The 55,880-nt window shown below is 60.6% G+C and carries 50 protein-coding genes, 6 tRNA genes and 1 pseudogene (2 of these 57 only partly in view); 36 read left to right on the top strand and 21 right to left on the bottom strand.

Translation table 11 applies throughout. The annotated features are described in order from the left end of the window. A protein-coding gene (gene rpsT / locus ACIP1G_RS06880) for a 30S ribosomal protein S20 (RefSeq protein WP_003247625.1) crosses the window boundary here: on the bottom strand, positions 1 to 14 show its 5' end (the start). Its footprint begins 265 nt before the window's first position; only the first 14 of its 279 coding nucleotides appear in the window; it begins with the start codon at positions 12 to 14; its stop codon lies beyond the left edge, outside the window. A 250-nt stretch (positions 15 to 264) separates the two neighbouring features. Here rpsT and murJ point away from each other — a divergent pair, with 250 nt between their 5' ends. From murJ to ispH, 6 genes are all read left to right on the top strand, one after another. Further along, complete coding sequence (murJ, locus tag ACIP1G_RS06875) at positions 265 to 1,803, top strand: murein biosynthesis integral membrane protein MurJ (RefSeq protein ID WP_400734920.1); 1,539 nt, start codon at positions 265 to 267, stop codon at positions 1,801 to 1,803. Positions 1,804 to 1,921: 118 nt separating this feature from the next. Beyond that, positions 1,922 to 2,872, top strand: a complete 951-nt coding sequence (gene ribF / locus ACIP1G_RS06870; RefSeq protein WP_400734918.1) for a bifunctional riboflavin kinase/FAD synthetase — start codon at positions 1,922 to 1,924, stop codon at positions 2,870 to 2,872. Next, positions 2,869 to 5,700, top strand: coding sequence for an isoleucine--tRNA ligase (gene ileS / locus ACIP1G_RS06865; RefSeq protein ID WP_400734916.1), 2,832 nt, complete (start codon positions 2,869 to 2,871; stop codon positions 5,698 to 5,700). The genes ribF and ileS overlap by 4 nt, the downstream gene beginning before the upstream one ends. After that, positions 5,693 to 6,208: a signal peptidase II gene (gene lspA, locus ACIP1G_RS06860; protein WP_400734914.1), complete on the top strand. Its 516-nt coding sequence runs from the start codon at positions 5,693 to 5,695 to the stop codon at positions 6,206 to 6,208. The genes ileS and lspA overlap by 8 nt, the downstream gene beginning before the upstream one ends. Beyond that, positions 6,201 to 6,638, top strand: coding sequence for an FKBP-type peptidyl-prolyl cis-trans isomerase (fkpB, locus tag ACIP1G_RS06855; RefSeq protein ID WP_400734913.1), 438 nt, complete (start codon positions 6,201 to 6,203; stop codon positions 6,636 to 6,638). The genes lspA and fkpB overlap by 8 nt, the downstream gene beginning before the upstream one ends. 14 nt (positions 6,639 to 6,652) lie before the next feature. Further along, complete coding sequence (gene ispH / locus ACIP1G_RS06850) at positions 6,653 to 7,600, top strand: 4-hydroxy-3-methylbut-2-enyl diphosphate reductase (RefSeq protein ID WP_400734911.1); 948 nt, start codon at positions 6,653 to 6,655, stop codon at positions 7,598 to 7,600. Here ispH and ACIP1G_RS06845 read toward each other — a convergent pair whose 3' ends face one another. Beyond that, entirely contained in the window at positions 7,601 to 8,095 is a 495-nt protein-coding gene (locus tag ACIP1G_RS06845) for a GspH/FimT family pseudopilin (protein WP_400734909.1), read from the bottom strand. Between the two features lie 109 nt (positions 8,096 to 8,204). Between ACIP1G_RS06845 and ACIP1G_RS06840 the strand changes: the two genes are divergently transcribed. The 5 genes from ACIP1G_RS06840 to thiO are packed head-to-tail and all read left to right on the top strand — an operon-like array spanning position 8,205 to position 11,026. After that, positions 8,205 to 8,384 carry a prepilin-type N-terminal cleavage/methylation domain-containing protein gene (locus tag ACIP1G_RS06840; protein WP_400734907.1) on the top strand — a complete coding sequence of 60 codons (180 nt, stop codon included), beginning with the start codon at positions 8,205 to 8,207 and terminating at the stop codon, positions 8,382 to 8,384. Further along, the gene (locus tag ACIP1G_RS06835) at positions 8,381 to 9,022 is read left to right on the top strand and encodes a PilW family protein (RefSeq protein WP_400734905.1); all 642 of its coding nucleotides are present in this window, start codon (positions 8,381 to 8,383) and stop codon (positions 9,020 to 9,022) included. Before ACIP1G_RS06840 ends, ACIP1G_RS06835 begins: the two co-directional genes overlap by 4 nt. Continuing rightward, positions 9,019 to 9,483, top strand: coding sequence for a hypothetical protein (locus ACIP1G_RS06830; RefSeq protein ID WP_400734903.1), 465 nt, complete (start codon positions 9,019 to 9,021; stop codon positions 9,481 to 9,483). Before ACIP1G_RS06835 ends, ACIP1G_RS06830 begins: the two co-directional genes overlap by 4 nt. 1 nt (position 9,484) lies before the next feature. Next, complete coding sequence (locus ACIP1G_RS06825) at positions 9,485 to 9,874, top strand: type IV pilin protein (protein ID WP_400734901.1); 390 nt, start codon at positions 9,485 to 9,487, stop codon at positions 9,872 to 9,874. A gap of 54 nt (positions 9,875 to 9,928) precedes the next feature. Next, complete coding sequence (gene thiO, locus ACIP1G_RS06820) at positions 9,929 to 11,026, top strand: glycine oxidase ThiO (protein WP_400734899.1); 1,098 nt, start codon at positions 9,929 to 9,931, stop codon at positions 11,024 to 11,026. A gap of 110 nt (positions 11,027 to 11,136) precedes the next feature. On the opposite strand, the gene ACIP1G_RS06815 is transcribed toward thiO, so the two are convergent. Together ACIP1G_RS06815 and ACIP1G_RS06810 are read right to left on the bottom strand one after the other, a co-directional pair. Next, a complete protein-coding gene (locus ACIP1G_RS06815) occupies positions 11,137 to 11,367 on the bottom strand; it encodes a PP0621 family protein (RefSeq protein ID WP_400734897.1) in 231 nt (76 codons plus the stop codon). A gap of 482 nt (positions 11,368 to 11,849) precedes the next feature. Beyond that, a complete protein-coding gene (locus ACIP1G_RS06810; RefSeq protein ID WP_400734896.1) occupies positions 11,850 to 12,869 on the bottom strand; it encodes an outer membrane protein assembly factor BamD in 1,020 nt (339 codons plus the stop codon). Between the two features lie 148 nt (positions 12,870 to 13,017). Between ACIP1G_RS06810 and rluD the strand changes: the two genes are divergently transcribed. From rluD to ACIP1G_RS06770, 8 genes are all read left to right on the top strand, one after another. Beyond that, on the top strand, positions 13,018 to 13,980 hold the full coding sequence (gene rluD, locus ACIP1G_RS06805; RefSeq protein WP_400734894.1) for a 23S rRNA pseudouridine(1911/1915/1917) synthase RluD: 963 nt from the start codon (positions 13,018 to 13,020) through the stop codon (positions 13,978 to 13,980). Next, complete coding sequence (gene pgeF, locus ACIP1G_RS06800; RefSeq protein ID WP_400734892.1) at positions 13,977 to 14,717, top strand: peptidoglycan editing factor PgeF; 741 nt, start codon at positions 13,977 to 13,979, stop codon at positions 14,715 to 14,717. The genes rluD and pgeF overlap by 4 nt, the downstream gene beginning before the upstream one ends. A gap of 251 nt (positions 14,718 to 14,968) precedes the next feature. Continuing rightward, positions 14,969 to 17,533 carry an ATP-dependent chaperone ClpB gene (gene clpB, locus ACIP1G_RS06795; RefSeq protein WP_400734890.1) on the top strand — a complete coding sequence of 855 codons (2,565 nt, stop codon included), beginning with the start codon at positions 14,969 to 14,971 and terminating at the stop codon, positions 17,531 to 17,533. Between the two features lie 471 nt (positions 17,534 to 18,004). Next, a tRNA-Asn gene (locus ACIP1G_RS06790) sits at positions 18,005 to 18,080 on the top strand. Positions 18,081 to 18,083: 3 nt separating this feature from the next. Beyond that, positions 18,084 to 18,160, top strand: a tRNA-Pro gene (locus ACIP1G_RS06785). 6 nt (positions 18,161 to 18,166) lie between these two features. Continuing rightward, positions 18,167 to 18,242: transfer RNA gene (locus tag ACIP1G_RS06780), tRNA-Lys, on the top strand. 47 nt (positions 18,243 to 18,289) lie between these two features. Continuing rightward, positions 18,290 to 18,366, top strand: a tRNA-Pro gene (locus tag ACIP1G_RS06775). A 5-nt stretch (positions 18,367 to 18,371) separates the two neighbouring features. Then, a tRNA-Lys gene (locus ACIP1G_RS06770) sits at positions 18,372 to 18,447 on the top strand. A 191-nt stretch (positions 18,448 to 18,638) separates the two neighbouring features. On the opposite strand, the gene ACIP1G_RS06765 is transcribed toward ACIP1G_RS06770, so the two are convergent. From ACIP1G_RS06765 to ACIP1G_RS06750, 4 genes are all read right to left on the bottom strand, one after another. Next, positions 18,639 to 19,934, bottom strand: coding sequence for an NAD(P)/FAD-dependent oxidoreductase (locus ACIP1G_RS06765; RefSeq protein ID WP_027918231.1), 1,296 nt, complete (start codon positions 19,932 to 19,934; stop codon positions 18,639 to 18,641). Between the two features lie 84 nt (positions 19,935 to 20,018). After that, a complete protein-coding gene (locus ACIP1G_RS06760) occupies positions 20,019 to 20,192 on the bottom strand; it encodes a DUF3094 domain-containing protein (RefSeq protein WP_008091951.1) in 174 nt (57 codons plus the stop codon). Positions 20,193 to 20,324: 132 nt separating this feature from the next. Then, on the bottom strand, positions 20,325 to 20,954 hold the full coding sequence (locus ACIP1G_RS06755; RefSeq protein ID WP_013970766.1) for a DUF1780 domain-containing protein: 630 nt from the start codon (positions 20,952 to 20,954) through the stop codon (positions 20,325 to 20,327). Positions 20,955 to 21,009: 55 nt separating this feature from the next. Further along, entirely contained in the window at positions 21,010 to 21,441 is a 432-nt protein-coding gene (locus ACIP1G_RS06750) for a hypothetical protein (protein WP_400734887.1), read from the bottom strand. A gap of 84 nt (positions 21,442 to 21,525) precedes the next feature. Here ACIP1G_RS06750 and ACIP1G_RS06745 point away from each other — a divergent pair, with 84 nt between their 5' ends. Continuing rightward, positions 21,526 to 22,233, top strand: coding sequence for an energy-coupling factor ABC transporter permease (locus tag ACIP1G_RS06745; protein ID WP_400734886.1), 708 nt, complete (start codon positions 21,526 to 21,528; stop codon positions 22,231 to 22,233). Positions 22,234 to 22,371: 138 nt separating this feature from the next. Here the strand turns inward: ACIP1G_RS06745 and yacG are convergent, their stop codons facing one another. Genes yacG through ACIP1G_RS06725 form a run of 4 tightly spaced genes read right to left on the bottom strand, consistent with a single transcriptional unit; the run spans position 22,372 to position 25,269 of the window. Continuing rightward, positions 22,372 to 22,572, bottom strand: a complete 201-nt coding sequence (gene yacG / locus ACIP1G_RS06740; RefSeq protein WP_400734884.1) for a DNA gyrase inhibitor YacG — start codon at positions 22,570 to 22,572, stop codon at positions 22,372 to 22,374. Then, on the bottom strand, positions 22,569 to 23,192 hold the full coding sequence (coaE, locus tag ACIP1G_RS06735) for a dephospho-CoA kinase (protein WP_400734882.1): 624 nt from the start codon (positions 23,190 to 23,192) through the stop codon (positions 22,569 to 22,571). Before coaE ends, yacG begins: the two co-directional genes overlap by 4 nt. Further along, complete coding sequence (locus ACIP1G_RS06730) at positions 23,192 to 24,058, bottom strand: prepilin peptidase (RefSeq protein ID WP_400734880.1); 867 nt, start codon at positions 24,056 to 24,058, stop codon at positions 23,192 to 23,194. The genes coaE and ACIP1G_RS06730 overlap by 1 nt, the downstream gene beginning before the upstream one ends. 2 nt (positions 24,059 to 24,060) lie before the next feature. Then, complete coding sequence (locus tag ACIP1G_RS06725; RefSeq protein ID WP_400734878.1) at positions 24,061 to 25,269, bottom strand: type II secretion system F family protein; 1,209 nt, start codon at positions 25,267 to 25,269, stop codon at positions 24,061 to 24,063. Between the two features lie 216 nt (positions 25,270 to 25,485). Here ACIP1G_RS06725 and ACIP1G_RS06720 point away from each other — a divergent pair, with 216 nt between their 5' ends. From ACIP1G_RS06720 to ACIP1G_RS06700, 5 genes and pseudogenes are all read left to right on the top strand, one after another. Continuing rightward, positions 25,486 to 25,896 (top strand): pilin, encoded by a 411-nt coding sequence (locus ACIP1G_RS06720; protein ID WP_400734876.1) that lies wholly within the window; start codon positions 25,486 to 25,488, stop codon positions 25,894 to 25,896. Between the two features lie 71 nt (positions 25,897 to 25,967). Then, positions 25,968 to 26,043: transfer RNA gene (locus tag ACIP1G_RS06715), tRNA-Thr, on the top strand. Positions 26,044 to 26,207: 164 nt separating this feature from the next. Then, positions 26,208 to 27,536 (top strand): annotated as a pseudogene (locus ACIP1G_RS06710) (tyrosine-type recombinase/integrase). Between the two features lie 892 nt (positions 27,537 to 28,428). After that, positions 28,429 to 29,409 (top strand): integrase, encoded by a 981-nt coding sequence (locus ACIP1G_RS06705; RefSeq protein ID WP_400734933.1) that lies wholly within the window; start codon positions 28,429 to 28,431, stop codon positions 29,407 to 29,409. Beyond that, a complete protein-coding gene (locus tag ACIP1G_RS06700) occupies positions 29,406 to 29,681 on the top strand; it encodes a hypothetical protein (protein WP_400734874.1) in 276 nt (91 codons plus the stop codon). The genes ACIP1G_RS06705 and ACIP1G_RS06700 overlap by 4 nt, the downstream gene beginning before the upstream one ends. Positions 29,682 to 29,774: 93 nt before the next feature. On the opposite strand, the gene ACIP1G_RS06695 is transcribed toward ACIP1G_RS06700, so the two are convergent. The 3 genes from ACIP1G_RS06695 to ACIP1G_RS06685 all read right to left on the bottom strand — a co-directional run bounded on the left by ACIP1G_RS06695 (position 29,775) and on the right by ACIP1G_RS06685 (position 35,890). Continuing rightward, complete coding sequence (locus ACIP1G_RS06695; protein WP_400734872.1) at positions 29,775 to 30,737, bottom strand: hypothetical protein; 963 nt, start codon at positions 30,735 to 30,737, stop codon at positions 29,775 to 29,777. Positions 30,738 to 30,921: 184 nt separating this feature from the next. After that, positions 30,922 to 34,737: an anti-phage protein Upx gene (gene upx, locus ACIP1G_RS06690; protein WP_400734870.1), complete on the bottom strand. Its 3,816-nt coding sequence runs from the start codon at positions 34,735 to 34,737 to the stop codon at positions 30,922 to 30,924. A gap of 289 nt (positions 34,738 to 35,026) precedes the next feature. Continuing rightward, positions 35,027 to 35,890 carry a LysR family transcriptional regulator gene (locus ACIP1G_RS06685; protein ID WP_400734868.1) on the bottom strand — a complete coding sequence of 288 codons (864 nt, stop codon included), beginning with the start codon at positions 35,888 to 35,890 and terminating at the stop codon, positions 35,027 to 35,029. A gap of 111 nt (positions 35,891 to 36,001) precedes the next feature. Here ACIP1G_RS06685 and ACIP1G_RS06680 point away from each other — a divergent pair, with 111 nt between their 5' ends. Continuing rightward, positions 36,002 to 36,610, top strand: coding sequence for a LysE family translocator (locus ACIP1G_RS06680; RefSeq protein ID WP_400734867.1), 609 nt, complete (start codon positions 36,002 to 36,004; stop codon positions 36,608 to 36,610). 69 nt (positions 36,611 to 36,679) lie between these two features. On the opposite strand, the gene tnpA is transcribed toward ACIP1G_RS06680, so the two are convergent. Further along, positions 36,680 to 37,006, bottom strand: a complete 327-nt coding sequence (gene tnpA, locus ACIP1G_RS06675) for an IS66-like element accessory protein TnpA (RefSeq protein ID WP_400734865.1) — start codon at positions 37,004 to 37,006, stop codon at positions 36,680 to 36,682. Positions 37,007 to 37,405: 399 nt separating this feature from the next. Next, on the bottom strand, positions 37,406 to 37,963 hold the full coding sequence (locus ACIP1G_RS06670) for a hypothetical protein (RefSeq protein WP_400734863.1): 558 nt from the start codon (positions 37,961 to 37,963) through the stop codon (positions 37,406 to 37,408). A 1,571-nt stretch (positions 37,964 to 39,534) separates the two neighbouring features. On the opposite strand from ACIP1G_RS06670, the gene ACIP1G_RS06665 reads away from it, so the two are divergent. Then, the gene (locus tag ACIP1G_RS06665; RefSeq protein ID WP_400734861.1) at positions 39,535 to 39,762 is read left to right on the top strand and encodes a hypothetical protein; all 228 of its coding nucleotides are present in this window, start codon (positions 39,535 to 39,537) and stop codon (positions 39,760 to 39,762) included. Positions 39,763 to 40,381: 619 nt separating this feature from the next. Beyond that, on the top strand, positions 40,382 to 40,609 hold the full coding sequence (locus ACIP1G_RS06660; RefSeq protein ID WP_400734859.1) for a hypothetical protein: 228 nt from the start codon (positions 40,382 to 40,384) through the stop codon (positions 40,607 to 40,609). A gap of 182 nt (positions 40,610 to 40,791) precedes the next feature. On the opposite strand, the gene ACIP1G_RS06655 is transcribed toward ACIP1G_RS06660, so the two are convergent. Both ACIP1G_RS06655 and ACIP1G_RS06650 read right to left on the bottom strand, forming a co-directional pair. Next, positions 40,792 to 41,262: a GNAT family N-acetyltransferase gene (locus tag ACIP1G_RS06655; protein ID WP_400734858.1), complete on the bottom strand. Its 471-nt coding sequence runs from the start codon at positions 41,260 to 41,262 to the stop codon at positions 40,792 to 40,794. A 254-nt stretch (positions 41,263 to 41,516) separates the two neighbouring features. Continuing rightward, complete coding sequence (locus ACIP1G_RS06650; protein ID WP_400734856.1) at positions 41,517 to 42,902, bottom strand: GntP family permease; 1,386 nt, start codon at positions 42,900 to 42,902, stop codon at positions 41,517 to 41,519. Between the two features lie 482 nt (positions 42,903 to 43,384). On the opposite strand from ACIP1G_RS06650, the gene ACIP1G_RS06645 reads away from it, so the two are divergent. The 8 genes from ACIP1G_RS06645 (at position 43,385) to ACIP1G_RS06610 (ending at position 53,635) form a co-directional block, all read left to right on the top strand. Continuing rightward, a complete protein-coding gene (locus tag ACIP1G_RS06645) occupies positions 43,385 to 43,636 on the top strand; it encodes a hypothetical protein (RefSeq protein ID WP_400734854.1) in 252 nt (83 codons plus the stop codon). A 174-nt stretch (positions 43,637 to 43,810) separates the two neighbouring features. After that, the gene (locus ACIP1G_RS06640) at positions 43,811 to 44,740 is read left to right on the top strand and encodes a malate dehydrogenase (protein ID WP_400734852.1); all 930 of its coding nucleotides are present in this window, start codon (positions 43,811 to 43,813) and stop codon (positions 44,738 to 44,740) included. A 157-nt stretch (positions 44,741 to 44,897) separates the two neighbouring features. Further along, positions 44,898 to 45,434 (top strand): sigma-70 family RNA polymerase sigma factor, encoded by a 537-nt coding sequence (locus tag ACIP1G_RS06635; RefSeq protein WP_400734850.1) that lies wholly within the window; start codon positions 44,898 to 44,900, stop codon positions 45,432 to 45,434. After that, positions 45,431 to 46,396, top strand: a complete 966-nt coding sequence (locus ACIP1G_RS06630; RefSeq protein WP_400734848.1) for a FecR domain-containing protein — start codon at positions 45,431 to 45,433, stop codon at positions 46,394 to 46,396. Before ACIP1G_RS06635 ends, ACIP1G_RS06630 begins: the two co-directional genes overlap by 4 nt. Positions 46,397 to 46,910: 514 nt before the next feature. Further along, complete coding sequence (locus tag ACIP1G_RS06625) at positions 46,911 to 49,346, top strand: TonB-dependent siderophore receptor (protein ID WP_400734846.1); 2,436 nt, start codon at positions 46,911 to 46,913, stop codon at positions 49,344 to 49,346. A 245-nt stretch (positions 49,347 to 49,591) separates the two neighbouring features. After that, positions 49,592 to 50,089: an RNA polymerase sigma factor gene (locus ACIP1G_RS06620; protein ID WP_400734844.1), complete on the top strand. Its 498-nt coding sequence runs from the start codon at positions 49,592 to 49,594 to the stop codon at positions 50,087 to 50,089. Positions 50,090 to 50,094: 5 nt separating this feature from the next. Next, entirely contained in the window at positions 50,095 to 51,024 is a 930-nt protein-coding gene (locus ACIP1G_RS06615) for a FecR family protein (protein ID WP_400734843.1), read from the top strand. 244 nt (positions 51,025 to 51,268) lie between these two features. Further along, a complete protein-coding gene (locus ACIP1G_RS06610) occupies positions 51,269 to 53,635 on the top strand; it encodes a TonB-dependent siderophore receptor (protein ID WP_400734841.1) in 2,367 nt (788 codons plus the stop codon). A 58-nt stretch (positions 53,636 to 53,693) separates the two neighbouring features. Here the strand turns inward: ACIP1G_RS06610 and ACIP1G_RS06605 are convergent, their stop codons facing one another. Both ACIP1G_RS06605 and glyA read right to left on the bottom strand, forming a co-directional pair. Then, a complete protein-coding gene (locus ACIP1G_RS06605; RefSeq protein WP_400734839.1) occupies positions 53,694 to 54,647 on the bottom strand; it encodes an arsenic resistance protein in 954 nt (317 codons plus the stop codon). 291 nt (positions 54,648 to 54,938) lie between these two features. Beyond that, a protein-coding gene (gene glyA / locus ACIP1G_RS06600; RefSeq protein WP_400734838.1) for a serine hydroxymethyltransferase crosses the window boundary here: on the bottom strand, positions 54,939 to 55,880 show its 3' portion. The gene runs 312 nt beyond the window's last position; the window shows 942 of its 1,254 coding nt (coding positions 313-1,254); the start codon falls outside the window, past its right edge; the stop codon is at positions 54,939 to 54,941.

Raw genomic sequence — 55,880 nt, 5'->3', positions numbered from 1 at the left:
GGTGTGTTGGCCACCGTCGAGCTCCTCGAAAGACTTTAGGTAAATAGCAAACAAAATAGGCCGCGAATCATGCCGATCAGTCGAGCGGATGTCAAGGCCACCTGCAAGGTTCCGCCGAGCGGTGCGCCAACAAGAGGGAAATATTCCTTTCTGCTGCGCGACCTGTACACTCGGGAATTTTTGGCTCCCTGCGAAGGCGCGGGAGTATCGCACATTCGGATGCTGTCTGGCAGCGTCCTCTAGCCCTTGGCGTGAATCTTTTCGATGAACCTGCTCAAATCCCTGGCTGCAGTAAGCTCGATCACCATGATTTCGCGGGTGCTGGGCTTTATTCGCGACACCATCCTGGCCCGCATCTTTGGTGCTGGCGTCGCCACAGACGCCTTCTTCATCGCGTTCAAGCTGCCCAACCTGCTGCGACGCATTTTTGCTGAAGGGGCGTTTTCCCAGGCTTTCGTGCCGATCCTGGCCGAATACAAGACCCAGCAAGGCGAGGAGGCCACCCGTACCTTCATCGCCTATGTCAGTGGTTTGCTGACCCTGGTCCTGGCCTTGGTAACCGCCATCGGCATTCTCGCGGCGCCCTGGGTGGTGTGGGCAACGGCCCCGGGTTTTGTCGACAGCGCCGAAAAATATGAGCTGACCACCGCCCTGTTGCGGGTGACATTTCCTTATATATTGCTGATCTCGCTGTCGTCCCTGGCCGGGGCGATCCTCAATACCTGGAACCGTTTCTCGGTGCCGGCCTTCACCCCGACCCTGCTGAACGTGGCGATGATTGCCTTCGCCGTGCTGCTCACGCCATACTTCAACCCGCCGATCATGGCCCTGGCCTGGGGCGTGCTGGCCGGTGGCCTGGCGCAGTTGCTGTACCAGCTGCCGGCGTTGAAGAAAATCGGCATGCTCGTGCTGCCACGCCTGAATCTGCGTGATGCGGGGGTATGGCGGGTGCTCAAGCAGATGCTGCCAGCGATTCTGGGGGTGTCGGTGAGCCAGATCTCGCTGATCATCAACACCATCTTCGCTTCCTTCCTGGTGGCCGGCTCGGTGTCGTGGATGTACTACGCCGACCGCCTCATGGAGCTGCCTTCCGGCGTGCTAGGCGTGGCCCTGGGTACCATTTTGCTGCCGACCCTGGCCAAGACCTACGCCAACAAGGACCGCGAGGAGTACTCGCGGATTCTCGACTGGGGCCTGCGCCTGTGCTTCCTGCTGGTATTGCCCTGCACCATGGCCCTGGCCATTCTTGCCGAACCGCTGACCGTGGCCCTGTTCCAATATGGCAAGTTCAGTGCATTTGATGCGGCCATGACCCAGCGGGCGTTGATGGCCTATTCCGTAGGCTTGCTGGCGATCATTCTGGTCAAGGTACTGGCACCCGGCTTCTATGCGCAGCAGAATATCCGCACGCCGGTGAAGATTGCGGTATTTACCCTGGTCTGCACCCAGCTGTTCAACCTTGCCCTGGTCGGCCCACTCGCGCATGCCGGCCTGGCATTGGCGATCAGCCTCGGTGCCTGCCTGAACGCCGGCCTGCTGTTCTGGAAGCTCCGCACTCAGCAGTTGTTCGAGCCTCAGCCAGGTTGGGCAATGTTCCTGCTCAAGCTGGTATTGGCCGTTACGCTGATGTCGGCAGTACTGTTGGCAGGCATGCACTATATGCCGGCCTGGGAGCAGGGCATCATGCTTGAGCGCTTCGTGCGCCTGGGCGCGCTGATCCTGGCTGGCGTCGTGACCTATTTCGGCTGCCTGTACCTGTGCGGCTTCCGGCCCCGGCATTTCGCCCGCAAGGCCTTGCACTAAGGCATCGGGCGGGTCAGGCGTCGGTTTTTCGCTTTCCACGCCGCCCTTGGGCGCTGCTGCCTGTCACCAGCGCCCGGGTGTGGTTATAATCGGCCACTTTATGAGCAAGAAGCGCGTTATGCAGCTGGTTCGAGGTCTTCACAACCTGCGCCCCGAGCACCGGGGCTGTGTCGCCACCATTGGCAACTTCGACGGGGTTCACCGCGGCCACCAGGCTATCCTGGCGCGCCTGCGCGAGCGCGGCCAGGCCTTGGGCCTGCCGACCTGCGTGGTGATCTTCGAACCGCAACCACGCGAGTACTTCGCCCCCGATACCGCGCCTGCGCGCCTGGCCCGCCTGCGCGACAAGGTCGAGCTGCTGGCGGCCGAAGGCATCGATCGGGTGCTGTGCCTGGCGTTCAACCAGCGCCTGAGCAAGCTCAGCGCCGATGCCTTCGTCAAGGCCATCCTGGTCGACGGCCTGGGCGTGCGCCACCTCGAAGTGGGCGATGACTTCCGCTTTGGCTGCGACCGCGCCGGCGACTTTGCCTTCCTGGTCGACGCTGGCAACCAGTACGGTTTCACCGTCGAGGCCGCCAACACGGTCATCCAGGACGGCCTGCGGGTCAGCAGCACCGAGGTGCGCAAGGCCCTGGGCGAAGGCAACTTCGAACTGGCCGAGCACCTGCTGGGCCGCCCGTACCGCATCACTGGCCGCGTGCTGCATGGCCAGAAGCTGGCCCGCCAGCTCGGCACACCTACCGCCAACATCCAGCTCAAGCGCCGCCGCGTGCCGCTGTCCGGGGTCTACCTGGCCAGCATCGAAATCGACGGCAAGGCCTGGCCGGGTGTCGGCAATATCGGCGTGCGCCCCACCGTTGCCGGTGATGGGCGCCCGCACCTGGAAATTCATCTTCTGGACTATGCCGGCGACCTTTACGGCCGGCGCCTGACGGTGGAGTTCCACCACAAGCTGCGTGAAGAGCAGCGATTCGCCTCCCTGGAGGCGCTGAAGTCGGCGATCGATGCGGATATCGCCGCCGCACGTGCACATTGGCACGCTCAACCGCTAACGAAGAGCCTGAAATGACCGACTACAAAGCCACGCTTAACCTTCCGGACACCGCCTTCCCCATGAAGGCCGGCCTGCCTCAGCGCGAACCGCAGATCCTGCAGCGCTGGGACAGCATTGGCCTGTACCAGAAGCTGCGCGAAATTGGCAAGGATCGTCCCAAGTTCGTCCTGCACGACGGCCCGCCCTATGCCAACGGCAAGATTCACATCGGTCATGCGCTGAACAAGATTCTCAAGGACATGATCGTCCGTTCCAAGACTCTGGCCGGCTTCGATGCGCCGTACGTGCCGGGCTGGGACTGCCATGGCCTGCCGATCGAGCACAAGGTCGAGGTTACCCACGGCAAGCACCTGTCTGCCGACCGCACCCGCGAGCTGTGCCGCGAGTACGCTGCCGAGCAGATCGAAGGGCAGAAGACTGAATTCATCCGCCTGGGCGTGCTGGGTGACTGGGACAACCCGTACAAGACCATGAACTTCGCCAACGAGGCCGGTGAAATCCGCGCCCTGGCCGAGATGGTCAAGCAAGGCTTCGTGTTCAAGGGCCTGAAGCCGGTGAACTGGTGCTTCGATTGCGGTTCGGCCCTGGCTGAAGCGGAAGTCGAGTACGCCGACAAGAAATCGCAGACCATCGACGTAGCCTTCCCGGTTGCCGATGACGCCAAGCTGGCCGCCGCCTTCGGCCTGGCCTCGCTGGTCAAGCCTGCCGCCATCGTGATCTGGACCACCACCCCGTGGACCATCCCGGCCAACCAGGCCCTGAACATCCACCCGGAGTTCAAGTACGCCCTGGTCGATACCGGCGAGCGCCTGCTGGTGCTGGCTGAAGAGCTGGTCGAGTCGTGCCTGAAGCGCTACAACCTGGAAGGCTCGGTGATCGCCACCGCCCAGGGTTCTGCGCTGGAGCTGGTCAACTTCCGTCACCCGTTCTACGACCGCCTGTCGCCAGTCTACCTGGCCGACTACGTCGAACTGGGCGCCGGTACCGGCGTGGTGCACTCCGCGCCAGCCTACGGTGAAGACGACTTCGTCACCTGCAAGCGCTACGGCATGGTCAACGATGACATCCTCACCCCGGTGCAGAGCAACGGTGTGTACGTCGAGTCGCTGCCATTCTTCGGCGGCCAGTTCATCTGGAAGGCCAACCCGGCCATCGTCGAGAAGCTGAGCGAAGTCGGTGCGTTGATGCACACCGAAACCATCAGCCACAGCTACATGCACTGCTGGCGCCACAAGACCCCGCTGATCTACCGCGCCACCGCGCAGTGGTTCGTGGGCATGGACAAGCAGCCAAGCACTGGCGAGCCGCTGCGTGAGCGCGCCCTCAAGGCCATCGAAGAAACCAAGTTCGTTCCGGCCTGGGGCCAGGCGCGCCTGCACTCGATGATCGCCAACCGTCCGGACTGGTGCATCTCGCGTCAGCGCAACTGGGGCGTGCCGATCCCGTTCTTCCTGCACAAGCAGACCGGTGAGCTGCACCCACGCACCGTCGAGCTGATGGAAGCGGTGGCCAAGCGCGTCGAGCAGGAAGGCATCGAAGCCTGGTTCAAGCTGGACGCCGCCGAACTGCTGGGCGCGGAAGCCGACCAGTACGACAAGATCGCCGACACCCTCGACGTATGGTTCGACTCGGGCACTACCCACTGGCACGTGCTGCGTGGCTCGCACGACATCGGTCACGCCACCGGCCCGCGCGCCGACCTGTACCTGGAAGGGTCCGACCAGCACCGCGGCTGGTTCCACTCTTCCTTGCTGACCGGTTGCGCCATCGACAACCACGCGCCATACCGCGAGCTGCTGACCCACGGTTTCACCGTGGACGAAAACGGCCGCAAGATGTCCAAGTCGCTGGGTAACACCATCGAGCCGGAGAAGGTCAACAATACCCTGGGTGCCGACATCCTGCGCCTGTGGGTCTCGGCCACCGACTACTCCGGTGAAATGGCCGTTTCCGAGCAGATCCTGCAGCGCAGCGCCGACGCCTACCGCCGTATCCGCAACACCGCACGCTTCCTGCTGTCCAACCTGTCCGGCTTCGACCCGGCCCGCGACTTGCTCGCTCCGGAAGACATGCTGGCGCTGGACCGCTGGGCGGTGGACCGCACCCTGTTGCTGCAACGCGAGTTGGAAGAGCACTACAGCGAGTACCGTTTCTGGAACGTCTACTCCAAGGTGCACAACTTCTGCGTGCAAGAGCTGGGCGGCTTCTACCTCGACATCATCAAGGACCGCCAGTACACCACCGGCGCCAACAGTGTCGCCCGCCGTTCCTGCCAGACCGCGCTGTACCACATCAGCGAAGCACTGGTGCGCTGGATCGCGCCGATCCTGGCGTTCACCGCTGACGAAATCTGGCAGTACCTGCCGGGCGAGCGCAACGAGTCGGTCATGCTCAACGGCTGGTACGAAGGCCTGAGCGAGCTGCCGGAAGGCACCGAGCTGGACCGCGCCTACTGGGACCGCGTAATGGCGGTGAAGGCATCGGTCAACAAGGAGCTGGAAAACCAGCGTACCGCCAAGGTCATCGGCGGCAACCTGCAGGCCGAAGTCACCCTGTATGCCGACGAAGGCCTGAGCGCCGACCTGGGCAAGCTGGGCGACGAGCTGCGCTTCGTGCTGATCACTTCGGCCGCCAGCGTTGTGCCATTCGCCCAGGCTCCAGCCGAAGCCGTGGCCACCGAAGTCGAAGGCCTGAAGCTGCAAGTGGTCAAGTCCGGCCATGCCAAGTGCGGCCGTTGCTGGCACTTCCGCGCCGACGTTGGCAGCCACCCGGAGCACCCGGAAATCTGCAACCGTTGCGTCGACAACCTGACCGGTTCCGGTGAGGTGCGCCACTATGCCTAACCCTGCAGCAGGGCGCTTCGGGCGCCTTGCATGGCTTTGGCTGAGCTTGCTGGTCCTGGTCGTCGACCAGGCCACCAAGCTGTATTTCAACAATGCCCTGACCATGTACCAGCAGATTGTCGTCATCCCTGACTACTTCAGCTGGACCCTGGCCTACAACACCGGTGCCGCGTTCAGCTTCCTGGCGGATGGCGCCGGCTGGCAGCGCTGGCTGTTTGCCCTGATTGCCATGGTGGTCAGTGCCGTGCTGGTGGTGTGGCTCAAGCGCCTGGGGCGCAACGAGACCTGGCTGGCCGTGGCGCTGGCGCTGGTGCTGGGTGGGGCCATTGGTAACCTGTACGACCGCATCGTGCTGGGCCATGTGGTCGACTTCATCCTGGTGCACTGGCAGAACCGCCATTATTTCCCGGCCTTCAACGTGGCCGACAGCGCCATCACCGTTGGTGCGGTGATGCTGGCGCTGGATATGTTCAAGAGCAAGAAGTCCGAGGATCCGGTCCATGACTGACACCCGCATTGGCCAGAACACCGAAGTCACCCTGCACTTCGCGCTGCACCTGGAAAACGGCGACACCGTCGACAGCACCTTTGACAAGTCCCCGGCCGTGTTCAAGGTCGGCGACGGCAACCTGCTGCCGGGCTTTGAGGCTGCGCTTTTTGGCTTCAAGGCCGGGGACAAGCGCACGGTCACCGTGGCCCCGGAGAGTGCCTTCGGCCAGCCTAACCCGCAGAACGTGCAGGTCATGCCGCGCTCGCAGTTTACCGACATGGAGCTGTCTGAAGGTTTGCTAGTGATTTTCAACGATGCTGCCAACGCCGAGCTGCCGGGCGTGGTCAAGGCCTTCGATGACGCGCAGGTGACCATCGACTTCAACCACCCACTGGCTGGCAAGACCCTGAGCTTCGAGGTGGAGATCCTCGATGTGAAGGCCTTGTAAGCCTGGAGCCGAGCATGCAAATCAAACTCGCCAACCCTCGCGGCTTCTGCGCGGGGGTCGACCGGGCGATCGAGATCGTCAACCGCGCGCTGGAAGTCTTCGGCCCGCCGATCTATGTGCGCCACGAAGTGGTGCACAACAAGTTCGTGGTGGAAGACCTGCGCAACCGCGGCGCCATCTTCGTCGAAGAACTGGACCAGGTGCCGGACGATGTCATCGTCATCTTCAGTGCGCACGGTGTTTCCCAGGCCGTGCGCCAGGAAGCCGCTGGCCGTGGCCTGAAAGTGTTCGATGCCACCTGCCCGCTGGTGACCAAGGTGCACATCGAGGTGGCCAAGTACAGTCGTGACGGCCGTGAGTGCATTCTCATCGGCCACGAAGGGCACCCGGAAGTTGAAGGCACCATGGGCCAGTACGACGCCAGCAACGGCGGCGCCATCTACCTCGTCGAAGACGAGGAGGATGTTGCCAACCTGCAGGTGCGCGACCCGGACCACCTGGCCTTTGTCACCCAGACCACGTTGTCGATGGACGACACCAGCCGTGTCATCGACGCCCTGCGTGCACGCTTCCCGAACATCGGTGGCCCGCGCAAGGACGACATCTGCTACGCCACCCAGAACCGCCAGGACGCGGTCAAGCAACTGGCGGGCGAGTGCGACGTGGTACTGGTGGTCGGCAGCCCGAACAGCTCCAACTCCAACCGCCTGCGCGAGTTGGCCGAGCGCATGGGCACCCCGGCTTACCTGATCGACGGTGCCGAAGACCTGCAACGCGGCTGGTTCGACCAGGCCGCGCAGATCGGCATCACCGCTGGCGCTTCGGCCCCCGAAGTGCTGGTGCGTGGCGTGATCGAGCAGCTCAAGGCCTGGGGCGCCACTGGTGCTGAAGAGCTGGATGGGCGGGAAGAGAACATCACGTTCTCGATGCCCAAAGAGCTGCGGGTTCGGTCGCTGATCTGATCAATTACCTGCGCACAGCGAGTCCTTTTCGGGTTTGCCTGTGCGCAGGTCGATTCTTCCGGTGCTGGCCATCACTACTCTCTGAAGACTGGTTGCGGCGGTTTTCTCACAAATCTCCAAGCGACCAAACAACATTCCATTGTTCTTGTTCATTGGGACGCCCAATCCGCTGAACCTGATCTGATTGCCTATATTGGCCATGATTCTTAATGGCCTTGAAAGATGTTGCTCACGCAATACCTGCTGATTGAGCTCCAGCACTACGCGCCATCCTTTCCCCCAGTCGCTGTCAACTCCATGGACGAGCACGTTCTGGCCATGCAACAGCGCATGGCTGCGCGCGCTGCGCAGTGTCTGTGCCAAATCTCGGGCAGCCGCTGCTCTGTGTAGGTCTTCAGTCATCCTTGCGTAGGCCGGCACACCAAGTTGTGTCAGCAAGACAGCCACGGCCAAAGCCGACAACATTTGAATCAGTGTTACACCTCGTTGCTTCACCGTGCATTCCTCCCTGGAAGTGCTTGGCTATAGCTTCACGCTCGCTGGCCAAACGGTCTAGTCGCCCAGGTTTAAGGCTATCGCGGGAAAATTCGCAGGAGGTGCAAGGATGCACGCAAGGCAACGGGGCATGACGCTTCTGGAAGTGTTGTTGGCAGTAGTGGTCGTGGCTGTGGGTATGTTCGCAACGGCAGCGATGCAGTTGCAGGCATTGCAGGCCGCAGACGGGGCGCGTCGCGATGGTCTGGAAGCCTTGGCGGCGCACAGTGAGCATGAGCGGCGGCGATGAAGTGCCGTCAGAGTGGGTTCGGTTTGCTTGAGGTGGTGATGGCGCTGGCCATCGGATTGATGCTACTGGCAGCGGCCAGCCAGCTTTTTGCCTCCGCACACCAGACTTGGCGCCTGCAAAGTACGGCAGTGCGCATGCAGGATGAGGCGCGGCTTGCATTGCTGCGCATGGCGCAGGATATCCGCATGGCGGGGATGTTTGGTTGCCTGCAGATTAAACCTGACGACTTCGAGGCCCCGGCCGCGCGGCAGGCTTTCGCCCGCCCCCTGGAGGTTGAGGCCACTACCCTCAGCCTGGTGGTGGCGGAGTTGCCCGGACAGCCTGGCAAGGGTGACTGGGTTTTGCAGACGGACTGCATCGAAAAAGTGCGCGTGGATGAAAAGCCAGTAGAGGGCTACCCACTGACGTTCCCCATCAGCAAGTACGTCTATCAGTTCCATGACAATAGGCTGAGGTTCAAGCGAGGCAGAAGCTTCCAGCCGCTGGTCGAGAATGTACGAGAGGCGCGCTTCGAACGTGTGCAAACGCTGCTGGGGGAGAGGGTCGACATCACGCTGACGTTGTACGAGCCCACGCTCAAACTCGAACACCGCCATGAACTGAGCGTGGCGTTGCGCAACCCGGTACCGGGGCCATGAAGCGTCAACGCGGTGTCGTGTTGCTGTTGGCGTTGGTACTGAGCTTGCTACTCGGCTTGTTGGCGGCCTCGGCCCTGCGTGAGGCCTTGGTGGAAACGCGAATGGCCGGCTACATGCGCGATGGTCTGTTGGCGTTCGAAGAAGCTGAGGCCGCGCTGCAAACAGGGGAGAGCGAGCTCAAGCGGGCACCTCCTGATCGGTGTACCGCGTGCATGCCGCCCGCTCGACCGCACGATCTGGCCGGGCAGTGGCAAGGCACACCAAATGGTTATTTCCAGCTGCAGAATCTTGGGCCGAGCAAGCGCGCCGCACATATGCCGGAAGGGCAGCAGTTCACCCTGTTCCGGATAACTGCCGTCAGCAAGCAAACCCAGTCAAGGCATGTACTGGAAGCCGTCTACGCCGTGGCCGGCGATACAAGCCGGCGCATTACTTGGCGGCAAAGACTGAGAGGAGACTGACATGCAGCAAGGCTTGAGCCTGATCGAGTTGTTGATTGTGCTGGCCGTGACCGGCATTCTGGCAGCCATTGCCTACCCCAGTTACAGCGACCAGCTTCGGCGAGCCGCACGCAGCGAAGTGGTTGGCCTGCTGCATGATGCCGCCCTGCGCCTGGAGCGCCACCGTGTGCGCACCGGCCAATACGCCGAGGGCGACCCAGCCTTGCCCGACGGTACCCGCTATTACAGCCTGCAGGCCCAGCGCGACAGCGACACCTTCACGCTGCGCGCCCGGCGGCTGCCGCATGGGCTGATGGCGCAGGATGGCTGTGGCGATTTCCAGCTCGACCAGGCCGGCGTGCAGCGCAATCCGGGTGCCGTTGAACACAGCGCACACTGCTGGGGAAGCTGAAGGTTGAATGATGCCCGGTGCATCGCGGTTTTACTTCAGGTGTTGGATCGACAGATGAGCAAGCAAGTAGTGGTGGTCGGCGGCGGGGTGATTGGCCTGCTGACGGCGTTCAACCTGGCGGCCAAGGTCGGCCAGGTGGTGGTCTGTGACCAGGGCGAGGTTGGCCGTGAATCGTCCTGGGCCGGTGGTGGCATCGTTTCGCCGCTGTACCCGTGGCGCTACAGCCCGGCAGTGACTGCGCTGGCGCACTGGTCGCAGGACTTTTATCCACAGCTGGGCGAGCGCTTGTTCGCCAGCACCGGCATAGACCCCGAAGTGCACACCACCGGCCTGTACTGGCTCGACCTGGACGACGAAGCCGAGGCACTGGCCTGGGCCGAGCGTGAGCAGCGGCCGCTGAGTGCCGTGGATATCTCGGCGGCCTATGATGCGGTGCCGGTGCTGGGCCCGGGGTTCAAGCGGGCTATCTACATGGCTGGCGTGGCCAACGTGCGCAACCCGCGCCTGGTGAAGTCGCTGAAGGCGGCGCTGCTGGCGCTGCCTAACGTGACCTTGCGCGAGCACTGCCAGATCACCGGCTTCGTGCAGCAGGGCGGGCGGGTGACTGGCGTGCAGGCGGCCGACGGTGTGCTGGCGGCGGATGAGGTGGTGCTCAGTGCTGGCGCCTGGAGTGGCGACCTGCTGCGCACGCTTGGCCTTGAGTTGCCGGTGGAGCCGGTGAAGGGCCAGATGATTTTGTTCAAATGTGCCGAAGACTTCTTGTCGAGCATGGTGCTGGCCAAGGGGCGCTATGCGATCCCGCGGCGTGATGGGCACATTCTGGTGGGCAGTACGCTGGAGCATGCCGGGTATGACAAGACCCCGACCGGGGATGCGCTGGAAAGCTTGAAGGCGTCGGCAGTGGAGTTGTTGCCTGAGCTGGAAGGGGCCACGGTGGTGGCGCACTGGGCCGGGCTGCGGCCGGGGTCGCCGGAGGGTATTCCGTACATCGGGCCGGTGCCGGGGCATGCGGGGTTGTGGCTGAACTGCGGGCATTACCGTAACGGGTTGGTGTTGGCGCCGGCTTCGTGCCAGCTGTTTACCGACCTGCTCACCGGGGGTGAGCCGATCATCGACCCGGCGCCCTATGCCCCAGTTGGGCGTTTGGGCTAAGGGCCTCTTCGCGGGTAAACCCGCTCCCACAGGGATCTCACAGGTTTGGAAAGCGGTGCAGTACCTGTGGGAGCGGGTTTACCCGCGAAAGGGCCAGTGCAGGGTTGGGCTCAGCTTTGGCGGCCGGGGCCTTGCTGCAGGTGTGCCTGGCTGCAGTACCACTCATTGCCCTGCTGCAGCGCCCGATCATTGGGCAGGTGCACGCCGCAATGGGCACAGCGCACCATCGTCAGTGGCGCATCCAGCTTCGCCTCGGGGTGCGACTGCTGGCTGACTTTGAACTTGCGCCACAGCCAGAACGCGGCGGCGATCAGGGCGATCCAGAAAAGTAGGCGAACCATGGTGTCCAGCTTGTCGGTTGAAGAAGCCACCAGTCTAGGACGCGGCCAATAAAAAAGGGAGGCCCTGGGCCTAATGCCAGTCAGTTAAGCGGTAAGGGCTGACAGGTGCTTGCCTGGGGTTTTTGGTTGCCTGTTATACCGAGCGCCGCCCACGCGGCGCTTCGCGGCACAAGGCCGCTCCCACTGTTTGTTTCGGGCCAGTCAGTCCTGTGAGGTCACCGCTGTCCGCCTTGTTTGTTCCCTTCAATATCGAAGGGGGCGCCGCTGCTCTTCATCAATCTCCAGCCATGCACCCAGGGTGCGAGTGCGCAGGTGGCAGGAGTAACTGGCCCGAAACAGATGTGGGAGCGGCCTTGTGCCGCGAATCGCCGCGCGGGCGGCGCTCGATCGAATAGGCGCTGCTAAAGGCATGGAGAACACCTTGCCTTTTCTTAACTGACCGGCATTAGGCCCTGGGCCTCCCTTTCACTTACCGCTGCGGATCAGTCGAACATGCCAAAGGTCATGTAGCTGAACCAGGAGCGGTCTTTTTCGGCTTCTTTCGGGCCTTCCGGCACGATCGGGTCGCCGTTTTCATCTTTAGGCAGCAGCTCTTGCGGCATCTCGTCGCGCGCATCCTGGAACTGCTTGACCACGTCCTGGTTGGCGCGGGTTTCGCCCGGCGGCAGCGGGGTGTCGGTTTCGATCAGGCCCAGGGTGGCCGTGGACAGCCAGCTGCGGCCGTCAGACTCGGTCTGCTTGGGCTGGAACTCGCCATCGACCAGGCTCGGGTGGTTCGGGTAGTTGAGCTTGAGGGTTTCCAGGCTGCTGGCGGCCAGTTCGTCCAGGTGCATCTTCTGGTACGACTCGACCATCACGGCCAGGCCGTCGCCGACCGATGGGGTTTCCTGGAAGTTTTCCACCACGTAGCGGCCACGGTTGGCAGCGGCCACATAGGCCTGGCGGCCCAGGTAGTAGTCAGCCACGTGGATTTCGTACGCGGCCAGCAGGTTGCGCAGGTAGATCATGCGCTGCTTGGCGTCGGGCGCGTAGCGGCTGTTGGGGAAGCGGCTGGTGAGCTGGGCGAACTCGTTGTACGAGTCGCGGGCGGCACCCGGGTCACGCTTGGTCATGTCCAGCGGCAGGAAGCGCGCCAGCAGGCCACGGTCCTGGTCGAACGAGGTCAGGCCCTTGAGGTAGTAGGCGTAGTCGACGTTCGGGTGCTGCGGGTGCAGGCGGATGAAGCGCTCGGCAGCCGACTTGGCAGCCTCGGGCTCGGAGTTCTTGTAGTTGGCGTAGATCAGCTCGAGCTGCGCCTGGTCGGCATAGCGGCCGAACGGGTAGCGCGATTCCAGGGCCTTGAGCTTGTTCACGGCGCTGGTATAGCTGGAGTTGTCCAGGTCAGCTTGCGCCTGCTGGTACAGCTCGGCCTCGCTGAGGTTCTCGTCGATCACTTCCTTATTGGAGGAACAGGCCGCGGTAAGCCCAAGGATGGCGATCAGCAGCAGGTGTTTCACTTGCATGGCGGCTTGCGTCCCTTTAGACGGCCGCTGTCTTGGGCGGTGCCGTCCTGTTATGATGAGCGCCCCGGCCAACCCCGGGACAAAAGAAGCCGTATTTAACCACAAGCTCGCAGCCGAAACCAAAGGCTGTGCGCCCGCCGAATCGAGCATGTCCGAGATCATTCAACTTAGCGCAGAGGTACCGTCCGAACTGGGCGGCCAACGCCTCGACCAGGTCGCCGCCCAATTGTTCGCCGAGTACTCGCGTTCGCGGCTAACTTCGTGGATCAAAGAGGGCCGCCTGACGGTCGATGGTGCCGTCGTGCGCCCTCGCGACCTCGTCTATGGTGGCTCGCAGCTTACCCTGGAGGCCGAGCAAGAGGCCCAGGGTGAGTGGATCGCAGAAGATATCGAATTGGATATCGTCTACGAAGACGACCATATCATGGTGATCAACAAGCCTGCCGGGCTGGTTGTGCACCCGGCCGCCGGGCATGCCAGCGGTACCTTGCTGAATGCGCTGCTGCACCACGTGCCAGACATCGTCAACGTACCACGCGCCGGTATCGTGCACCGCCTGGACAAGGACACCACCGGTCTGATGGTGGTGGCCAAGACCCTGCAGGCGCAGACCAAGCTGGTCGAGCAGATGCAGGCGCGCAAGGTCAGCCGCATCTATGAGTGCATCGTGATTGGCGTGGTGACTGCCGGTGGCAAGATCGACGCCCCGATCGGCCGCCATGGCGGCATGCGCCAGCGCATGGCGGTCACCGACGGTGGCAAGCCGGCGGTCAGCCATTACCGTGTACTCAAGCGCTTCCGCTCGCACACCCACGTGCGCGTCAAGCTGGAAACCGGCCGTACCCACCAGATTCGCGTGCACATGGCCCACGTTGGCTTCCCGCTGGTCGGCGACCAGACGTACGGCGGGCGCTTCCGTATTCCGCCGGCAGCCAGCCCGACCATGGTCGAGGCGGTGAAAACCTTCCCGCGCCAGGCGCTGCATGCGCGTTTCCTGGCCTTGGCTCACCCGATTACCGGTGAAATCATGAAATGGGAATCCCCGCTGCCGGACGACTTCGTCTGGTTGCTGTCGCTGCTGAACCAGGACCGCGAGAGCTTTATCGGATGAGTGGCCTGACGCAGTCGCTGCTGTTCCCCGACTGGCCGGCCCCGGCCTCGGTACGCGCCTGTGTCACCACCCGCCAGGGCGGCGTCAGCTTGCCGCCCTATGAAGCCTTCAACCTGGGTGACCATGTAGGGGACGACCCTGCTGCAGTCGCCGAGAACCGTCGCCGCCTGAGCGACCAGTTCGCCATCCAGCCGGCCTGGTTAAAGCAGGTACACGGGCTGGTGGTGGCGGATGCCGACCCGGCCGTGGTGGCCGAGGCTGACGCCAGCTGGACTGACCAGCCTGGCATTGCTTGTGCCGTGATGACTGCCGATTGCCTGCCTGCGCTGTTCTGCGACCGGGCGGGTACCCGCGTGGCGGCAGCGCATGCTGGCTGGCGCGGGCTGGCTGGAGGCGTGCTTGAAGCCACGTTGGACCGCCTGGCGCTGGCGCCGGAAGAGGTGCTGGTGTGGTTGGGGCCGGCGATTGGCCCGCAGGCGTTCGAAGTGGGGCTGGAAGTGCGGGATGCCTTTACTGCGGTGCATCCTGAAGCGGCGCGGGCCTTTGTCGACGGCGAGCGGCCGGGCAAGCTGATGGCCGACATCTATGAGCTTGCGCGTATTCGCCTGGCTGCTTGTGGCGTGACCGCTGTTTATGGTGGTGGCTGGTGTACGGTCAGTGATCAGCGGTTCTTCTCTTACCGCCGTACGCCGCAGGGTGGGCGGTTTGCTTCCCTGGTGTGGCTGGAACCTCGTTAGCCTGTACCGGCCTCTTCGCGGGTGAACCCGCTCCTACAGAGGGCTGCACAGCCCTTGAAACTGTAGGTAATCCTGTGGGAGCGGGTTCACCCGCGAATGCCCCAGCACCAATCCAACAGGTTGACCCCGGTCAACCCCGCTACGCTTGAATCTTCCAGAATCAGCCTTATCTATAAGGTCATCTCAGGCAGGTTTCTTTATAAACAGGCGCTGTCCATCGCTCCGACCTGCCCTTTAAAGGAAGGTACACCATGCGAATAGACCGTTTGACCAGCAAGCTGCAATTAGCAATATCCGATGCCCAATCCTTGGCCGTTGGCATGGACCACCCAGCCATCGAGCCCGTGCACCTGCTGCAGGCGCTGCTTGAACAGCAGGGCGGCTCCATCAAGCCACTGCTGATGCAAGTAGGCTTCGACATCAACAGCCTGCGCCAGGCGCTGGTGAAAGAGCTCGACCAACTGCCAAAAATCCAGAACCCCACCGGCGACGTGAACATGTCGCAGGACCTGGCGCGCCTGCTCAACCAGGCCGACCGCCTGGCCCAGCAAAAGGGTGACCAGTTCATCTCCAGCGAGCTGGTGGTGTTGGCCGCCATGGACGAGAACAGCAAGCTCGGCAAGTTGCTGTTGAGCCAGGGCGTGACCAAGAAGGCCCTGGAAAACGCCATCAACAACCTGCGCGGTGGCGCTGCCGTCAACGACGCCAACGCCGAAGAATCACGCCAGGCGCTGGACAAGTACACCGTCGACCTGACCAAGCGTGCCGAAGAAGGCAAGCTGGACCCGGTGATCGGCCGTGACGACGAAATCCGCCGTACCGTGCAGGTGCTGCAACGCCGTACCAAGAACAACCCGGTGCTGATCGGTGAGCCTGGCGTGGGTAAAACCGCCATCGCCGAAGGCCTGGCCCAGCGCATCATCAATGGTGAAGTGCCCGACGGCCTGAAAGGCAAGCGCCTGCTGGCGCTGGACATGGGCGCGCTGATTGCCGGTGCCAAGTACCGCGGCGAGTTCGAAGAACGCTTGAAAAGCCTGCTGAACGAGCTGTCCAAGCAGGAAGGCCAGATCATCCTGTTCATCGACGAACTGCACACCATGGTTGGCGCCGGTAAAGGCGAGGGCGCCATGGACGCGGGTAACATGCTCAAGCCGGCCCTGGCCCGTGGCGAACTGCACTGCGTGGGCGCCACCACATTGAACGAGTACCGCCAGTTCATCGAGAAGGACGCCGCCCTGGAGCGCCGCTTCCAGAAGGTGCTGGTCGAGGAGCCGAGCGAGGAAGACACCATCGCCATTCTGCGTGGCCTGAAAGAGCGCTATGAAGTGCACCACAAGGTGGCCATCACTGACGGTGCAATCATTGCAGCGGCCAAGCTCAGCCACCGCTACATCACCGACCGCCAGCTGCCGGACAAGGCCATCGACCTGATCGACGAAGCGGCCAGCCGCATCCGCATGGAGATCGACTCCAAGCCGGAAGTGCTCGACCGCCTTGATCGCCGCCTGATCCAGCTGAAGGTGGAATCGCAGGCGCTGAAGAAGGAAGAAGACGAGGCGGCGAAAAAACGCCTGGAGAAGCTGACCGAGGAAATCGAGCGGCTGGAGCGTGAGTATTCCGACCTGGAAGAAATCTGGGCCTCGGAAAAGGCCGAAGTGCAGGGCTCGGCGCAGATCCAGCAAAAGATCGAGCAGGCCCGCCAGGAGCTGGAAACCGCCCGTCGTAAAGGCGACCTCAGCCGCATGGCCGAGCTGCAGTACGGGGTGATCCCGGACCTGGAGCGCAGCCTGCAAATGGTCGACCAGCACGGCAAGACCGAGAACCAGTTGCTGCGCAACAAGGTGACCGAGGAAGAAATTGCCGAAGTGGTGTCGAAGTGGACCGGTATTCCGGTAGCCAAGATGCTCGAAGGCGAGCGCGAGAAGCTGCTGAAGATGGAAGCGCTGCTGCACCAGCGGGTGATCGGCCAGAGCGAGGCAGTTACTGCCGTAGCCAACGCCGTACGCCGCTCGCGTGCCGGGCTGTCCGACCCGAACCGGCCCAGTGGTTCGTTCCTGTTCCTCGGCCCGACCGGCGTGGGCAAGACCGAGCTGTGCAAGGCGCTGGCCGAGTTCCTGTTCGACACCGAAGAGGCGATGGTGCGTATCGACATGTCCGAGTTCATGGAGAAACACTCCGTGGCACGCCTGATCGGTGCACCACCAGGCTACGTAGGTTATGAAGAGGGCGGTTACCTGACCGAGGCAGTACGGCGCAAGCCTTACTCGGTGGTGCTGCTGGATGAGGTGGAGAAGGCCCACCCGGATGTGTTCAACGTGCTGCTGCAGGTGCTGGAAGACGGCCGCCTGACCGACAGCCACGGGCGCACCGTGGACTTCCGCAACACCGTGATCGTGATGACCTCCAACCTGGGCTCGGCGCAGATCCAGGAGCTGATGGGAGACCGCGAGGCGCAACGTGCGGCGGTGATGGATGCAGTGGGTTCGCACTTCCGTCCGGAGTTCATCAACCGCATCGACGAAGTGGTGGTGTTCGAGCCACTGGGCCGCGAGCAGATTGCCGGCATCACCGAAATCCAGCTGGGCCGCCTGCGCAGCCGCTTGCTGGAGCGCGAACTGTCGCTGAGCCTGAGCCCGGAGGCGTTGGACAAGCTGATTGCCGTAGGTTACGACCCGGTGTACGGCGCCCGGCCGCTGAAGCGGGCGATCCAGCGTTGGATCGAGAACCCGCTGGCGCAGCTGATTCTCGCCGGCAAGTTTGTGCCGGGTTCGGCGATCACTGCCAAGGTGGAAGGCGACGAAATCGTCTTTGGTTGATTTGTTTCGCCAAGAGCCCCGCATCTGCGGGGCTTTTTTTTGCCTGGTTGCCTGTGCCGGCCTTTTCGCGGGTAAACCCGCTCCTACGGGTCGGTGTAGATTTTGCGGGGTGTGCAGTCCCTTGTAGGAGCGGGTTTACCCGCGAAAGGGCCGGCACAACCCAGCAAATCCGGGCTCTTCAGCTCTACCTGGATAACCCGCTGAAATTTTTGAAATTTTTGCTTGCATCAAATTTCGAGTGCCCCTAATATACGCCGCGTTGTCAGGCACTAAGCGAATCACCAGCAACACCGGTGACCGCAAAACAACTTACAAATCAGTAAGTTGAATGAAAAAAAGTGGTTGACAAGCAAAACGAAGAATGTAGAATAGCCGGCCTCAGCAGCGACAAAGCGAAAGCAGCGAAGCTAAAGAGTCTGAAGCGAACACAGTCTTCGGAGTAGAAAATCGGAAGTAGTACCGAAGTTCAGTTCCGCGATAGCTCAGTCGGTAGAGCAAATGACTGTTAATCATTGGGTCCCTGGTTCGAGTCCAGGTCGCGGAGCCATCTCGGGGTGTAGCGCAGTCCGGTAGCGCGCCTGCTTTGGGAGCAGGATGTCAGGAGTTCGAATCCCCTCACCCCGACCATTTTCCGGGTCGTTAGCTCAGTTGGTAGAGCAGTTGGCTTTTAACCAATTGGTCGTAGGTTCGAATCCTACACGACCCACCATGTAAAGAAGGGCATCTCAAAGAGATGCCCTTTTTTTTGAAGCACCACGGGGTGTAGCGCAGTCCGGTAGCGCGCCTGCTTTGGGAGCAGGATGTCAGGAGTTCGAATCCCCTCACCCCGACCATTTTTGGGTCGTTAGCTCAGTTGGTAGAGCAGTTGGCTTTTAACCAATTGGTCGTAGGTTCGAATCCTACACGACCCACCATGAACAAAGGGCATCTCGCATGAGATGCCCTTTTTCTTTGTCTCGGGAAAATGCACCCTTCAGTGCAGGTCCTTGTTGTCTCTCTTTGCCACACCGCCCCCTGTAGGAGCGGGTTTACCCGCGAATACGATGGTGGCTGCACTGCCGCATTCGCGGGTAAACCCGCTCCCACAGGTGATTGTCGATGCCTGTCAGTGCAGCTTCAGGCGCGGCTCGGTACCCCGGCCAATCTTGCTACCCAGCATCATCAACGCCGTACGGAAGAACCCATAAAGCGCCATCTGGTGCATCCGGTACAGCGACACATAAAACATCCGCGCCAGCCAGCCTTCCAGCTTCACGCTGCCCATCAGGTTACCCATCAGGTTGCCCACCGCCGAGAAGCGCGATAGCGACACCAGTGAGCCGTAGTCCTTGTACTCGTAGGTCGGCAGCGCCTTGTTCTCCAGTCGCGCCTTCAGGCTCTGCGCCAGCATCGAAGCCTGCTGGTGCGCAGCCTGCGCGCGTGGCGGCACGTTGCGGTCGCTGCCAGGTTGCGGGCAGGCGGCGCAGTCACCAAAGGCGAAGATGTTGTCGTCGCGAGTAGTCTGCAGGGTAGGGCGCACGACCAGCTGGTTGATACGGTTGGTTTCCAGGCCATCGATGTCCTTGAGGAAGCCCGGCGCACGAATACCGGCCGCCCACACCTTCAGGCTGGCCTGGATCACTTCACCGTCCTTGGTTTTCAGGCCATCTTCGGTCACTTCACTGACGGCAGCGTTGGTCAGCACTTTAACGCCGAGCTTTTCCAGGGTCTTGTGCACCGGCACACTGATGCGTTCCGGAAGCGCCGGCAGTACCCGCGGGCCCGCTTCAATGATGGTGATGTGCATGTCTTTGGGCTGGATGCGGTCCAGGCCATAGGCAGCCAGCTCGTGGGCAGCGTGGTGCAGCTCGGCCGCCAACTCTACACCGGTGGCACCGGCGCCAACGATGGCGACGCTGATCTGCTCGCTGGCCACATCACCGGCGTGGGCGCGCAGATAGTGGTTCAGCAGCTGCTGATGGAAGCGCTCGGCCTGTTTGCGGGTATCCAGGAACAGGCAGTGCTGCGCCGCGCCCAGGGTGCCGAAGTCGTTGGTGTTGGAGCCCACGGCGATGACCAGGGTGTCGTAGCCCAGGGTGCGCGCAGGCAGCAGCTCGCGGCCCTCTTCGTCGAGGGTGGCGGCCAGTTGAATCTGCTTGCCTTCACGGTCCAGGCCGCTCATGCGCCCCAGCTGGAAGTTGAAGTGGTTCCACTTGGCCTGGGCCACGTAGTTCAGTTCGTCTTCCGAGGAGTTCAGCGAGCCGGCGGCCACTTCGTGCAGCAGTGGCTTCCAGATGTGCGTGAGGTTGGCGTCGACCAGGGTGATCTCGGCTTGCTTGCGCTTGCCCAGGCTTTTACCCAGGCGGGTCGCCAGTTCCAGGCCGCCGGCGCCGCCGCCGACAATCACGATGCGATGAGTCATGGGGATATCTCATAAGGTTTACGGAATTCTTGCCCCTGTGGGGCGGCCGCAAACTGCACGAGGGGAGGGCGAGCGCGAAGCAGCTCATAGCACCAGTCCACTGAGCAGGCGGCTGATGAGACCCAACCCGATGGTCACGGCCAGTACCAGCACAAGGAGCAGCCAGGGCCGGAAGGGCCGGCGCTCGACTTGGTGCTGGGGGGCTCGCAGATACTCATCGACACGACGCTGATCTTCCGGGTTCAGGCGGCTGGTCATGGTGGGCCTCGTCAGGTAGACGTTTGTGACTGCGCAAACGCTACAGCGTTCGCGCAAGCGCTTGAAACAAATGATAATGCTTTCTATCCCTGGCAACGAGTGTACGCCATCGCAAACATTCGCTGCACTGGATCAAAGACTGATGCCCACGTCGAAAACAATGCTGCGGCCCAGGTTGCCGCGCAGGAAATCAGGCGCGTCGGGGTGGGCGAACAGCACCCGGGCAAAGGTCGGCCCGACCAGCGACAGCGAGCGCCAGCCCTGGCGCAGGTATTCGGTGGGCGGCGGGAAGTGGGTATTGAGGTCGAGCACTTCGCGCTTCAGGCTGGCGAAGGCGATGATGTCCAGCTCGTTCAGCTCCAGCCCGCGTTCCCGGTAGTTGTGCGCCTTCTTGCGCAAGGTCGGCGCCAGGCGCCCAAGCAGTTCGGTGGCACTGATGCGCCGCGGGCGCGCTTCGCGGCGCACCAGCTGCGCCAGGGAAAACGCACTGCGCCGGCGTTGCAGCTCTTCGCGCCATTCATCGTTGAGCCGGCGGCCCTCGTCGAGCACGAAAAACACCTCGAAGGCCGCATCGCGGAACAGCACGTCGGGTGGCTCTTGCCCGGCCGGGGTGAAGTCCTCGCTGCGGTAGGGAATGTTCAACCCCTGCAACAGGCGCTGGCACACCCATCGCTCCCGCTCCCACTTGCGGGCGTTGGAGAGAAAGGCATTGGCTTGTTCGGCCTGGATGGTAAGCAGGCGCAGGTAGTCTGAGTCATCCATGCAGACAAGCTTAGCCGCTAAACGATGACGGTAAGATGCTGTTTAAGTGTGGGAATCAGCTCAGCACCGGCCACTGCTGCACCAGCCCGACCAGGTGCACCAGGCCGAAGCCCAGGCAGATCAGCGAACTGACCACGATAAAACGCCGTGAGCGCCCGGTGCCGGCCAGCAATCTGGGCCCGAGCAGGCCGCGCGCGAGGTACACCAGGGTGATCAGGCACATGGCCGGCAGCAGCAGCGGCAACCGCCCGATTGCCCCGGCAGCCGACAGCGCATACGCCGACCAGCTCAGCAACACGCAGGCGATGGCGGCGGTGATCAGCCCTGGATACCAACGGCCGTTTTCAGCGGCCACGGCCATGCGCTCGCCAGCCCCGAACAAACGGTACCAGCGCGGCCCGACGGCGATGATGGCCAGGTGAAGTACGCCGATGATGGCGTTGAGTGCTGCTGCCAGCAGCAGGGCGGGGTTGGGTCCTTCGGGCATGACCAATGCTTCCTGCATCGAATGAGGCGCCAGCCTACCGCAGCCAAAGGAAATGGAGAATGGGTGTAGACTCGGTTTATCCACATGGCCGCAAGGGGCATTGTTCAGGTGATCAGCGCGCAGGTGTTGTCCGGCACTACCCTTACCCTTGGTTGGCTGGGTTATGTGCCGTTGCTGATCTGGGCGGTCAGCCGGGTTCGCTGGGTTGAACTGTTTACTGATCGGCGCCGCCAGCATCTGCTGTTTGGCACGGTGTTCTGCCTGTTTGCGCTGTGGCTGGTGAGGCGCGATTTTGATACCGGCGTGTCGTACCACTTCATTGGCATGACGGCGGTTACCCTGTTGCTGGACTGGCCGCTGGCGGTGTTGGGTGGGTTCATGGCCCAGCTCGGTTTGCTGGCGCTGGGGCGTCAGGATTTGGCGGCGCTTGGGGTGAATGGCTTGTTGCTGGTGGGGTTGCCGGTGCTGATTACCGAGGTGTGCGCGATATTGGTCGAGCGTGCGCAGCCGCGGAACCTGTTCGTTTATATCTTTTGTTCGGGGTTCTTTCCTGCGGCGCTGACCGTGCTTGTTTGCGTGCCTGCGGCGCTGGGGGTGTTATGGCTGGATGGGCGTTTTGCCCTGCCGGAGTGGCTTAGCGACTTTGTGGGCTACCTGTGGCTGATGATGTTCCCCGAGGCGTTCATCAACGGCATGGTCATCAGTGCGCTGGTGGTGTTTTGCCCGGAGTGGCTGGAAACCTTCAACCGCACGCGGTATTTGCAGGCGCCGTGGAAGGAGGATGAGCGATGATTTTGGGTTGGCTTTGCCGGCCTATTCGCGGGTGAACCCGCTCCTACACAGGTATTGCGCCGCCCTTAAAGGTTGCGCGGGCCCTTGTAGGAGCGGGTTCACCCGCGAATAGGCCGGCACAGCCACCCTGCCATCAGCTCAATGCCGCGACTCCAGATCCCCTGAATACAGCTCATCCTCGGACTCTTCCGCCCCAGGAATCTTGTGCTCCTCAGCCGCCCAGGCGCCCAGGTCGATCAGCTTGCAACGGTCCGAACAAAACGGCCGGAACGCGCTTTTCTCGTTCCATTCCACAGGTGCGCCACAGGTCGGGCAATCGACGGTCAATGGCTGGCTCATGGCTGGCCTCCTCGTAAAGTCAGGTAAAAGTGGTGCAGGCGGTCAATCTGCTCATGCAGCGCGGCCAGGTCGCCGTCATTGACCACCACATCATCGGCATGGCGCAAGCGTGCCTCGCGGGCCAGTTGGGCCTGCAGAATAGCCTGCACCTGCTCGGCACTGGTGTTGTCCCGCGCCAGGGTACGCGCTATTTGCAGTTCCTGCGGGGCATCGATCACCAGCACGCGCTGGGTCTTATGGTACTGCCCCGACTCGATCAGCAGCGGTGACACATATACCGCATACGGCGACTGCGCCTTGGCCAGGTAGCTGAAAATCTCCTGGCCGATCAGCGGGTGCAGCAGTTGCTCCAGCCACTTGCGCTGCGCCGGGTCGGCGAAGATCAGCTGGCGCAGGGCGGCGCGATCGAGCTGGCCGTCCGCCTGCAGCACGCCAGCGCCGAAGCGTTCGACGATGCTGGCCAGGGCCGGGCGGCCAGGTTCGACAACCCAGCGCGCGGCCTGGTCGGCATCGACCAGGTGCACGCCAAGCTCGACAAAACGCTCTGCAGCGGCGCTCTTGCCACTACCGATGCCGCCGGTCAGGCCGAGAATCCAGGGGGTAAAGGCTGCGCTGGTCATCAGAATCCAAGCAGTTGCATGTAAGAGGCGTATATTTCATCACCCCAGAGCAGCGCAATCCACCCCGCAATCGCCAGATAAGGGCCGAACGGGATGGCCGTGCCCACGGAATGCCGGCGCAAACGCAGCAGGCACAGGCCAACCAGCGCCCCGACCACCGATGACAGCAGCAGCGTCAACGGCAGCACCTGCCAGCCGCCCCAGGCCCCGATCAGTGCCATCAGCTTGAAGTCGCCATAGCCCATGCCTTCCTTGCCGGTGACCAGCTTGAACACCCAGTACACCGTCCACAGGCTGAGGTACCCGGCCACCGCGCCCCACAGCGCGTCGGTCAGTGGCGCGTAAATGCCGAATACGTTGACGATCAGCCCCAGCCACAGCATCGGCAGCACCAGCACATCCGGCAACAGTTGGTGCTCGGCATCGATCAGGCTCAGGGCCAGCAAGCACCAGGTGAGTGGCAGTGCCAGCAACGCTTCAGCCGATGCGCCAAAGCGCCAGGCCACCAGCAGCGACAGCAACGCACTAGCCACCTCCACCAACGGGTAGCGCGGGCTGATGCGGGCTTTGCAGGCTGAGCAACGCCCGCGCAACGCCAGGTAGCTGATGACCGGAATGTTCTCCCAGGCGCGGATCTGATGCGCGCAATGCGGGCAGCGCGAGGCTGGCAGGCACAGGTCGAAGCGCTCGTGCTGCGTGCTCGGCAGCCCAAGCACCTCTTGGGCCTCGCGCTGCCATTGCCGCTCCAGCATGATCGGCAGGCGGTATACCAGCACATTGAGAAAGCTGCCCACCAGCAGGCCGAGCAGCGTGGCCACGGTGAAGAAGTACGCCGGCTGCTCGGCCAGGAATGTCCATAAAGTCATGTTCAGATCAAACTACCCAACTGAAAGATCGGCAGGTACATCGCCACTACCAGGCCGCCAACCAGCAAGCCCAGGATCAGCACGATGGCCGGCTCCAGCAGGCTGGTCAACTGGTCCAGCGCCTGGCTGACCTGTTCCTCGTAATGGCTGGCGGCTTTCTCCAGCATCTGGTCCAGCGTGCCGCTGGATTCACCGATGGCGGTCAGTTGCACCAGCAACGGCGGAAACAGCTGCTCAGCGGCCATTGCCTGGTTCAGCCCCTGCCCATTGGCCATGCCCTGGCGCAGCCGCAACACCGCCTGCTCATGCAAATCGCCGCCCGTTACCCGGGCCACCGTACCCAGCGCATCCAGCAACGGCACCCCGGCGCCATAAGACGTTGCCAGGCTACGCGCAAACCGCGCCAGCGCCGCCTGCCCCAGCAACTGGCCAAACACCGGCACACCCAGCACCCGCTGAGATATCCACAGGCGCGCTGGCGCATGCTGCCGGTATAGCTGGCGCACGGCAAAACCTAGCACCACGGCCATCACCAGCAACAGCAGCGCAAACCGACTCAGCCCTGTGGACAAGTCGATCACCCACTGGGTAAAAGCCGGCAACTCCGCGCCCATGCCGGAGAACATATTCTCGAATTGCGGAATCACCTCCAGCAACAAAATCGCCGACACCCCCAGCCCGGTCAGCAACAGCAGCAGCGGATAGATCATCGCCTTGCGCACCTTCTTGTGCAGCGCCCGGCGCTGTTCCAGCATGCCCGCCAGCTGCTCCAGCTGCCGGTCGAGCGTGCCACACTGCTCACCCACCCGCACCAGGTTGCAGTAAAGCGCATCAAACCAGGCCGGGTGACGCTGCAACGCATCCGCCAGCCCCAGGCCCGAGGCCACATCCTGTTTCAATCTATCCAGCAACGCCGCCTGCGCCGCATCGCAGCCACTGCGCCCCATCACTTCGAACGCTTGCAGCAGCGGCACGCCGGCCTTGAGCAAGGTTGCCAACTGCCGGCTGAACCCCGCCGGGTCAGCCTTTACCCGCCGCTTGGGCAAGCTGAACGCCAGCCCGCTGGCAGGCCGCAAACTGGCCACCTTGATGCCCTGGCGGATAAGCCCGGCCCGTACATAGGCCGGGCTGCGCCCGGGCGTTTGGCCGCTGACCGGCCTGCCGCTGGCATCGGTGCCGTGCCAGGTGTAGAGGGGTGTGGATATGGTCATGCAAAGGTCCTTTTTCTGCCCGTGCGACAAGCCTGGAAACAGCTTGCCGCGTCCATGCAAGGGCGCGCGTCCGTGATGCTCACTAGAGTAGTTCAGCGAAGATGACGCCCAAGCGGGCAGGGGTGACAAAAGGTGTCTGTTCAGGCCTACTGCGCCGCTGCCGCTTGGGGCGGAACTGACCTCAACGTGTAAGCGAATCAAAAAGGAAATACGTTCATGAAAGGGCAACGCGGTATCACCCTGATCGAACTGATGATCGTCGTCGCGATCATTGGCATTCTGGCGACCATCGCCTTACCGATGTACACCAACCACCAGGCCCGCTCCAAGGCCGCGGCCGGGTTGCTGGAGATCAGCGCGCTGAAGACGGCGATGGATCTGCGGTTGAATGACGGGAAGGATGTGACGGATGTAGGCGCGCTGGGTGGCCAGCCGGCCACTGCGCATTGTGCGATTACGGCCAGCGGCAAGGCGGCGGATGGCAGCGGCAGCATTGTTTGCACGCTGGTGGATGCGCCGGCCAATGTGCTGGGCAAGGCGCTTAGCCTGACGCGTTCGGCTACCGGGTGGGCGTGCACAACCGACATCGAGGAAGACCTGGCGCCGAAGGGGTGCAAGGGGGCTTGAGGGTAGGGCAATAAAGTAGTGGAAACAGGGGTTTGCGTAACGGGTGCGAGCAGTGGTACGTTGCGCTACACGCCGGTGTAGCTCAGTCGGTAGAGCAGCGCACTCGTAACGCGAAGGTCGCAGGTTCGATTCCTGTCTCCGGCACCATATCCAGCTCCATCGCGTTCCACCGAATGCCTTGGAAGCCCCTAAAACCCGCCCTTTGGCGGGTTTTTTCGTTCCAGGACCCTCCGTCGGGATCCAACAAAATACCCCATCCTCGGGGGTATTTTTAGGGTACAGCGTCTTGCCTGCATGGAGAACGTACCCTTATGCCACGCCTAGCCGTTCCTCTCAGCGACCTCAAATGCCGTACGGCGAAACCTCGCGAACGTGCCTACAAGCTATTCGACGGTGGCGGCATGTACCTCTTCGTGAAACCCAACGGCGTGAAAACGTGACGACTGCGCTACTTCAAGCCCAGCGGCAAGGAAGGCACGCTGATCATCGGCAACTACCCCATCATCTCGCTGGCCGTCGCGAGGACCAAGCGCGATGAAGCCAAGGCGCTGTTGCTCGATAACCTCGACCCGATGGAAGAGAAGAAGAAAGCGAAGCTTGCCGCCCAACGAGCCTCCCTGCTTTTTGAAACCGTCGCCTTGGACTGGTACGCCGAAATGTCCCGGCGCTGGACGGAGGGACACGCCAAGACCGTCATGAGCCGGTTGCGCACCCACGTCTTCCCCCTGATAGGCCAACGCCCCATCGCTGAGCTTGATACCCATGATCTGCTTGAGGTCACCCTGCGTATTAAAGAGCGCGGCACCATGGACGTTGCCCTGCGCGTGCAGAACTATCTCTCCACGATCATGCGGGGCGCGAAGCGGGCGCGGCAGATCAGCCAGAATCCGGCGCTTGATCTGGCAGGGTCGATTCATGCCCCGCGAACAGTGCACCGCCCTGCCCTATCACTCAACCGCCTCCCCGAACTACTGAACCGGATCGACAACTACAACGGCCGTGAGCTAACCAAGTTGGCTGTACTGCTGACGCTGCACGTGTTCGTGCGCTCCAGCGAACTGCGTTTTGCGCGCTGGGATGAGTTCGACCTGCAAAGGGCGATGTGGGAAATCCCCGACACCCGCAAGCCAATCGACGGCGTGCGCAATTCCACCCGTGGCACCAAGATGAGCGGAGACATACAGATGGTGCCGCTCTCTCCCCAAGTCATTGCGATCCTTGAACGGCTGCGCGGCTTGAGTCGCTTCTCCGAACTGGTGCTGCCCGGTGACCACAAGTACTGGAAGCCAATGTCGGAGAACACGGTTAACCAAGTGCTGCGTAACGTTGGTTACGACACATCCAAAGAGGTATGTGGGCATGGATTCAGGACCATGGCCTGTAGCGCCTTGCTGGAGTCAGGGCTGTGGACAGACGCGGCGATTGAACGGCAGATGAGCCACAAGGAACGCAATCGCGTGCGCGCCGCCTATATCCACAAGGCCGAATTTTTGGAGCAGCGCAGGCTGATCATGGCGTGGTGGAGCAATTACATTGATGCCAACAGATCGGGCCATGTCACCCCACACGAGTTCGCCCACCCAGCCGGCGAGAACATCACCCCCTTGCCAAGTGGGCGTGGCGCATTCAATCGTCGGTGAACCCTCCAGAACACCGTTGGCCGCTCTTTAATTCGGGTCCATCCAAACAGGGCTGCAAAGCCGCCCTGTTTGGATGGACCTCGCTTTGCAAAGCTAAAAGCCGACACGAATCCTTTGAATACCACTGATTTCCACCGGTGGATAATTTCATGCACAAGCCCAGAGGCCACGAAAATCAAGGCGTTGACCAAAATTATCCACAGGCGTAGAACTGAGGTTGCAAGCGCTGTCTTGGACAGTACCCAGGTGACCCGAACCTTCAAGGTCACGCCGCTCTCGCGGTGGTTCTCCCCAAAGGCGATTCGCATCCGGCAGCTCGCCCGGTCACTACCCATGTGATGGATGCTCTTATACCTATGGCGCTCGTGCGCCAGCTAAACCGTACCTCGCTGTCCTGCAGCAACCTATCCGCTTGGCCGATTATTGCGCCAACCTGTGCCCGTCTCTTTCTGTGGAAAGAGACGGGCACTTCAACCACTGCTGCAGCCCTGATCGCACAAGGCTTTGCGGCATTCCCCCTCGTGACAATCGGCGTGACAAACGCCGATTTCACCAGCAACAGCCATGCAGATGATGGTGCCGTAGACCAAGGAATGGACTGCACCTGACTGACAGTCAGGCATGCCCCGGTCATCGCATTGCTGCTTGCACATGGCTCAGGATCTCGCGGCACTGGTCTCGTCAGCCAATGCAGCCTCCACCCGCCCACCGGTAACGGTGCTCAGGAGGCCAGATCATGAGATGCCCTTGCTCCCGGTCGTAAGGAGCCGCCAGTCCCGCGCTAGAGGACATTCCCCACAGGTCGCAGGGGCCTTGATCCCTGATAACACTCAGCATTCTTGGCGGGATGACGTGGGGCGAGGATCGGAGAACGGTAGATGAGGTGGCTGATATGGCATTGGTGGGTAGACGCGATGGCCGCAACTTCGGCTACGGCAGGCAGTTGAGCTACGCAGGACCGCAGGCGCTGAAAGACATGTTCGGCGGCGGTCACTACGGCACGGTCAAAGCTCACAGTGATCGGTGGCAGGCATTCGTGAAGTGGTGCCGCTCCGAACAGGGGCCCGGTCTCAATGATGCGCGGCAGATTGATCGAAAGGTGTTGGCCGGTTATGCGGCGTATCTGCGCGACGTCGTTGGACGCGGTGACCTCGCCGTCAGCACCGCACAAAACCGGCTCTCCAGCGTTAACAGGACCATGGCGGCGCTTCGCGGTGATCAGTGCGTCAAATTGCTAAGTCCGAGCAAGGCATTGGGTATGCAGCGCAGCGGGGTTCGTCACGCAATCCCTCAGGGCCAGGATCTCAAACAGGTTGAGCAGATCGTCGATGCACTTTGCAGTCGTGACCAGAGACGGGCCGCCGCGATCGTATTGTTGGCGCGAGCCACAGGCATGCGCTTGCGTGAGACCATCTTGGCTGACCTGCCACGGCTAATCTGTGAGGCTAACGACCTAGGCAGGATCAACATCCAGGATGGCACCAAAGGCGGTCGCTCCGGCGCTTCGGCACCGCGTTGGATTGCGGTGGACGACCATATTCGAGGTGCGCTTGGGTTTGCACGGCAGGTGTCGCCTGCTGGTAGCCAAAACCTGATTGCGCCACACGAAAGCTATCTAAATTTTCTGCAAAAAATCATCCGCCCTGTGCGGTGCATCCTGCATGCACACAACCTCAAAGGCTTCCATGAGCTCCGTGCAGCGTACGCATGTGAGCGCTATGAGCAGATCACCCAGCACCACGCGCCTATCAACGGCGGCCATTGTTGTCAGGTAGATAGGCACCTTGATCATGAGGCCCGGAGACAAGTCAGCTATGAGCTGGGGCACGGCCGGATCGACGTGGTCGCTGGCTACATTGGAGGGCGCGCATGAGCAAATCATTCGACATGGAGCTGTTCTTGGCTGCGGTGCTAACGGGTTCGCACGCAACACGGCAGCGCCATCTACGGCAAGCAAAGCTCATCCAAGTCGAGATATTTGAACGCTGGCAACTGGACACACCTTGGGCTTGGCGGAGAAAACATGTGACTTGGTTTCTTGAGCACCGACTAGCTGGGCGATGCGCGGCTACTGAGTACTACTACCTGCTGACGGTGCGGCTCCTAGCGCGTCGTTTAGAAAAGCCATGGGTCTTCAAGTGTTGAACGACGGCCTGACTTTAATAGTCACGACCGCACAATCGCCCCATAGCAGCCGGCGCTGAGGCCTTACAATAAATGTAAAATACGGTATCAAAACTATATCCGAGTGGGATTTGTGTGCCACATGTTCTCTGCAAAAACAAAATCATCACAATTTGATTTATCAATGAAATCATTGATACGCCCAAGAATTTTTGATATATCCGCACTATAAGAAAAAGAACTTTCTGCGGGCGCCGGCGTTCTGAGATCCATCTTTTTTAGTATGATAAGTGACGTAAGCGCCGAATTAATGGTAAGCGTAGCTATTCGTTCTATCGTGAGCGAATACTCACTTAGCAATCCACTGATTATTTGTTTTTCCTGCGAAAAATCCAGTGAAATATGTTTGTCTGACTGCTGAAGGAAGCAGCTTATAGAGGGTGAGGCTGGGTGTGTAAGCTCGCAAAGCTTGCTATATAGTTGCATTGCTCCAGTGGCACCATGCTGTTCTATAGCCCTAATATAGTCAGCATTAGATTTATTCGTGTGATGTGGAAGAGGAGTTGAACCTTTAGGGTGTTTGCGTGCATATGTGTAATGGATAAGCCTGTCCTCCAGTTCTTCCAGAACTATAGGCTTTGCCGAGGTGTTTGATTTGGCTGTGCGGAGATATATAAACGGAAAGCAGTTATATAAGTATTTAAGCGTGATTAATGTTGCATCATGAGCATCAGCTGTGGCTTCCAGCAGGCCGCGTAGCGAAGCGGAAAACCCTAATAAGTTATTGCTTTCTAATTGTGAGAGTGAAGATTTTAGCCAATTATTGGTTCGCGCTAGTGATGTAATGCACGTCAAGTGGCATCGTTCAAGAATCCCTATCAAGTAAACCTTGATCATTTCATTGAACTGATCCTCTTGGTGTAAGGGCTGTATAGAATTTATGTCTGGCTCTAAAAAATGCGCGAAATAAGACGTACCATTTGTCTTAATCATTAAGTCGTCTATAGCTGGACTGTAAGTAGATATCAGCGTATGCAGAATTGTCTTGAGTTCATTAGGACTACTTTGACGATTCATGAAGGATTCCTTGTGTGCCAACGCATCATGTTTTTTAACTAGTGGTCTGTTTGAAGCAGTAGACACCGTTCATGGGAGAAGGCATGACTTAGTACGTATCTCCGGACTGACCGCTACGGGTCGAAAGCCCCCCAACGAGACTGTCCGCTACCGGCCCCAGAGCGGACACTCCCGTTTCCTTCGGTCAGTATTTCAAAAGATCCTCTGGCCGCCCGACATACGTACCTTGCAGTGCAGCGATCTGCGACTGTGCGTAGGCGACAGGGGATACCCCGCTGAAAACGAGCCAGGACACCAGTTCGAGATCTTTGACTGATGTGAATCGTGCCAGGTCAGGAAGATTCTCTCGCGCTAGTGCAACACGATTCAGATGCCTTTTGAGCTTGTCCGGTTTGCCCTTAATGTCTTCACCCTGATATTCGGAGAGCTGGGAAGCGACTTCTGAGTAGTTACGAGCGAGTGAAAGGTCCTTGCATTCGACTATAAGCACTTGGTTACGATCCGGGCGCCAAGCTAGCAGATCAATATCGCCTGGATTTGTCGTCAGGTTCCTCCTCAGTATCTCAGGGAAGCTAATGCCGCGCCGAACATTCCATCCTGCGTCTAGCAGTTTTTTTTCCAATATTTTTTCGAAAGTGTGCCCCTCGCGAGCTTCCCCCAGCCATTCATCTCTCATCCCGGCAGTCCGGAAAAACTCTCGTTTGAGTCGCCCTGTATGTGCGCCGTTAAAGAGATAATTCAGAGAGTTACCCAGTTGTCCCGGCGATACGATCACCAGCGGGTCTTGGCTGTCCTCCACCTGTAACAAAGGCCTGGCTACTACGGATAGCCGTCGACCAAAGCGCCAAGGGTAGATATCAGATAGGTCAAACTCGTCGGTCACCTCATCCCACTTTGGGCGAGTTCGCAGGATGAATTGTTCGAGAAAAGCGAATGTGACATTATGGTCAAGCCCGGCTGTCTTACCCGCAAGATCTAACTGGCTCCTCTCCATAGTGAAAATTGCCGTCTTTTTCGATATGCCAATTGACTCGAGTGCATGGACGAAACGGAGGCCTTCTTCGAGCGTAAACCCCATCTCCGACTTCCAGAGTGCCATAAAGGTCTCGGTGTCATCTGCGACCGTGGTCGGGGCACAACATTCGTCCTCATCACTCACTTCTTCGAAGTCTTCCGCTTTTGCGTAATGCTGCTCGAATCTTGCAGCATGAGCTTCGAACCGCTCGTTAGTAGCCTTAGACAGCAAAGGTTCAAGCACCATCCCTCCAAGCTCGTCGCGGAAAAGAAGGTCACCTAAGGGAGATATTTGGACCTCGGCCGGCAGCGCCCCGAAACGTATAGCGTCCGACATGCCGCCGATGCGAAAAAGTAATGCTGCTTGCGCAAGGAGGCGACCAAGCGCCATGTCGGAGGGTTCAATCCCCCCCTTATTGGGGCAAGCGCAAATGGCCAGTTCGATTACTAACCTGGAGGTCAGTGCCGCACCGGCAAAACGTCCCAACTGCTTGGCGATCGTATCCTCGACTCCGTCCTCACCGACATGCAGCGCGAGGACGGCAGCGGCCGTCCGATGCCAATGATTTTCTTCGCTTCGTGCCCTTTCGCAGTTCTCAAGCAGGCGGTTGAGGGTTTTCAGACGATCAAATCTAGAAAGTTCTTCCTGCATGTCATGAAGGAGCACATCTACAACGTCGATGAGGAGCTTGCCGACCGCCTTCTTACCCTGGTATTGGGCCGGAGCATCGGCAGCAACCGAACGCCAGCCTAGCCCAACTCTGGCCGCACCTGACTCGGTGTTCTCAACAGTCAGAAGGTGTCGACTCAAGGAACCACTTACACGGTCACTGAAGTCGAACGTTTTCATAATATGGAAGCTACGGGCGACGTTATTGGGAATCGCTATTCGCTCGATTTCAAGCCCTTGGTTGCTCGGTGCATCGATACGCAAAACTGTGGCAAAGGCAGTGCCAAGGGCGCGTACTAAAGCGCGTTCTGCGCGGTTGTCCGGCGCCTGGAAGCCAGCAAGATACCCGTCTTTCAGACAAACCCGTATAGCGCCCTGTTCACGGACACGCTCGATACTCCAGAAGGTATTTAGGTCAAGAGGCACCTGCTCATCCTGGAATCGACTAATATCACAGTCGCCTTCAAAGTGCAGGTAGGCCTTCACGGACTTCCTTGGTCTCTGCCCACCAACGGCTTCAACCGCCTCGCCAATTCGCCCAAGCCAAGTGCGTACCATCTTCGCTAACTCAGCAAGGAGCATGTGATCTTGAGCATTAGGTGCTTCAATCATCACCCAGAGGTTGTATTGCCCCTCATACACACAACTTAGCCGATGTGCTTCAAGGTCATCGATGGACGCATAGCACCTGCTTTCGCGTTCGGTTGGGAAGAAGTCAGCCGCTGACGGCCGCATAACACGATGCCACCTGCCGCTGTTGTCACAAATGCGGTGCCAGTCGTAACCCATGTCTGCTGCCATCCGCACGTCACGAATCAGATCTGTTGGGATTGTCAGCATCAGAGGGCGCTCTGGGGTGATACGCCCTTCCGGCAGTTGATTGTGCGGAACCATATGGCCGTCGTTGGCGCGTGCCCAGCCAAGAAGGTTGAGAATGCCGTTGACATTGATTATTCGCACACCGGCTCGCGCTATTAATTCTTCGGCGTCTTGCACGCGCCAGAAAGCAAGTGCGGACATATCGGGCAGTGACCCTAACCGGAAAAAGTCTGCGCTAGTCATCCACTCGAACTGCCATTCTGCAGGTAGCTCGGGAACCGAGCCGACAAACCCTGCCCCCCAGCCACAACCCACACGCACGACTATGCCACGCTGAAAGTCGGGGTGGCCGGCAAGTTCAGCAGCGGCTTTTGCAGCACGTTCGTCTAGGAGATTCGCTGTTTCCTCATCGAGCCGGAGCATACTGCTGAAGCCTTCATTGCTGTGCTGCTGCATGGAGGGCAGGACGAACTGGAGCACCATGAAGTGGCCCACGTCGACTGAGGAGTAGACGGTCGCCGATCGGGTTGTCTTATCCTTATCCCAGGACAACCGCATCCGCGTACCGCTACCAAACGCAGGCATTTGAGACAAAGTGCGCGCATGGACGCTAGCCAACGCCCTGTCGAGGTTGCCCAACTCTCCCTTCCGCACTGCGAACGCTATCACCGCGTGACGAAGCGCGATGGATAGAGCAGTAGGCAGCACGACGACAAGGCCATCACCTACACGAAACAACGGACGCTGCTCCAATACCCCCGCGCTGGGGGCCTGGCTAGCTAGGGTACTGATTTGTGTATGATCAAGAATAAATGGGGATAGATCAGCAATTGCGATACCAGCCGACCGTAGCATGCCCTTCGTCAAAGTGACACGTGTACGGAGAACACTCGCGTCAAGGCCATCGGTCTCAAGCGAGCCAGAGCTAGTTTGACCACCCGGCTCAAACCGACGTAGACCAGAGTTGGCGCAAATAACGTCCGAAAGCTGTAGAAGCGCCTGGATGGACCGCTTAAGAGGGATAAAGTATCCCTCGTCAGGCATAGCGAAAACAATGTCGACCATCAGCTGTGTGTAAAAGCCTGAGGCCTCCCAAATTCCTTCCAGAATGCGGTAATCGCCCTTGACGTTACCAACGATTGAGACGAACACATCCTCTGCTGGATCTTCCCCAACTACACTGTTCGATGCGCCAATAGACGTATACCAGCGGCGTGCGTCGTCGACAGTGGCAACCTGAGGGCCTTGGCAGTGGATGAGGGCAAGTGCAACCAGTAACTCCAGTCGTAAACATTCTGGCTGATGTGCAGGAAGGGTTAGCAGACTAGCTAGCAAAGCCACTGTGCCTACCCGCTCAAAGTTTGCGAGTTCGGCGACAAGCTCAGCGTTATCCTTCGCGACATCATCCAAAGAGTGACTGGAAGTCGCCCAGGCTGCCTTATCGGCCATCGCCTCAAGCAGGGATTGTAAATCTGGTTGAGATAGTGAGTCGTTCACCTGCATCTCCAGGAGAAATGATTGAGCTCGCGAATTCCACGTGAAGAAGAAACAGGAGCCAGCAGCAGACATCCTCTTGCAGGCTCAAAAAATTCCCGATTCGATTCCACAGAAAGCCATAAGTAGCTGATCTTTTTATAGATACCTTATGAGGTATGTCAAAAAATCCACCGAATTCCAGCTCCGTGAAAACCGGGACATTACGGCCAACAACCGTTCGTCTGGTGCCGCACCACATATGTAAGCGTCTGGCCGTTACACCTTGCATGCCTGATTGTGGCATGCAGTGCTAACGAGCCTGCCTAAGTGCACCGATGATGAATTTGTGCAGGCTATCCACTGCCATAGAGCCACCGGAAGCCTTGCTCCGAATCACGGCGACCTGCATGGGCTCTATATGACCCACGCCATGCTCTTTGGTGAGCACGCTGAGCGAATCAGGGACGCTGCACTGAGTGACTGCCGCGATTGCAAGCCCCCCTTCTACAGCAGCGACCTGCCCGGCAAGACTTGAGCTGTGATAGACGACCTTGAAGTCCCGCCCCTGGAGCGTCAGGGAGCGGACGGCATTGCGGCGGGCAAGACTTTCTTTCTCGTAAACAGCGATTGGCACTGGATCTCTCTTCCAGAGTTCAAAGGAGGGAGAGCCTACCCAGACCATGGGCTCCTCAAAGAGCAGCGTACCTCGTTGCTTGGAGTCCCTTGAGACCAAAGCGAGATCCAGATCCCCACTTTGCACCAAAGGAATCAGAGCCGTTGACTGCTCACAACTCAATTCGATCTCAACGTCCGCATAGCGCGGAGCATAACGCTTGAGAACTGGTGTGAGGTATTTGGCCGCGTAGTCTTCGGCCACTCCCAAGCGTATTCGCCCCCGCAATTCCTCACCGCTGAAAACAGCGACGGTTTCGGCATGAAGTGCAAGCATGCGGCGGGCATAGCTCAGAAGCACCTCACCATCAACAGTCAACTCAAGCCGTTTCTGTCCGCGAGTCAATAGCTGTCGGCCAAGCGTGGTCTCCAGCTTCTTCATTTGCATACTGACCGCTGATGGAGATCGGTTGATCTCATGCCCTGCGCCTGTCAACGATCCCGCATCAACTGCGGCCACGAAACATTTGAGCCAATCAATTTGCAAATCGCTTGCAGGCATCGGAATCTCTTTTCGAAAATCGAAAGGTTGGTGTGTGAATTATGCGCTTTTGCGAAGCTAAATTCCTGCCCCATGATGGCAGTCTACATCTGCCAAAGACTGGACGCCGTGATGCCTCTCGATACCTGGTTGCTCTACTTTTTTACGTGCTGTGGGATGGCGGTGGTACCAGGGCCTAACGCATTGTTGGTGCTGACTCATGGAGCCATGCATGGCAGTCGGAGGACGCTATTCACCATCAGTGGTGGAGTACTAGGATTCACCTTCGTGCTTGCGCTTTGCGCTTTGGGACTAGGCGCCCTGATCCAGGCGTCAGCTGTTTGGTTTACAGCGTTGAAAATTTTAGGCGGACTGTACTTGATCTGGTTAGGGTATGGATTGTGGCGTTCGGCTCCCATCTCGATTGATGCGCAGGCCGCCGGAAGCTCGCAGCCATGGGTGTTGTTCCGTCAGGGGCTGGTTTCTGCCGTATCAAATCCCAAAGCACTACTATTGTTCACCGCATTCATCCCGCCTTTCCTTGACCCACAACGTAATATCGTGGCGCAGACAGCTGCCATCGCGTTGACCTACGCAGTCGTGGAATTTTTTGTTGAGTATGCCGTGGCGAGTGCCGCGCACAAGGTCAGACCTTGGCTAGCTCGCACGGGTCATCGATTCAACAAGGTATGTGGTGGTTTTTTTGTAGCGTTCGGGTTGGCCTTACCGGTTCACTCCTGAGCAGGAAACTCCCGATTAGCACTTTTGAGACCAGTGCTGGGGCAGAATCGACTGTGGCGTCGATGCGGATCATTGGGAGAGGCTGCTGATGAAGCGGGCGCAGCCGTCCGGGTCGGAGATCGGCCAGTTCACAGTGACTGTTCGCTGCCCGGAAGAGATATCGATGCGGGCTACATCCTGCCGAGCAGGCGTCGCCACAGCGGTCTCAAGCCTCAACGGTACAAATGCAGGTAAGGCAGAAGCCTGCCTGTCACGATAGATCGGTATCCACTTCCGTACCAGATTGGCGTTGATGCCGTGCCGCAGCGCCACGCTGGCAATGGACACATCAGGGCTCAGGCAGTCCTGGACAACTTGGGCCTTGAAGGATTTGGGATAAGAGGTGCGCTGACGCATGGTGTTCCTTGAATTAAGGGCGGTGGTGTCCACGTATTTTTAGGTGGACACCATCCCCCTTGATCTGGGGATTCTGAAGGTGTGTTCGGCAGACGCTTACCCACATATCAAGGCTTGCAGCGATGCGGGCCTTTTTTGTTGCTTGTAAGCGTCCTTGGCCTCAGCCGTTTTCTGAAACAAATTGCCAAAAAGAGGTGGTTTGACCTTTCAGGGGAAATCTTCGACAATCTTCCCCGAGGACTGCAAACGCGCATTTTCGGGCATGGCTTGCCAGTAATTGGCCCCCCGGATCTGGCAGCAGTGAAGCTGGCACTCACTGACGTAGGGACAGTCGATAGGCCCCACCATACGGCCGATGATTCGACTGGGTTCTGACCTGATGGATCACAGATCCGGAAACTAAAGAATCGCTGCGACTACAGCCTCAGTAACATCCGAAGGCGACCCCGCAAGGGTCGCCTTTTCTTTTGCCCAGTCGATCATGATTTCGCCGACTTTGGTACCTCGCGGCGTGGGCTGGGGTGTCCAGGTCACCACCGAGTAATGAAAGCCAAGTACCCGGTCGCCTTCGCGGGGCTCTAGCGTTAACGTTCCGTCTATCGTTCTTAGCAGAGTGATGCGCCTTTTGGCTGCTAAAGGGTGGTTGGCGTCGTGATAGATTCCGGTGCCCAGCGCCATAAGCGAGGCGATGAATGCAGCCAGGTGATCAGGGCTGTTGATCCCTCTCTTACGTAGAAACACCTTCTTGCCGTGCCAGATGTGCAAGATGCCATGGCCGCTGGCCTGACCGCCTTTACCCTTAAAGTGCTGGCCGACTTTTACGTAGACCTTGCCCTCGGCGAGGTTGAGTTTCATGGCTGAAATCGGCGGGATTACGCCAAAGACTATGCCGCCTGTGGGGTGTTGCACCAGATCGGCGGGTTTCATCTTGAAAATGGGGGATGGTGTGGTGACCACGGCGGCTCCTTTGCAGGCTGCTATGGTAAAAAATTTGCAGATCAGGTTGCTCGGAGAATATTTGCTGGGTATTTCCTTTTAAGTGGAAGATGTCAGGCTCGCACTGGTGCTCGCGTAAGCGAACAAGCAAGGGCAATACGGCTATCGCTTCTGCGATGATGGAAGGGATGCGCTCGCCGGCATAGACCTACAAGACGATCACTGAGGCGTCGCCAGCAATGCGCCTACGCTGGGACACAGAGGATCGAAACCGGAGAGCGGTTCGACGGCCCGGCTACCTGAAGATCAAATTCTTCGGAACGCGCCCGGAACGCGGAGAAGGGTACTGGATCGACGTGCCCGACCATGGCAGCCCACGCAGGTTTCACTCCAACTATCTTCAGGTCACTCCCGAATTGCAGCGACAGCTTTTCAAGCGCGTCAGGTGGCTCACACGTGATTTCCTATTATCCAATTCCGCCGATTTGTCTCTGAACATTGGCAAGTGTTTGAGGCCTTCGCTGCGCTCAGCTCGCAGGAACGCGATGCCCTCCGCCGACCGAGTCGGGACCTCGGGGATCAGGCAGCCCAAAAACCTGAAGTCGGTGCTTCGGATGGGTGAATCCAATCGGTGGCCGTAGCTATCCTCGTCTCTGCTCAAAACACCTCAGTACCATCGTCGCATCGACCTCGGCAATGTACGAAGCAGATCGGTTACGGACAGCTATCGAATCGCTTGTACTTAAATAGGAATTTTATTGTTTCGGGCTTAACCTCCTTACTGAGGCGCCAATCTAAGTTGCTAAACCGATTTGCAGCGGCAGCTACGGAGCGGTTGCTGCCGCTCTCGAGTGGACAATCGTGAAAGGGCAATCTCTGTGCAGCCCCCCTCACAAAACTCCACTCATCAGCACCAGATAAGCTTTTACACACAGATTCAAAATTCGATTCCACTGAAAGCCATAACTAACTGATTTATTTGTACATACCTTATGAGGTACGGCTAAGTATCCACCAAATTCCAGCCCCGCGAGAGCTGGGCTTCACGACCAAACTACGTCCGTCCCGCTATCTGAACTCTGTTATTCCTATGAGATGTAAAGAAAATTCAGGTTGTGGTTCTGGGCGCAATCCGCACCGTTGAACGCCTTTCGTACATTATTCGGAGACGTTTCCTACAACTTTCACACTTGCCCTAGCGAGAAATGTGAGGCTAAATTTCCACGTCACGGCAAATTCCGTGACCGGGCGTAGGAACCCGTTGGTAAACTTGGCGCACGCACTAGGCGCCCCTGCACCACAGCTGGCGCTTTTTTTGTGCCTGCCGTGCTGTGTCATGGCGGCTGTGTGTGGGCAGGCTTCGGCCTGGCCGGGTTTCCAAGTTTCCCGGTATTCCTACCCCACACACAGCTGCCACCCAATCCCGTAGGAAGGATCGTGGCAGCTCCAACTGAAACTTGGAGCCTCATGCATGCTTATCTCAAGTCCGAGCAGGATCCCCGCATTCGTTCTCCACCGTCGTTCCTCGACGGTCCTCCGTAACCTCGCCGTCAGCCAAGCCCTATTTGTTTCCACCCAACCGGAGGCCCGCCATGACTGACCAAGAACGGCTATCCACCATCCAAAGCTACGCCTGGACTCTCGAACTGTTAGGCGAGGCCCTAGTTCAGCATGATGAAATGCTGGAGTGCGAGCACAACCCGCGGCTCAGCTTTCGCAATACGGCCGGTATCCATCAGGCGATTCGGATTATCAGCCGGTTGGCCAGTGAGCAGTGTGGGAAGGTCATGGAGCGAAACGGTCAGGAACGGGAGAGTTAGTCGAGATCTTTGATGAGTGGCGGGCCAGATATCGTCGTTGTGGCTGGCCCTCTGCTGAAGGCACCTAGGTGGGTTATTCCTGTCGGTTGGGTGTATGGGGCTGCTGCGCAGCCCATCGCAGGCAAGCCAGCTCCTACACTGACCGCGTAAGTCCTGACGTGTGTGCGTTGCTTGTGGCAGGTTGTTTTCCTACCAAACGCGCAGTCCTTTCGTAGCCTGAGAAACTTGCGAAAACACTCACCCAGGAATAAAGTCCTCCCGTCGCCGAAGCATCGGCGATGCGACCTTGGCCGGTCGGAATCGAAAGGCGCATCAGCGCCCCATCTTCATCGCAGGCGCTTTTTTTGTGCCCGCGATGTCGCGTTATGGCGGTGGTGCGCGGGACACCTTCGGGTGTGCCGGGCTCCTTTCGTCCCGGTCGGCCAACCCGCGTACTGCTGCCACCTTAACTTGCTTGGCCGCGAGCGGTGGCAGTTCCATCACGAAAGGAACTCATGCATGACCACCGTAAATCCGTTACAGATCCTCGCATACGTTCTCCACCGTCGTTCCTCGACAGTCCTCCGTAACTTCACTGTCAGCCAATCCCTTTTGGTCTCCACCCAACCGGAGACCCACCATGACTGACCAAGAACGCCTATCCACCATCCAAAGCTACGCCTGGACACTCGAACTGCTAGGCGAGGCTCTGGTCCAGCACGACGAAATGCTGGAATGCGAACACAACCCGCGCCTGAGCTTTCGCAACACGGCCGGGATTCATCAGGCGATTCGGATTATCAGCCGGCTGGCCAGTGAACAGTGTGGGAAGGTCATGGTGCAGAGCGGTCAGGACCCATCCGATTAGCTGAAGGCGCGGGAGGGCTGAAAAGCAGCCTTGCTATCCCGTGTATTACGGCTGAAATCGTGGGGCCGCTTTGCGGCCCTTTCGCGACACAAGGCCGCTCCTACAAAGGGCCGCGCAGGTTTGCGGGTATCCAGGTGGGCGCCTGCTTTGGAAGTCCCCGCAGAAAACGATCAATGCCGTTTTTAGCCGACCAGCCGTTTGTGCATGGGCGTGCAGGCCAGCTCAAGCCCCGAAGGCGAGGTATAGATACCCTGAGCCTCCCCCTGATAACCACACCGATGGTAGAACGGGGTGGCATTTGGAGTGGCGTCCAGATGAATCTCGGTAAGCCCCGCCTCAAGCGCCAGTCGCTCCAGATAGCGAACCATCGCCTTGCCTATGCCCGCCCCCATGAATGCTGGCAGCACAAAGAGCGCACCCAGTTCCCCGGACTGGAAATCGATCAGCCCAGTGGCAACAGGTACATCGTGCCACCATGCAATGTGATATTGCCGCGCCACGCTGGCCCTGTATCCCTCGGTCAGCGGCACCTGAGTCCAGGCACGAACCTGTTCCGGCGTGTAGGCGCTAATACACTGGTGCCGAATTGCCTGAAGCCGAATATCGAAAGCGGCCTCAGCGTCGCTGTATTTGGCTGGACGGATCTGCAGCATGTTCACTCTCCTTGTCATGAACGGCCATGATCGGAGCATGAAAAAGCCCCGACCATTTGGGGCGGGGCTTAGGGGTGCGTTCTATTTGCGTTGCGCGCGCAGCGTCCTATGGCCCGCCGAAGGCGGTCATCATGGGACGCATCATTTTCACACGCTTGTAAGTGCTCATAGGGTCATCTTCTGACGACTTCACAGGTGTAGTCAATTTTCGGATCGCAGTGCCGTTCCATGACGGCACGTTTTGCGAAGCCGCTTCAGCCCACAGTAATCGCCGCATTCAACATCAACACCACGATCAAGCCGACCACCGCCACAATGGACTGCACCACCGAAATGGTCTTGGTAGCTTCGCCCATGGTCATGCCAAACGACTCCTTCACCATCCAGAAACCCGCATGGTTGGCATAGTTGAAAAACAGCGAACCGCAGCCGATGGACAGGGCCAGCAATGGCAGGTTCAAGCTGGGGTCGGCACCTGCAAGTGGTGCCAGCAAGCCGGCAGCGCCGACGATACCGACGGTGGCAGAGCCGGTAGACACCGACAGCAGCATCGCGATCAACCACCCCAGGATCAACGGCGGGAAGGCAGACTGCTGGGTCAGGTGCACAATGGCATCGCCGACCTTGGCGCTGGTCAGCATCTCCTGGAAGGCTCCGCCCCCGGCGATGATCATGATGATCGAGGCGATAGGCTTGAGGCTTTTGCCCAGCGCATCGCGCAGTTGTTCGGCGTCACCGCCGCGCGCCAGTACCAGGCTGAAGCCTGCGAACAACACGCCCAGCAGCATGGCGATCAGCGGGTTGCCCAGGAAGCTGGCCAATTCCAGCAGCGCATTACCCTTGGGCAGCAGCATCTCGGCGACGGCATGCACCAGCATCAGGATCGCCGGCAGCAGCGCGGCCAGCATGCCGACCAATACGCCGGGGCGGGTCTGATCATCGGCTTTCTCAGTCAGTGTGAACTGGTCCAGCAATGCCTGATCGGGGCGGGTGTTCATGCGCTGCGAAATGAACATGCCATACAGCGGGCCGCCCAGGATCATTGCCGGGATAGCGGCAAGGAAGCCATAAAGCATGGTGGGCCCGACCGAGGTCTTGAGCACGGCGATGGCGGTCAACGGGCCGGGGTGTGGCGGTACCATGCCGTGCATGGCGGCAAGCGCGGAAATCACCGGCACACCTACATACACATACGCAGAGCCCTTGAAGCGGGCCTTGCTTTCCAGCTTTCGCGCCACGCTGAATATCAACGGCAGCATGATCACCAGGCCCACTTCGAAGAACATCGGGATGCCGATGACGAAGGCAACCAGCATCATCGCCCAAGGAATCATCCGGTCCGAGGTGCGCTTGAGGATCACATCCGCGACCTGTTCGGTGACGCCCGCGTCAGCCAGGATTTTGCCGAGCATCGCGCCAAGCGCGATCACCACCCCGACCGCACCCAGGGTCTTGCCGGCGCCGGTGAGCAGGTGGGAGACGATGCTGCCGGGGTCCATGCGGGTAGCAAAGCCCACGCCAATGGACACTACCAGCAGGGCCAGAAGCGGGTGCATCTTGAGGCGGGACACGATGAGCGCCACCAGCACCAGGACGCTGACCAGTGCGGTCAGCAACAGCTGTATATCTAAGGGAGTCATTCAGGGGATCTCGGTTGGGCTGGCGCGCTAGCGGCACTCAGGATTTGCAGTTATCTGTCGCGCACAAATGGCCGACTGGATACGCAGTCTTCGAACTTCAGAGGAGGAGTGGAGCTGGTGCTGACGGGCGAAGGTATCGCGCCGGGCAAACGAGTAGGGCTGGGCAGTGCGGTCATGGGAAGATTCACCTTGTTATTTGGTCATCTATATGAATCTCGGCAAAGTATTTGCGGTGCGGTGGGATGCTGTCAAGCGCATGTGATCGTGTCATGGTCTCTTCCGCGTTCACCCGTCGCGCCTAATTGGGGCTGCTGCGCAGCCCATCGCGACGCAAGGCCGCTCCTACAAGGGCCAGTGCTGGCTTGAAGAGCCTGCGCCCCAGACGAGTGACACGCCGCGTCACTGATTCGTCTCGATGAGTCATATTGATGCTTTTCAATCCTCAGGCTAATACTAAGGTATCAGTCGGGGAGGCACGAAATATGCAAACAAGATTTGTTATCGTTCCTGCAGTACCAATAGAAAAAGAAACCTTTCAATCAGGCTCTCGGTTTTATGCGGCGACTGTGTCAGGTGGCTTCGACATCTACGACAACCAAGAAAAACTACGGCTGAAGCCAAGCTACCCGACCCGCTCGCTCGCAGAAGCAGCACGCCTGAAGCTGAACAGCGAGTGCCGTAATCCAGACGAGCTTTTCCCGTTCTTGCGGGTGGAATGCTCCGTGATGGAATAGTGATGCAGTGCAAGTTGTGGCTTGCGCCGTAGCGTTGGCAATGGGCCGCGAGCCCGCCCAGACCATTTGCCTGACTGGCAGCAACCTTCGGGTGGCCTTTTAGCCTCAGCGGGCAATACTTCATCTGTATACGCAGGCGTGTTCCTGGTGGCGCGCGCCGCTAGGAGGTGTCTGGTGAAAAAACTATCAATCGTGGGTGCCGGCATGGTCGGCGAGGCGGCGGCGCAGATCATCGCCCGGGATGAGTTGTGCCGTGAGCTGGTGCTGATGGATGTGCAAGGTGAGTTGGCGCAGGGCAAGGCGCTGGACGTGTGGCAGGCTGCAGTGGAATCGGGTTCCGATACCCGGGTTTACGGTGGGGCCAAAGCCGAAATGCTGGACGGTTCCGAGCTGGTAGTGATTACCGCTGGTGTACCGCGCAAGCCTGGGCAGTCGCGGCAGGATGTACTGAGCATCAACTTGCCGATTATCGATAGCATCATGGCGGATATCAAACAGCATGCGCCGACAGCGACGGTGTTGGTGGTATCCAACCCGGTCGACGTGCTGACCTACCGGGCCTGGAGCCTGAGCGGGCAGGGGCGCGACAAGGTGTTCGGGCAGGCAGGGGTGCTGGATACCGCGCGCATGAAGTGCTTCATTGCCGAGCAGACCGGGTTTTCTGCCCGGGATATCACCGCGCTGGTGCTGGGCGGGCATGGCGACAGCATGGTGCCGCTGATGCGCTACTGCCAGGTCGGCTCGGTGCCGCTGTCCCACTTCCTGTCCAGTGAGCAGATTGAGCAGATTGTGGAGCGCACACGCAAGGGCGGTGGCGAGATTCTGAATTTGAAGAAGCTGGGCAGCGCCTGTGATGCGCCGGGGGTGGCCATTGCACAGATGGTGGATGCCATCGCCAATGGGCGAAACCGCATTTTGCCGGCGGTGGCGATTCTTGAGGGTGAATACGGGCGCAAGGATATCGCCATGGGTGTGCCCTGTGTACTGGCAGAGGAGGGGCTTGCGCGGGTCATCGAGTTGCCGCTGGATGCGCAGGAGCAGGCGATGTTTGACCACTCTGCGGATCAGGTGGCGCGGGATATTGCCGAGATGAAAGCGCTTTGAGCGAGGCTGGGCTTGGACGCCGGTGCGCAAGCTGGTGGCCACGCCCGATCGCGCATTGACCGAACGGCTAGTGGGGTGAGTAGCCCCACCAATTGCTCGTGCCCATTCATCCAAGCTACCATTGCTAATAATTCCTATTAGCATAGTGGCACCCTCCATGAATGCCTCTCCCACCCCCCCAGCCGCTGGTTTCGAACTGGAGCAGCTCTACCGTTCCCACCACGGCTGGATCCGCCAGTGGCTGCAGCGCAAGCTCGGCAATGCCCACGATGCGGCGGAGTTGGCGCAGGATGTGTTCGTGCGGCTGCTGAGCAAACCTCGCACATTCAATGACCACGAGCATGCCCGCGCCTACCTGGGGCGCATGTCGCGCAATGCCTGTGTGGATTTCTGGCGGCGGCGGCGGGTGGAGCAGGCTTACCTGGAAGTACTGGCCAGCCAGCCCGAGCAATTTGCGCCGTCGCTGGAGCATCAGGCGGTCATTCTCGAAACCCTGGGGCAACTGCAGGCCATGTTCGAACGCATGCCCAAGCGGGTGGCCGAGGCGTTTTCCATGGCGCAACTGCAGGGCATGAAGCAGCGCGAGATCGCCGAGCAGCTGGGCGTGAGTGAGCGCACCGTGAACAGCTACCTGGCTCAGGCGATGTACCAGTGCCTGTTGCTGGAAGCCGAACTGGATGACTCACTGGCATGAGCCGGGGGCAACTCGACCATGCCGTGCTGCAAGCAGCGGCAGGCTGGTTCGCGCGGCTGCACGCGGCGGGTAATGACGCCGCAACCCAGGCGCAATGGCAGGCTTGGCTGACCGAGGATGCGCGGCATCGCCTGGCCTGGTCCTACGTGGAAAACATCAACCAGCGCTTCGGCAACCTCGATGGCCAGGCAGAGCAGGCGCGGCAGGTGTTCGACAGCGTTCGCAGTCACCAACAATCGCGGCGCGCCGTACTCGGCAGCCTTTGTGTAGCGGGCGCGGCTGGCGTGTTGGGCTGGGGCGGCTGGCAGCGGGGTTGGGTAGACTCGCCACGCGCCTGGTTTGCCACCTACCGCACCGGTATGACGGAAGTGCGGCCGCTCACTTTGGCCGATGGCAGCCAGTTGTGGCTGAACGGCGGCACGGCGCTGGATGTGCAGTTCGATGACGGCGTGCGGCAACTGCGCCTGTACCGCGGCGAAATCCTGATCGAGACCGGCAAGGACCCTCGGCCACTGTCGGTCGAGACGCGGGCAGGGCGCATGCAACCACTCGGTACGCGCTTCAGCGTGCGGGATCAGGGGCTGGCCACGACCTTGAGTGTGTTCGCAGGCTCCGTGCAGGCAACCTGCTCCGGCAGTGGTGTGCAGACCACGCTAGGCGCCGGGCAGATGCTGGTGTTCGATGCGCAGCAGGCGGGCGTTTCGAGCGCTGCACAAGCCCAGCGTCAGGACTGGAGCCGTGGCGTGCTGGTGGCCGAAGACATGCCGCTGGGCCAGGTGATCGACGTGCTGCGCGACTACCGCCACGGCCACCTCGGCATCGACCCGGCACTGAACAGCTTGCGAGCGGTGGGCACTTTCCCGTTGCTGGATACCGATCGCACCCTGGCCATGCTGGAGCGTGCGTTACCCATTCGGGTGGTGCGCATCTTGCCTTGGTGGGTCTCGATCGAGGCGCGCTGAAATTTGTCTGCTCTGATAGAGCGTCTGGGCTGAGAGGTGCTTGTCACAACATTTTTATCGCCTTTGAGATCGAGCGCCGCCCGCGCGGCGCTTCGCGGCACAAGGCCGCTCCCACTGTCTGTTTCGGGCCAGTCACTTCTGTGAGGTCACCGCTGTCCGCTTTGTTCGTTACATTTGATATCGAAGGGGACGCAGTTGCACTTCATCGATCTCCAGCCATGCACCAGGGCTGCCACCCACCTGGCACAGGAGTCATTGGCCCGAAACAGACAGTGGGAGCGGGCTTGCCCCGCGAAGCGCCGCGCGGGCGGCGCTCGATTTGTGCATCACCGCAAATCCCCAGCCATGCACCTGCAAGCCCTCACCCCACCTTCCCTACGGAAAAATCGCAGCCACTCTTCCCCAGTTTTCCGCGAAGAACCTGAAGTTTTTCAAATTTCTTTTTCCGGTTTTACGACGCTCATGCGCTTGGTGGGATGACGCTACTTCATTCCACCTTCGGAAGGACCCTTTCATGCTGTTTCGCCACCCTGCTTCCTCGCGCCATCATCCGCTGGCCCTGGCCATCCTCCTTGCCCTTGGCAGCCACGCGGCCACCACCCAGGCCGAAAGCAACGGCGCAGCAGCGCAAGGCGTGCTGTTCGACATTCCGGCCGGGCCGCTGGCACGGCAACTGAACCTGCTGGCCAGCCAGGCCGGGCTGTTGATTGGCGGTGATGCCACGCTCACCACCAACAAGCAGAGCCAGGCGGTGCACGCCAGCAGTGTCGAGCAGGCGCTGACGCAAATGCTGGCGGGCAGTGGCGTGGAAGCGGTGCGCACCGGTGAGCGGGAATTCCAGCTGGTGCCACAGGCGCAGGGCGCGGCCGGTGCCGTTACCCTGGGCAGCACCACCATCAGCGGTCAGGGCCTTGGCGACACGACGGAAGCCACTGGGGCTTATGCTACCGGGCGTTCGTCCACCGCTACCAAACTGCCGATGAGCCTGCGCGAAACGCCGCAGTCGGTCACCGTGGTCACCCGCCAGCGCATGGATGACCAGAACATGCAGAATCTCGACGACGTCATGCGTAACGCCACCGGCGTGACCATCATCAAGAACGGTAGCGAGCGCTCGCTGTATCAGGCTCGCGGGCAGACGGTCGAGAACCTGCAGATCGACGGCGTGCCGACCAACATCGGCAACCCGTACTCGATGGACACCATCTCCAAGCCCAACACCGACATCTACGACCGTGTAGAGGTGGTGCGCGGTGCCACCGGCTTGATGGAAGGCGCGGGCAACCCGTCGGCCTCGATCAACCTGGTGCGCAAGCGGCCCACGGCCGAGCCCCAGGCATTGATCGAAACCTCGGTCGGCTCGTGGGACGCCTACAAGACCATGGTCGACCTGTCGGCGCCGCTGAACGAAGCCGGCACCCTGCGCGGCCGCTCGGTCATCACCTACAACAATGCCAACAGCTACCTGGACACGGCCCAGAAGGAAAACCAGCTGTATTACGGCATTATCGAGGCCGACCTCGATGAGTCGACCCTGGCCACCTTCGGTTTCACCTACCAGAAGGAACGCAATTCCGGTTATGACTGGTCGGGCCTGCCCAGCAAGGAGAGCGGCGCGTTCTACCCGATGTCGCGCTCTACCTCGCTGACCGGCGACTGGAACCACCTGGACAAGCGCAACACCACGCTGTTCGCCGACATCCAGCATACCTTTGCCAACGGCTGGAAGGGCGTGGTGGCGGTCAACCAGATGTGGGCCAAGTCGGACTTCCTGGGCAACTACACCTTCCCTGGTGGTGGCACCGACCTGTTCACCCTCAACCCGCGCCATTTTCGTTTCGATGACACCCAGACCAGCATCGATGGCTACTTCACTGGCCCGTTCCAGTTGCTCGGTCGTCAGCATGAGCTGATTGTGGGGGGGAACTGGAACAAGGACGACTTCGACTACCACGGCGGGCGCGATGCCACCTACCGCTACATCGTCGACATGAACAACCTGGCAGCGTTCGACCCGCCCGCGCCGACCGCGCTCAACGTCAACCAGTGGCAATACAACCGCACCCAGGAGCAAAAGGGTGTGTATGTGGCCAGCCGTTTCAGCGTTACCGACAGCACCACCTTTTTGCTCGGCAGCCGGCTGAGCTGGTACAGCCACGATTCACTGGATGACACCAATGGTGTTCGTGAGTCCACTGACTACCGGCATTTCTCCAAGAGTGGTGAAGTGACGCCCTATGCGGGACTGGTTCAGGACCTGAACGAAAACTGGTCGGCCTACGTCAGCTACACCGAAATCTTCAAGCCGCAGAGTGCCCAGGCTACCGACGGCAGCACGCTCGCGCCGATGACCGGCAGCAACTACGAAATCGGTTTGAAGGGGGAGTTCCTGGACAAGCGCTTGCAAACTGCCATTGCGCTATTCCAGGCCGACCAGACTGGCCGGGCGGAGCGGGTGACCTGCGAGATGAGCTTTTCGTGCTATCGGGCCTCCGACAAGGTGCGCAACAAAGGGATCGAGCTGGAGCTGACCGGTGAAATCCTGCCGAACTGGAACCTGTCGGCGGGGTACACCTATACCCAGTCGAAATACATCGGCGGTGAGCAGAAGGGCGAAGACTTCAACGGCGCTTCGCCACGCCATCTGTTCAAGTTGGCGACCGACTACCGCCTGCCAGGCGCGCTTGACCAGCTACGGGTAGGCGGCAGCTTCTACGCCCAGAGCAAGATGACCCAGACCGAAGTTGGCGAGGACTACAAGATTCAGCAGGAGGCCTACCACCTGACCAACCTGCATGCGATCTACGAGATCAACAAGCACCTGGAGGTGCAGTACAACCTGGATAACGTGTTCGACAAGAAGTACTACCAGACCTTGGGCAACCCCAACTACTGGAACTTCTATGGCGAGCCGCGCAACTTCAATGTGGCGTTGCGGGCCAGGTTCTAAGCCCGGCCCTGGCCCTTGTCGGCCTTGGCCGCGAACACCCATACACCGCAGCCCCTGTGGGAGCGGCGGTGCGGCGGTCCGATTCACCCGCGAAGCAGGCAACTCGGTGTATGGCACCGGCTTTGCCGGTGTTCGCGGCTGAAGCCGCTCCCACAGGTGGGGAGGGGCAGTTACGATGCGTTGTAAATGAAAACCCTTATCGTTAAAGTCAGCGCTTTCTTCCCCCGTCCGGGTTGCCCTCACGCATGAAGACCGAAGAGCTGGAGCTGGCTTTCAAGACCCATGCCGGGGAGCTGCGCGCGTTCCTGTACCGGCAGCTGCGCAACACCGACACCGCTGCCGACCTGGTGCAGGAAACCTACCTGCGCATGCTGCGCCAGCCGCCCCGTGGCCCGGTGCTGAACCTGCGCAGCCTGCTGTTCCGCATTGCCCGCAACCTGGTCATCGACCACACCCGCAGCCGGGGCACGCGTGGGCAGCATGACGAGGGCATGGCCTATCTGTACGAGGTCACCGGCGAAAGCCCCGAGCCATTTGCCGAGGTCGCTGCCCGGCGCGAGCTGGCGCGCATGGCCGAGGCACTGCAGCGCCTGCCGCCGCGCTGCCAGGAGATATTTCTGCTGTGCCGCCTGGAAGGCCTGGCGCACAAGGCGGTGGCCGCGCAGTTGGGGGTTTCCGTGAGCACGGTCGAGAAGCAGCTGGCCATTGCGCTGGACTTTCTGGGCCAGAGTTTGCAACGTTGATGGCCATGCACGAGCCTTCCGCGCCCCTCGACCCTTCACCTGACGTACGCCGGGCTGCCCAGGCCTGGGTGCTGCGTTTGACTTCGGGGCATGTGCAACCTGGCGATGTGGAGGCCGCGCGGGCCTGGTGTGCGCTGGCGCCGGAGCATCAGCAGGCGTTCGTCGAGGCGCGTCGGCTGTGGGCGTTGAGTGGGCAACTGCAGGCGCCGCTGCGGCGACGGGCACCGGCCCGGCAGTGGGCGCTGGCCAGTGCGGCGGTGCTGGTGCTGGGTGTGGGTTTGACGCTGGCCTGGCAGGGGCAGTGGGGGGCGGATTATCGCACTGGGGTCGGGGAGCGCCGGGTTATTGCGTTGAGCGATGGTTCGCGCATCAGCCTGGATGCCGATTCGGCTGTAGATGTTGAACTGACTGCCCGCGCGCGGCGCATCACCTTGCGCAAGGGCGTGGCGGTGTTTGACGTGGCGCATGATCCGGCACGGCCGTTTACTGTGCAGGCTGGCGCAGTGCAGGCCACGGCGCTGGGAACTGTCTATGCAGTGAGCCGCGAAGGCGCGACGGTGGATGTGCTGGTCAGGCGCGGGCGGGTGGCGGTCAGTGATGCGGCAGACCGGGTCGAGCTGGCTGCCGGAGAGGCGGTTGCGAGCGAGGCTGGCCGGTTGGGTGCCAGGCATGGGTTGGACGTGGACACCGCGTTGGCCTGGCAGCAGGGCCGGCTGGTGTTCGAGCAGGCGCCGCTGGCGCAGGTGCTGAAGGCGCTGGAGCGGTACCGGCCAGGGTGGCTGCTGGTGGGGGATGAGCGGCTGCGCGGGCTGAAGGTGAGCGGCACCTTCCAGCTGGACCGGCTGGATGAAGGGCTGGCGACGTTGGAGCAGGCGTTTCCGTTGAGGGTTAAGCGGTATTCGGCGTATCTGCTGGTATTTGAAGCACGGGACTGAACTCTCAAAACCGGCGCTATCCCTTGTAGGAGCGGCCTTGCGTCGCGATGGGCTGCAAAGCAGCCCCGGGATTTCAGCGCAGATGCACAAACTGCCGGGGCTGCTCTGCAGCCCATCGCGACGCAAGGCCGCTCCTACACCGGGCTGCGTCAGGCAGGATAAGAATTATTTTTACGGGTCCAGCGTAGTCATCCGTCATCCCTGTTCAAAAACGAATGCTTCGTATTTGAACAGGGGAGTGTTGATGGACCGAGGGCAATTCCGCAGGGCGTCGCTGGCGCCATTTTCGTTGTTGTGTGCACTGCTGCCGGGCCTGGCCCTGGCCGAGCCGCGTGAGTTCGACATTGCTCCGCAACCCCTGGCCAGCGCGCTCAACCGCCTGGCTGCGCAGGGCGGGTTACAGGTGATTTTCGATGGCAACCTGGTGCAGGGTAAGAGCAGCCGCGGCGTCAACGGCCGGCACGAGCCGGAAGCGGCACTGTCAGAACTGCTGCAAGGCAGTGGCCTGACCTGGCGCTCCACCGGCAGCGCCAGCGTCACCCTCGAACCCGCCGCGCAATCGTCCGGCAAGCTGGAGCTGGGCGCGACCTCCATCGTCGGCCAGGCCTACAGCTCGGTCAACCCGGACGACGGCTACGTGGCCAAGCGCTCATCGGTCGGCAGCAAGACCGACACTCCGCTGATCGAAACCCCAGCCTCGGTATCGGTCGTCACCCGCGAGCAGATCGAGGCCCAGCAACCCAAGACCGTGGCCCAGGCGCTGCGCTATACGCCCGGGGTCAACACCGAACTGGCCGGCCCGCAGTTCGTCGTCGACCAGCTGTCCATCCGCGGTTTCCAGCAGGGCACCGGGCGCATGCTGCGCGACGGCACCCGCACCTTCCTGCCGGAGTTTCTTGGCTGGGACGCGCCAGAACCCTACGGCCTGGAGCGCATCGAAGTCCTGCGCGGCGCCAGCTCGGTGCTGTACGGGGCCTCGGACCCGGGCGGGCAGATCAACCTGGTGAGCAAGCGCCCCACCCAGCAGCCGCTGCGCCAGGTGCAGTTGCAGGCCGGCAACCTGAACTACCAGCAAGGCGCCTTCGACTTCGGCGATGCGCTGGACGAAGAGGGCATCTGGAGCTACCGCCTGACCGGTCTGTTCCGCGAAACCGATGCGCAGACCGACCACATCACCAACCGCCGCCAGTACATCGCCCCAGCACTCAGCTACCGCCCCAGTGCCGATACCGAGTTCACCCTGCTTGGCGAATACCAGCGCCAGACCGGCAACTTCGCCAACGCGTTGCCGGCCAGTGGCACGGTGTTCCGTGATGCGCGTGGGCGGCTGGACCGCGACACTTACGTCGGCGACAGCGCCTACGACTTCATGACCAACGAGAAAACTTCGCTGGGCTATGTGTTCGAACACCACTTCGACGAGGTGTGGACCCTGCGCCAGAACCTGCGCTACAGCAACTACCGCCAGGCCAGCAGCGAAATCGCCCTGTTCGGCGCGGCCGGCGACGGCCAGTACTCGCGCTACAGCGACGCGCGCAAGGGCGACGGTCGCCTGTTCACCATTGATACCCACGTGCAGGCCAACTTCGCCACCGGGCCGGTGGAGCACACCTTGCTGACAGGCGTGGACTACAACAACGGCAAGTTCGACCAGCAGCAGTCGCTGGACTTCATCCTGCAAAGCTTCGACCCGTTCCAGCCGGTCTACGGCCAGCCGCTGAGCACGGTGCCGTTCAGCTTTGCCAGTTACGAGCAAAAGCTGTCGCAGACCGGCGTGTATTTGCAAGACCAGCTGCGCATCGACAACTGGGTGCTGCTGCTGGGCGGTCGTTACGACTGGGCCGCGAACCAGAAGGACGACCGCGCCCCGCAAACCCAGAAGGACGAGAAATTCAGCGGCCGCGCCGGGCTGGTGTACCTGTTCGACAATGGCCTGGCGCCATACCTGAGCTACAGCGAGTCGTTCCTGCCGGTGATGGGCACCACGGCAGACGGTGCCCAGCTCGACCCGGAAACCGGCAAGCAGTACGAACTGGGCCTGAAGTACGAGCCGCCAGGCAGCAACAGCCTGTACACCGTCGCCGTGTTCGAGCTGACCCGGCAGAACGTTACCGAGAACATAAACGGCTTCAGCCGCCAGGAAGGCGAGGTGCGTTCGCGTGGTATCGAGCTGGAAGCCAGGACTGAACTGGCGCCGGGCTTCAACCTGATCGGCAGCTACACCTGGAACGACGTCGAGGTCACCCAGTCCGAGCGCGGCACCCAGGGCAACACGCCGTTCCGCACCCCGGAGCACATGGCTTCGCTGTGGGCCGACTACCTGCTGCAGGGCGGCCCGCTGAACGGGCTGCGGCTGGGCGCGGGCACTCGCTACGTCGGCAGCACCTACGGCGATGCGCAGAACAGCTTCAAGGTCGACAGCTATGTACTGGTCGATGCCATGGTCAGCTACGAGCTGGGCAAGCTGGATGCGTCGCTCAAGGGCGTGGAGCTGGCGCTCAATGCCAGCAACCTGTTCGACAAGGAATACGTGGCCGGCTGCTTCAGCGACCTGGGCTGCCAGTACGGGCAACAGCGCACGGTATACGCAAGTGTGACCTACAACTGGTAAGCGCAGATCCGCAAGCTCACTCATGGTGGTCACGACCCTGCCAGCGTGTAGGCAGGGGTCAGCGCACCAGCCTTGGCACTGCCCGCACGTAGATCAGTTCGCCCACCAGTTCGAGCAGTGTCTGGGTGATGACTGCCGCCGCCGCCAGACTGCGCATGTCTTCAGGCAGTGCCAGTGCCAGCGGCAGCACCACCAGCGAGTTGCGGGTGGCGGCGCTGAAGGTCACCGAGCGTGTCTGGGTGGCTGGCAGATTCAACAGCCGTGCCGAGATGAAGCCGAGTGCTGGCGCCAGCAGCATGAAGCCGATATATACCGGAATCACCGGCAGCAAACGCTCGAAGTCGCGCAGGACCACGGCAATCTGCGAGGCGATCACCACGACCAGTACCAGGGCCATTGCCGGTACCGGCAGCCAGGCCCAGGCGTCGTTCCAGGTCGAGACTGCACGCGAGCGGCGGGCGCCGGCGCTGGTGAGTACGGCGAGCGCCATCGGCAACACGATCAGCAGCACGAAGGCTTTCACGAACGGGGTGATGGAGATGGCTACGTTAGTGCTGTCACCCAGCATCAGCGCCAGGTACACCGGCAGGAGCACCAGTTGCAGCAATAGCAGCAAGGGGGTGGCGGCCAGGGTCAGGCGCGAGTCGCCTTTGCCGATGTGGGTGAACACCACCACGTAGTCGATGCACGGCGTGAGCAGCACCAGCAAGGCACCGACGAGGATCGCCGGGTGTGCGACCAGCCCACGGGTGATGGCCCATACCAGCAGCGGGACCAGGACGAAGTTGGCCAGCAGCAAAGCGCTGATGAAGCGGCGGTTGCCCAGGCCCTGGCGCAGGTCGAGGAAAGGGATTTGCAGGAACATCGCGTACATCAGCACGGCGATGGCGGGGGTGACCAGGATTTCGAGGTGGCGTGCAACGTCGCTGGCCAGCAGGCCGAAGGCGAGGGCGGCGAGCACGGCCGCGAAGTAGATGGGGATCTGCTGGGTTTCGAGTTGCTCTCTGGTCAAGGTGCGGCCTGTGCTTGGTGGTGTGAAAGGGGCACAGGGTAATACGTGATGCGCGTGGCTGCTTGAAATGTGAAAGCGCTGCACCGCGCGAAATTTTTCAGGTTGCACATAACCTGTGGGAGCGGGTTCACCCGCGAACAACGGCATAGCCGGTGCCAGATACCGAGTTGCCTTCTTCGCGGGTAAACCCGCTCCCACAGGGGTCTCGGCAGATCAACGGATTTGGTGTACGGGCCGAAAACGAAAAAGCCCGGCACTAGGCCGGGCTTTTTCACTGCAGGCTAGTGCCTATCAGTTGCCGTAAACCGGCAGCTTCTTGCAGATGGCCTTGACCTTCTCACGTACGGCGTCGATAACCGCTTCGTTGTTCAGGTCAGCCAGGATGTCGCAGATCCAGCCAGCCAGTTCCTTGCACTCGGTTTCCTTGAAGCCACGGGTGGTAACGGCTGGGGTGCCGAAACGCAGGCCCGAAGTGACGAACGGGGAACGTGGGTCGTTCGGTACCGAGTTCTTGTTGACGGTGATGAAGGCTTTGCCCAAGGCGGCGTCAGCGTCCTTACCGGAGATTTCCTGCTTGATCAGCGACAGCAGGAACAGGTGGTTCTGGGTGCCACCGGAAACCACGTCGAAACCACGCTCGATGAACACGCTGGCCATGGCCTGGGCGTTTTTCACCACTTGCTGCTGGTAAGCCTTGAACTCAGGCTGCAGGGCTTCCTTGAAGCAGATGGCCTTGGCCGCGATGACGTGCTCCAGCGGGCCGCCCTGGGCGCCTGGGAATACAGCGGAGTTCAGCTTCTTCTCGATGTCGGCGTTGGCACGGGCCAGGATCAGGCCGCCGCGCGGGCCGCGCAGGGTCTTGTGGGTGGTGGTGGTGACCACGTCGGCGAACGGCACAGGGTTCGGGTACACGCCAGCGGCAACCAGGCCGGCAACGTGGGCCATGTCGACGAACAGGTAGGCACCGACCTTGTCGGCGATTTCGCGGAAGCGGGCGAAGTCCAGAACCTGCGAGTAGGCCGAGAAGCCGGCAACGATCATCTTTGGCTTGTGCTCGACAGCCAGGCGCTCGACTTCGTCGTAGTCGATCAGGCCGTTGCCGTCGATGCCGTACTGGATGGCGTTGTACAGCTTGCCCGAGGAGCTTACCGAAGCACCGTGGGTCAGGTGGCCACCGTGGGCCAGGCTCATGCCCAGAATGGTGTCACCGGCCGACAGCAGGGCCAGGTAGAC

The sequence above is a fragment of the Pseudomonas sp. NPDC089392 genome (genome assembly GCF_044749595.1).
GTDB lineage: Bacteria > Pseudomonadota > Gammaproteobacteria > Pseudomonadales > Pseudomonadaceae > Aquipseudomonas.
Note: the sequence above shows the minus strand (reverse complement) of the source record. Positions and strands in the feature narration are given on the sequence as shown.

Excerpts from the sequence above, each read along its gene's own strand:
- ACIP1G_RS06830 (WP_400734903.1), top strand. The coding sequence starts at position 9,019 with ATGAAGCGTCAACGCGGTGTCGTGTTGCTGTTGGCGTTGGTACTGAGC.
- ACIP1G_RS06815 (WP_400734897.1), bottom strand. The coding sequence starts at position 11,367 with ATGGTTCGCCTACTTTTCTGGATCGCCCTGATCGCCGCCGCGTTCTGG.
- fkpB (WP_400734913.1), top strand. The coding sequence starts at position 6,201 with ATGACTGACACCCGCATTGGCCAGAACACCGAAGTCACCCTGCACTTC.
- clpB (WP_400734890.1), top strand. The coding sequence starts at position 14,969 with ATGCGAATAGACCGTTTGACCAGCAAGCTGCAATTAGCAATATCCGAT.
- ispH (WP_400734911.1), top strand. The coding sequence starts at position 6,653 with ATGCAAATCAAACTCGCCAACCCTCGCGGCTTCTGCGCGGGGGTCGAC.
- ACIP1G_RS06745 (WP_400734886.1), top strand. The coding sequence starts at position 21,526 with ATGGCCGCAAGGGGCATTGTTCAGGTGATCAGCGCGCAGGTGTTGTCC.
- ileS (WP_400734916.1), top strand. The coding sequence starts at position 2,869 with ATGACCGACTACAAAGCCACGCTTAACCTTCCGGACACCGCCTTCCCC.
- ACIP1G_RS06685 (WP_400734868.1), bottom strand. The coding sequence starts at position 35,890 with ATGCCTGCAAGCGATTTGCAAATTGATTGGCTCAAATGTTTCGTGGCC.
- ACIP1G_RS06620 (WP_400734844.1), top strand. The coding sequence starts at position 49,592 with ATGAAGACCGAAGAGCTGGAGCTGGCTTTCAAGACCCATGCCGGGGAG.
- rluD (WP_400734894.1), top strand. The coding sequence starts at position 13,018 with ATGTCCGAGATCATTCAACTTAGCGCAGAGGTACCGTCCGAACTGGGC.
- ACIP1G_RS06610 (WP_400734841.1), top strand. The coding sequence starts at position 51,269 with ATGGACCGAGGGCAATTCCGCAGGGCGTCGCTGGCGCCATTTTCGTTG.
- ACIP1G_RS06705 (WP_400734933.1), top strand. The coding sequence starts at position 28,429 with ATGGCATTGGTGGGTAGACGCGATGGCCGCAACTTCGGCTACGGCAGG.
- ACIP1G_RS06695 (WP_400734872.1), bottom strand. The coding sequence starts at position 30,737 with ATGAATCGTCAAAGTAGTCCTAATGAACTCAAGACAATTCTGCATACG.
- ACIP1G_RS06655 (WP_400734858.1), bottom strand. The coding sequence starts at position 41,262 with ATGCTGCAGATCCGTCCAGCCAAATACAGCGACGCTGAGGCCGCTTTC.
- ACIP1G_RS06700 (WP_400734874.1), top strand. The coding sequence starts at position 29,406 with ATGAGCAAATCATTCGACATGGAGCTGTTCTTGGCTGCGGTGCTAACG.
- coaE (WP_400734882.1), bottom strand. The coding sequence starts at position 23,192 with ATGACCAGCGCAGCCTTTACCCCCTGGATTCTCGGCCTGACCGGCGGC.
- ACIP1G_RS06660 (WP_400734859.1), top strand. The coding sequence starts at position 40,382 with ATGACTGACCAAGAACGCCTATCCACCATCCAAAGCTACGCCTGGACA.
- murJ (WP_400734920.1), top strand. The coding sequence starts at position 265 with ATGAACCTGCTCAAATCCCTGGCTGCAGTAAGCTCGATCACCATGATT.
- yacG (WP_400734884.1), bottom strand. The coding sequence starts at position 22,572 with ATGAGCCAGCCATTGACCGTCGATTGCCCGACCTGTGGCGCACCTGTG.
- pgeF (WP_400734892.1), top strand. The coding sequence starts at position 13,977 with ATGAGTGGCCTGACGCAGTCGCTGCTGTTCCCCGACTGGCCGGCCCCG.
- ACIP1G_RS06635 (WP_400734850.1), top strand. The coding sequence starts at position 44,898 with ATGAATGCCTCTCCCACCCCCCCAGCCGCTGGTTTCGAACTGGAGCAG.
- ACIP1G_RS06725 (WP_400734878.1), bottom strand. The coding sequence starts at position 25,269 with ATGACCATATCCACACCCCTCTACACCTGGCACGGCACCGATGCCAGC.
- ACIP1G_RS06765 (WP_027918231.1), bottom strand. The coding sequence starts at position 19,934 with ATGACTCATCGCATCGTGATTGTCGGCGGCGGCGCCGGCGGCCTGGAA.
- ACIP1G_RS06650 (WP_400734856.1), bottom strand. The coding sequence starts at position 42,902 with ATGACTCCCTTAGATATACAGCTGTTGCTGACCGCACTGGTCAGCGTC.
- tnpA (WP_400734865.1), bottom strand. The coding sequence starts at position 37,006 with ATGCGTCAGCGCACCTCTTATCCCAAATCCTTCAAGGCCCAAGTTGTC.
- ACIP1G_RS06680 (WP_400734867.1), top strand. The coding sequence starts at position 36,002 with ATGCCTCTCGATACCTGGTTGCTCTACTTTTTTACGTGCTGTGGGATG.
- ACIP1G_RS06835 (WP_400734905.1), top strand. The coding sequence starts at position 8,381 with ATGAAGTGCCGTCAGAGTGGGTTCGGTTTGCTTGAGGTGGTGATGGCG.
- ACIP1G_RS06840 (WP_400734907.1), top strand. The coding sequence starts at position 8,205 with ATGCACGCAAGGCAACGGGGCATGACGCTTCTGGAAGTGTTGTTGGCA.
- ACIP1G_RS06810 (WP_400734896.1), bottom strand. The coding sequence starts at position 12,869 with ATGCAAGTGAAACACCTGCTGCTGATCGCCATCCTTGGGCTTACCGCG.
- ACIP1G_RS06755 (WP_013970766.1), bottom strand. The coding sequence starts at position 20,954 with ATGGATGACTCAGACTACCTGCGCCTGCTTACCATCCAGGCCGAACAA.
- ACIP1G_RS06615 (WP_400734843.1), top strand. The coding sequence starts at position 50,095 with ATGCACGAGCCTTCCGCGCCCCTCGACCCTTCACCTGACGTACGCCGG.
- ACIP1G_RS06665 (WP_400734861.1), top strand. The coding sequence starts at position 39,535 with ATGACTGACCAAGAACGGCTATCCACCATCCAAAGCTACGCCTGGACT.
- ACIP1G_RS06760 (WP_008091951.1), bottom strand. The coding sequence starts at position 20,192 with ATGACCAGCCGCCTGAACCCGGAAGATCAGCGTCGTGTCGATGAGTAT.
- ACIP1G_RS06730 (WP_400734880.1), bottom strand. The coding sequence starts at position 24,058 with ATGACTTTATGGACATTCCTGGCCGAGCAGCCGGCGTACTTCTTCACC.
- thiO (WP_400734899.1), top strand. The coding sequence starts at position 9,929 with ATGAGCAAGCAAGTAGTGGTGGTCGGCGGCGGGGTGATTGGCCTGCTG.
- ACIP1G_RS06625 (WP_400734846.1), top strand. The coding sequence starts at position 46,911 with ATGCTGTTTCGCCACCCTGCTTCCTCGCGCCATCATCCGCTGGCCCTG.
- ACIP1G_RS06630 (WP_400734848.1), top strand. The coding sequence starts at position 45,431 with ATGAGCCGGGGGCAACTCGACCATGCCGTGCTGCAAGCAGCGGCAGGC.
- lspA (WP_400734914.1), top strand. The coding sequence starts at position 5,693 with ATGCCTAACCCTGCAGCAGGGCGCTTCGGGCGCCTTGCATGGCTTTGG.
- ribF (WP_400734918.1), top strand. The coding sequence starts at position 1,922 with ATGCAGCTGGTTCGAGGTCTTCACAACCTGCGCCCCGAGCACCGGGGC.
- ACIP1G_RS06645 (WP_400734854.1), top strand. The coding sequence starts at position 43,385 with ATGCAAACAAGATTTGTTATCGTTCCTGCAGTACCAATAGAAAAAGAA.
- ACIP1G_RS06720 (WP_400734876.1), top strand. The coding sequence starts at position 25,486 with ATGAAAGGGCAACGCGGTATCACCCTGATCGAACTGATGATCGTCGTC.
- ACIP1G_RS06825 (WP_400734901.1), top strand. The coding sequence starts at position 9,485 with ATGCAGCAAGGCTTGAGCCTGATCGAGTTGTTGATTGTGCTGGCCGTG.
- ACIP1G_RS06750 (WP_400734887.1), bottom strand. The coding sequence starts at position 21,441 with ATGCCCGAAGGACCCAACCCCGCCCTGCTGCTGGCAGCAGCACTCAAC.